The organism is Allorhizobium sp. DMC15 (genome assembly GCF_056314065.1).
In genome coordinates this window covers 57,672-115,342 of the sequence record NZ_JBQUZB010000006.1, presented here as the reverse complement: position 1 = coordinate 115,342, position 57,671 = coordinate 57,672, and the positions used below count along the sequence as shown (strand labels likewise).

The following is a 57,671-nucleotide window of genomic DNA, read 5'->3' as shown; positions in this document are numbered from 1 at the left end:
GAGCTTCACCGATACAGCCGTCACGATGCCGAGCGTGCCTTCTGCTCCGATGAAAAGCTGCTTGAGATCGATACCGCGATTGTCCTTCCGCAACGTCGAAAGTCCATCGAAGATCGATCCATCCGGCAGAACGACTTCGAGACCCAGCACGAGTTCGCGGGTCATACCGTAGCGCAGGACATTGATCCCGCCAGCATTGGTCGAGACATTGCCGCCGATCCGGCAAGAACCTTGTGCGCCGAGAGCAAGCGGGAAATAGAGGCCCGCCGCCTCCACTTTGTCCTTGAACTCGGACAGCACGATGCCGGCCTCCACCACAGCGGAGAAATCATCGGCATCCAGCCGCCGAATGGCCGTCATCCGTTCTAGGCTGATCACGACCTGACCTGCGGGATCATCCGGCGTCGCTCCCAGGACGAGCCCGGTATTGCCGCCTTGAGGCACGATTGAAAGGCCGAGTTCACCGATGACCTTGACGGCAGCAGAGACATCGGCCGTAGTCCGGGGGCGTATCACAGCCACGGCACCGGTGGTGACGTCACCATGCCAGTCCCGGCAATAGCGAGCGATCTCCGGTCCTCCCATGACGAGGTCGGCGCCCAGCCGGGCTACCAAGATCTCGACACGCGGATCCGACAACTCCGCACCTGCCGTGCCAACGCCCCCAACTTCCATGTCTTTTCTCCTGCCGGTCCACGCTTGCGGGCCCCCGGCGCCAACTATTCTGTTTCCAAGCATCAAATATAAGGTTATCAGACAACCTTACAAATGCTTTTTTCGAGATGATTGCTTGTGTCCGCCGAGCACTCGGCGGATGAATGAACCGGAGGAGGAAATACGATGCATGTTCTGATTATCGGCGCCGCGGGAATGGTCGGCAGAAAGCTGGCTGAGCGGCTCACGAAGGATGGAACACTCGCCGGCAGAGCCGTCGAAGCCATGACGCTTGTCGACGTTGTCACCCCCGATGCACCGGTCGGTTTCGCCGGCAGTGTCACCCTCGAAACGGCAGACCTCTCTGCCCCCGGAGCCGCTGAGAAACTTGTCGCAGGTCGCCCGGACGTGATCTTCCATCTGGCGGCGATCGTCTCCGGCGAGGCCGAACTCGACTTCGAAAAAGGCTATCGAATCAACCTCGATGGCACACGCTATCTCTTCGAAGCGATCCGTCTCGCCCATATTGAAGATGGCTATCGACCGCGCGTGGTCTTCACCTCCTCCATCGCCGTGGTCGGCGCTCCCTTGCCCTTCCCCATCCCGGACGAGTTCCACACCACGCCGCTCACCAGCTACGGCACGCAGAAGGCAATCTGCGAACTTCTGTTGTCCGACTATTCCCGCAAGGGCTTTTTCGACGGCATCGGCATCCGTTTGCCGACGATCTGCATCCGCCCGGGCAAGCCGAACAAGGCAGCATCCGGCTTCTTCTCCAGCATCCTGCGCGAACCGCTGGTCGGCCAGGAGGCCGTGCTGCCGGTCACGGACGACGTGCGGCACTGGCACGCCTCACCCCGCTCCGCCGTTGGCTTTCTCATCCATGCCGCGACGATCGACGTGGAACAAGTCGGCCCCCGCCGCAATCTCTCCATGCCGGGGGTGAGCGCCACCGTCGGCGACCAGATCGAGGCCTTGCGCCGCATCGCAGGCGACAAGGCCGTAAAGCTCATCCGCCGCGAGCCGGACGAGACGATCATGCGCATCTGCGCCGGCTGGGCGCCCGGTTTCGACGCAAAACGCGCCCGCGACCTCGGCTTCACAGCGGAAACGTCCTTTGACGAAATCATCCGCATTCATATCGAGGACGAACTGGGAGGCAGCCTTTGACCGCACCGACCAAGCGCATAGCCTTTCTCGGCACCGGCCTGATGGGCGCCCCCATGGCGCGCCGCTTGCTTGCGGCCGGGTTCGTCGTCTCGGTCTGGAACCGCGACATCCGTAAGGCTGAAGCTCTGATGGGCGACGGCGCGACCCTGGCCGCAACCGCGGCCGAAGCCGTCAGTGGTGCAGACGTCGTCATCACCATGCTTTCGGACGGAAATGCGGTCGCCGATGTCCTCTTCTCGACAGGCGTCGCCGAAGCACTGAAGCCGGATGCTGTCGTGATCGACATGTCATCGATCGCTCCGCCGATGGCCAAGAACCATGCGGGCAGGCTGGCCGAACGGGGGATTGCCCTTGTCGACGCGCCCGTCTCTGGTGGGGTGGTCGGTGCAGAGGCCGGCACGCTCGCCATTATGGCCGGCGGAGAAGCATCGGTCATCGAAGGCCTCTCCGACGTGTTCGCAGCCCTCGGCCGCGTCACTCATGTCGGCCCGTCAGGGGCGGGCCAGATCTGCAAGCTCGCAAACCAGCAGATCGTCGCCATCACCATCGGCGCCGTCGCGGAAGCCATGATGTTGGTCGAGGCGGGAGGCGCGTCGCGGGAGAAGTTTCGCGAGGCCATTCGCGGCGGTTTCGCCGAGAGTCGCATCCTCGAACTGCATGGCGCACGCATGGTCGAGCGCAGGTTCGAACCCGGGGGTCCGTCGCGGCTGCAATTGAAGGATCTGGATGCAGTGGCAGCCATGGCTGCAGAATTCGCACTAGATCTGCCTTTGACCGCCGATGTCCGCACGGCCTTTGAGGCTTTCGTCGCGGACGGCAACGGAGAGAAGGATCACAGCGCACTGCTGCTGCATCTCGAAAAAATCAATGCCAGGGAGGAGGAGGATCGTCCATGAGCAATACAGAACACCCCAAGCGTCGCCTGCGCTCACAGGACTGGTTCGACAATCCCGACCACCTGGACATGACGGCGCTCTATCTCGAACGCTTCATGAACTATGGCACGACGCCGGAGGAACTGCGTTCGGGCAAACCGATCATCGGGATCGCCCAGTCGGGCAGCGACATCAATCCATGCAACCGGCACCACCTTGAGCTTGCCAAGCGCGTGCGTGACGGCATCCGCGATGCCGGTGGCATTCCCATCGAGTTCCCCTCGCATCCCCTGTTTGAAAACTGCAAGCGCCCGACCGCAGCCCTCGACCGCAACCTCGCCTATCTCGGCCTGGTCGAACTCCTCTACGGTTATCCCTTCGATGGCGTCGTGCTCACGACAGGCTGCGACAAGACCACCCCCTCGGCATTGATGGCTGCCTCGACGGTAGACATCCCCGCCATCGTCCTGTCGGGCGGACCGATGCTGGACGGATGGCACGACGGGGAACTTGTGGGCTCTGGCACCGTCATCTGGCGCTCCCGACGCAAATACGCAGCCGGTGAGATCGACAAGGAAGAATTCCTGGAACGGGCACTCGATTCCGCCCCCTCGGTCGGCCATTGCAACACCATGGGCACCGCTTCCACCATGAATGCCATGGCCGAAGCCCTCGGCATGTCGCTCACGGGCTGCGCAGCGATCCCCGGCGCCTATCGCGAACGCGGCCAGATGGCCTATCGCACCGGCCGCCGCGCCGTGGAATTGGTGCTCCAGAACGTCAAGCCGTCCGACATCCTGACCCGCGAAGCCTTCCTCAATGCCATCCGCGTCAATTCCGCCATCGGCGGCTCCACGAATGCGCAGCCGCATCTGATGGCCATGGCCAAACATGCCGGCGTCGAACTGCATCCCGAAGACTGGCAGGTTCACGGCTTCGACATCCCGTTGCTCGCCAACGTCCAGCCGGCCGGCGCTTATCTCGGCGAACGTTTCCACCGCGCCGGCGGCGTTCCCGCCATCATGTGGGAGCTCTTGCAGGCGGGCAAGCTGGACGGCAGCTGTCCCACGGTCACCGGCCGCACCATGGCCGAAAATCTGGAAGGCAAGGAAGCCGCCGACCGGGAGGTCATCAAGCCCTATGCCGAACCGATGCGCGAACGTGCAGGCTTCCTCGTGCTAAAGGGCAATCTCTTCGACTTCGCGATCATGAAGACCAGCGTCATCTCGGAAGGGTTTCGCCTGCGTTACCTTAACGAGCCAGGGCGCGAAGGCATCTTCGAGGGCCGCGCCATCGTCTTCGACGGGTCGGAGGATTATCACAAGCGCATCAACGACCCGTCTCTTGAGATCGACGAGAACTGCATTCTCGTCATCCGTGGCGCCGGCCCCCTCGGCTGGCCGGGATCCGCCGAAGTCGTCAATATGCAGCCGCCCGACCATCTGATCCAGCGTGGCATCCTGAGCCTCCCGACCATCGGTGACGGTCGTCAATCCGGAACAGCCGACAGTCCGTCGATCCTGAACGCGTCGCCCGAAAGCGCCGCGGGCGGCGGACTGGCCTGGATCCGCACGGGCGATACGATCCGCATCGATCTCAACCAGGGTCGGTGCGACATGCTGGTTTCCGATGATGAGATCGCCAGCCGCAAGGCGGAGGGCATTCCCGCCGTTCCGGCCGACGCAACGCCGTGGCAAATGCTCTACCGCCAGACCGTGACCCAACTCGCAGACGGCGCCACGATCCGGGGTGCTGACAGCTTCCGACAGATATCCAAGAGACCGCCCCGTCACAATCATTGAGGGGCAGCCAACACAGCCGCCGCAGGAACAAGAGACTGCGGTGGCCGCGGTCGACAATTTCCCGAGGCGATCGGTTCCGGATGGAACTGACGAAGCCCTAAATCATTCTCCATCCAGCAATCGCATTGATGGAGAGTTCAATGAAAACCGTAGCTTCGCTGCTGGCCGGTACATCGCTTGCCGTGGGTATGCTACTGGGCGGCGTCGTACTGGCATCGGCCGTTATCGTGCCGCAGGAAGATGTTCCGCGCTTCACCGGACTGGATGTTAAGGACCTCTGGACCTTGACTCCCGTCAGGGTAGACCCGCAGGCTCAGACCTACGAGCGAATTGCTCCGCGATACAGCACCGGGGTCGTCATGGCGAGCTCCGATCCGAATGTTGACACGGGACCAGTGTCAGCACCGGCCTCAGCGGTTGCGGAGATCGATGTCATGCAGACCTCTGCAGTGACAGACATCGACAATGACGGTCGAAACCTAAACCCCCTGGCGGCGGCGCATGTCGCCTGGTGCGAGGCGCGCTACAAATCCTATCGCGCGACGGACAACAACTACATCTCCTATAGCGGTGGGATGAAGCCGTGCATTTCGCCTCACGGCAGTGCACCTGCGAGTGAGTTGGATCAGCAAGCACAGCCCACGCTCGTTCAGGACGTTGCCGAACAGTCGTCCAGCGTCTCGGCAAGTTCTCTTCACGCGCAAAACTGTCTCAAGCGTTATCGCTCGTACCGCCCCGAAGACAATTCCTATCAGCCCTATGGCGGCGGCCCTCGCAAACAATGCGAACTGCGCTCGTTCTGAGCGCAGTCATTCCGCCAGGATCAATCCTGGTGGAGGCACCGTCGGCTCATTTCCGGATACCCGTGCCGTCAGATAGGTGAGCGCATTCTGCAAACCGTTCATCGTGTACGGTTTCTCAATCGCACCGATAGCACCCACGAAGTCCTCCGGAATCCGCTTCACATTGCCGGTGACAAAAACAAACGGGATACCCGTCGAGGCGAGATGCCGTCCGATCTCTATGCCGGACGGACCATCGCTCAGGTGGACGTCGACAAAGGCAAACTGCGGTTCTGCATGCTCAACGATTTGCAGCGCGGCATTGCGGGAAGCCGCTGTGCCCACCACCTCGTGACCTGCAGCTTCCACTTCCATTTCCAGTTCGAGTGCCAGCAGGGCCTCGTCCTCGACGATCATGATCTTCAAACGTCGGTACCCTTCATTTCCTCGACCAGCATGGTCACCAGTACATCGGTGCGGTGACCGTTGACGCTTCGCTCAACGTTTGCCTGAAGCTGCTTCGCACAGGTCTCAAGCATCAGCCTGCCGAACACTTCTTCGTCTGAATTGACGGGCACAGGCGTCGTGGTATCCGTTACCCGAATGACGAAGTGGCCATTGGTCCGTTTCACCTGGAGGTGGATTTCCCCTCCTCCGTCACTCAACCCTCGACGGACGGCATCCAGCACGAGTTCGTTGACGATAAGGGCGAGGGGAGAAGCCTTGACCGACGGCACCAGCACCGGCGACAGATCCGTCGTGACCTGAATGTCGTCACGCTTCAACGCTCCGACCAGATCCTCGATCAGATCCTTGGCAAAGTCTGCCACGTCGAACCGGCCGAGATCGCTGTTCTTGAACAGCTTGCGTTGCACTGTGCTCAAGGCCTCAACGCGGTTGAGCACGGAAAACAGGGTCCGCTTGACCACGTCGTCTTCCGACATCCGCGCCTGCAACTTGACGATGGAAGCTATGGTCAACAGGTTATTCTTCACCCGATGATCGACCTCATGGACAAGCATCGTCTTCGCCTGCAGCGCTTCGCTCAAGTCACGGGTCCGACGCACGACTTCCTCTTCGGCCGACATCCGAGCCTGCGCGAGTTCGATTTCCTTGCTCTTGATGTTGGTGAAATCCAGCTGGGATGCGAAAAAGTAAATCACCTCCCCCTTGGCATCTCGAACCGGGCTGACAAACAGCGCGTTCCAGAACGTCGTGCCGTCCTTTCGGTAGTTCAGGATGTCGAGCGCGACATCGCGCTCGGCAGCAACAGCCTCGCTGAGACGTTGGATGGCGCCACGATCGGTTTCCGGCCCCTGCAGCAATCGGCAGTTACGACCGACAAGCTCTTCCCGACTGTAGCCGGTAAGTGTCGAGAAGGCGCGATTGCAAAAAATAATCGGGTTATCGTCCTGCCGTGGATCGGTAATCAACATCGGCATTCGGGTGGCCTTGAAGGCCGCCGCGAAGGGGTCCTCCGAGGGATGAGACGCCAAAAGCCTGTCACCAGCGTCTTGAGCATCTCGCTGAGAGGAATTGTCATTAGTCATACACATACGTCCTGGGGCAGACTGCCGAAACAAAAAGCGCGCACTTCGAAAAGGTTCCCGCGTAATCAAAAAAAATCTCAGGCCATGGCGCAATTTCCTGCTCATCGCCTCGCCTAATTTAGGGCCTCCGACCAAGTGGACATAGGGAAAGGATTGGCGTATTCCAGTCTAGTTGAACATGCGGATCGTATTCGAGGCTAAGCGACTTGACTTCCACGAACCACGAGTTCGCCTCGTTTCCCCCATTTTTGAAACACGGTGGCCAAATGGCCGAACTGATCCGCGACCGAGACTGGTCGGACGGATTGGGGCCGATTGAAGCCTGGCCGCCTGCGCTTGGATCGGCCCTGTCGATCTGCCTGAGTTCGGCCTTTCCGACGGCGATCTATTGGGGACCGGAACTCCGCCTCCTCTACAATGACAGCTGGGCACCCATTCCGGCCGAAAGACACCCGGCGGCGTTGGGCCAGCCAGCACGAGAGGTCTGGGCGGATATCTGGGACGTGGTGGGACCGCAATTTGAGGCGGTCATGGCAACGGGCAAGGGGTTCTCCACCTATGACCAGATGCTGCCGATCATGCGTTCGGGCATCCAGACAGAGACCTATTGGAATTACAGCTTCACGGCGATCCGCGACGAGAACGGCGAGATCGCCGGCATCTTCAATCAGGGCAACGAAACAACGGCAACGGTGCTTGCCAGACGGCAGGCGCAGGAAGAGATTTCCCGGCTCGATCGCATGTTTGCGCAGGCTCCTGCCGCCATCGCCATTCTCGAAGGCCCTTCGCATGTCTTCAAGCTGGTCAATTCCGCCTACGAGAACCTTGTGCAGCGCGGTGATCTGGTCGGAAAGACGGTAGCCGACGCCTTGCCGGGCATCGAGCAGCAGGGCTTCATCCAACTCCTCGATACCGTTTACCAGACCGGTCAGCCGCATGTCGGCCAGACCGTACCGGTCCGGTTCGAGCGCCCGGACGGCAGCATCCAGGAGAACCACGTCGACTTCATTTTCCAGCCGGTGATCGACACGGAGGGGCACGCGCTCGGCATCTTCGTCCAGGCGACAGATGTTTCGGAAGCAGCCAGGGCCATGGCGGCCCTGCGTGAAAGTGAAAAACGGTTCGAGGCGATCGTCAACTCGATCGACCAGATGATCTGGTCAACGACACCGGACGGCCACCACGATTACTTCAATCAGCGCTGGTATGAATACACCGGTTTGACCAAAGGCGAGACGGACGGGCTTGCCTGGGAAAACCCGTTCCATCCGGAGGACCGGGCGAATGCCTGGAAGGTATGGCAGCACAGCCTTGCCACCGGCGAACCCTATCACGTCGAATATCGTCTGAGGCATCACTCCGGCGAGTATCGCTGGGTGATCGGACGTGCCCAGTGCGTACGGGACGACGATGGCAGGATCACGCGCTGGTACGGCACCTGCACCGACATACACGACCTGAAAGTCGCCGAGGAGGCACGTCAGCTTCTGCTGCGGGAATTGAATCACCGGGTCAAAAATCTCTTCTCGATCACCTCCGGCATGATCAACATGACCGCGAGAACCACCGCCACGGTGCCGGCCATGGCAGACACGCTCCAGGGACGGCTACGTGCACTTTCAAAGGCGCATGAGCTGGTACAGCCGGCTATTGCTGATGGTCCGCAGGCGCCGGAAACAGGTTTCCTCGGAAGCCTGATCGAGGACATCCTGAAACCGCATGTCGATGTGGAAACGCGCGTTCTATTGTCCGGGCCACCGGTCGAGATCGGACTGAAGGCGTCGACCAGCCTCGCGCTGATTGTACACGAACTGGCGACCAACGCCGCAAAATACGGGGCCTTCGCCGGTCAAGAAGGCACGCTCGCAGTAGAATGGACCGTCATCGACAACAGTCTGGAACTGCGCTGGACGGAGGCACTTGCCGGCAGGCAGATTGCGCCTCCGTCGAGCCTTGGCTTCGGCAGCAAGCTTGCAAGGACGAGTGCCACCCAGCAGTTGGGGGGAGACATCCGCTTTGACTGGGCAAGCGACGGCCTCAGGATTGTTCTGCGCATTCCAATCAATGGCCTACTTCGCTAGGTCCACGACTCGATGTCGCATTGCCGCAAACCACACGATCCTTGCTGGTTGAGGTCGAGCGAAGGTCAATTTTACCGACCACTAAAAGTTTAAGTAAAGATTCACGGCACTATGGTTTGGTCGGTCCCTGGCGGGATGCGCGGAATGCTTCCACCTGTGTCGGGCCAGCGAGAGAGCGACATGGAGTTCGTATCCATCATTCTGTTCTGGGTGCTGCTTTTCGCGGCGGTCGCCAGCCGTGGTCCGTTCATATTCTATCTCTTGTTCGCCTCCATGGCGTTCGGCTCCTTTGCCGTCATTCCGCCCGTGCTGACCAAGGGGCTGAGCTTCACCCCACCCCCCATCATCGCCCTGGTGATCATCTTCATCTATGCCGGTGGCAAAAACGGCCTGTCGCGTATGCTCGGCATCGCCCTTCGCCCGTCGCAATGCCTGTTGCTGACCCTTTTCTGGATCGTCGCGATCTGGGCGACGCTGTTCATGCCGCGGATTTTCGCTGGGATGGTCACCATCATCCCGATGCGCCTTGAGGAGGCGACGAACGGGGAACCCCTCTATCCCACGCCACAAAACATCTCGCAGATGCTGTATCTGTCAATCTCGGTGATCACCGTGTTTGCCTGCGCTTTGGCTTTCAAGGCTCCCCAGATCCGCCAGCATGTCCTGGCTGCTCTGTGCGTCGGGGGAGCCATGGTCGTTCTGACGGGACTGCTCGACCTCGCGGGTCTTGGACCCTATCTCGACATGTTTCGTACGGCGACCTACGTCTATCTGACGGATGTGGAGATCGCCAACGTAAAGCGCGTCGTCGGGCTGATGCCGGAAGCCTCCGCCTTCGGATCCCTGGCGGTCGGCTTCCTGACGGCGATCTATTTCCTTCGCCGCGCCATTACGCGTCCCTGGCTGCGCCTGATCGGCGCGCCTTTCCTAATCGTGCTGCTTGCGGTTTTTGCCCTGCTCTCCACATCATCGGCGGCTTATGGCGGCCTGGCCGTCTTCGGTTGCGTGGCAGCGGCAGAATGGCTTTGGCGATTGCTGATGTATGAAAAAGGAAGCCGGGCGCGCGAAGGCCTGGTCCTGGAATTCTGGGCGCTGGTGCTCGCACTGGGTGCAATCTACCTGCTTGCTCTTTTCAACCCCAGCATCTTCGATCCGTTTGTGCGGCTGGTGGACACGATCATCTTCCAAAAGACTTCGTCCGATTCCTTCGAGGAACGGAGCATGTGGACCGCGGTGTCGCTCAAGGCACTGATCGACACCTGGGGCTTAGGCGTCGGAATGGGAGCGACGCGTGCATCGAACGGACTGGTCGCCGTTTTCAGCAACACCGGTATTGTCGGCGGCCTCCTTTATTATGGCTTCATGCTGCAAACTTATTTGCGCCGCGCGCGTCCCGGCGACATTGAGGGCGCCGCGGTCCTTACCGCCGTGCGCTTCTACCTTCCACCCGTGCTGCTCATGGGCATTCTTGCCGGTACCTCTGCCGATTTCGGCATCATGAACGCCTGCATCTACGGGCTGGCTGCGGCGACGGCTCTCGATGCACCTCTTCGGGCGCCGACCAGGCCGATTTCTCCGCACAGACGACCAACGACCAATCGAAGGACGGCCTGATCGTGGAACCGAAAGCGGCCCCCCTGACCGATAGGACGATCCATGCCGGTCTCTGGACGATCGGTGCCCGCCTCGCATCGCGGGTCATGGACTTTCTCACCCTTCTGGTGTTGGCGCGTTTTCTGGGCCCCGCCGATTTCGGACTGGTGGCGACCGCGATGACGCTGATTTTAATCGTCGAGGCCGTATTGGAATTGCCGCTCTCCTCTGCGCTGATCCGCCTGCCCGATATCACCGACCGCGCTCTGTCTACGGCTTTTACGCTCGGTTTCCTGCGCGGACTGATGGTGGCGGGCTTGATGGCGGCGCTGTCCTGGCCGGTTGCGCAGCTGTACGGAGACGAAAGGCTGATCCATCTCGTGATCGTCCTGGCACTCGCCCCGGCCATGCGCGGGCTGATCAGTCCGGCGATGGTCCTGTTCGAAAAAGCCTTGGACTTCCGACGCAAAAGCGTACTCGAATTGCTCGGGAAAGCCCTCGCGGCGGTCGTCGCGATCACTTTCGCCATCACGACGGGCAGCTATTGGGCAATCGCGGCCGGCACGGTGATGACGCCCGCCGTGATGATGTTGGCCTCTTACGTGATGGCGCCGATGCGGCCGCGCCTGACCCTGGCTGACTGGCCACTTTTTTCGGATCTCGTCGGCTGGAATTTCGTCTCACAGACCATCGCTGCGGTAAACTGGCAGATCGACCGGATCCTCTTGCCGCGCTTTATCGAAGTGGCGTCCTTCGGCCGCTTCGCAGCAGTCAACGACATTTCGGCCCTGCCTTATCAGGCCATAGCCGCGCCAGCAGCGGCGCCGTTAATGGCCGCCTTTGCCTCCGCGCAGGAGAAAGATCGACTTCACGACGCCTATCTCAGCAGCAGCGCCGGTCTCATTCTTCTGCTGATGCCCATTTTCGTCTTCATGGCCGTTCTGTCTGGGCCGGTCATTCTGGTGCTTCTGGGACCGGAATGGGTCGAGGCCTCCCCCATTTTGGCTGGCCTCGCGATCGCCAGTCTGCTGAGCGTGCCCGCAATTCCCATGTCGCCCCTGGTCATGGTGCTCGGCAGATCGCGCAGCCTGGCCGTTCGGTCCGGCATCGAGTTCGCTGTGCGCATCCCTCTTTGCATTTTCGGCGTCGTCTTCTTCGGTGCGGCGGGCGCCGTGGTGGCACGCGCCGGGGCCTCCCTCGCGGTCACCCTGTCGTCGCTCGCACTGGTGCGCTCCGTCGCCGGACTTGATTTCGCGTCTCAGATCAAGGTGACGGTCCGACCGATCCTGGCTGTCATCCCGAGTGTGATCGTACTGCTGCTTTGCGACCGACTTTTAGATTTCGAAGCACACCTGTACGTGTCCTTCTTCGCGTCCGGCATGCTGTTTTGTCTCACTTACGCAATCTGTGTCTATGGTCTTTGGGTGCAAGCAGGACGCCCGGCCGGTGTCGAGGCGATAGCGCTCCAATTTGCCGGCAGGCTGTTCTCGCGCGTCCGCTCACGGACGGAACCGGATGCTTGAGATGCACTCGCCCCGCTGTCACGCATTCAGTGACGCAGATTGAAAGCCATCTTTCGAAGCTTCTCGCCCACCCGAAACGCGATCAGATCAAAACGCCACGCAACCCGCGAAGCACCATGCGTTTTGCGGTCGGATTCGAGATTGGACGGAACGGCTTTCTCCACCGCCGGAAACGGGAAAACACTGACTGGCGGAAGATTGTGCCGCCAGAAGCGGCCGAGCTCGTCATCTATCGGCAGATCGATCGAAGCGATGGAATTGAGCAAGGCTGCAGCCCCAGCCTTGCTGATCAGATAGGCCTGCATCCCATAAGGATCGGTCTTGTACTGGATCAATTGCCGAAAACCGCTCAGCATGCCGATCACCCGTGCCGGCTTGTACATCTTCGCGAACAGGCGCACGCATTTGAGGTCTCTCTGCTCAGCGGCATCGATCACCTCCGTGAGATCGAAAGCCGGGTCGAGCCACACATCGTCTTCGAGAATGAGGAGCCAAGGGGTAGCCCCCTCGCGCACGAAAGCCTGCATGACCGCATAGTGGCTTTTGAAGCAACCGATCTCGCTGGCACCCAATTGTCGGCCATAGCGCGCGATCTGCCGCTCCGGACTGCTCGTCAGGCCAGAGACATCGCTGTCGGCCTTGAGCGCATCGAAAAACCGCCACGCCGCATCGTCCCGACCTTGCAGGTTCTGCGACACGGCGCTTCGACGATCCACTGCGTCGGCGAGGCTGATCACCACGATTTCATACCTGGCGGTCATGCCAGTTCTCCTGTCACCTGGTCATCGGCAATACGGTGCCGAGTTATGGCCAATGATCTCGCCATTTAACTGGGCTGCGTCTCGGATGGCGTTTCGATGTGTTCTGCGAAGTGCCGGCGCAAAAACTCGAGAACTCTGTCCGTCACCTCGCTCCGCGCCGCAAGCGGCGTGAGGTTGTGGTCAGCCCCCTCGACGGTCTGAACATCGACATTCGGATGCGCAGATAGCTTGGCAAACCCGTTGCCCGCCCATGCGGCAAGGTCGTTCAGTCCGGGGTCTCCTGCGCTGTAGAGCAGAAATAGCGGTGTGTTTCTCGAGGTGAGTGCGCAATGGCGTTCCCGCACGGTCTTCTCGAAGCGAAAATGCTGTGAACGGTTGCGAAGCACCGGTGCGAGCGCCCGATCGACCTTCGTCCAGATGACGGACGAGACTTTGCGCAGGATCGTTGCCAACGGGATCTGCCCGGACACCAGACGCTTGAACTGCTCCTCCCGTGTCAGCGTCACACGCGGCACCACCTTCAGGAAATCCTCATCCGGCTCCCAATGGAATTTTCGCATATTGATCAGCACGGAGGCCGCGACCCGGTCGTCGGCGACAGCCGACAGGAACGCGGGATAGCCTCCGCTGCAACGTCCGAGAAGCACGACATGCTCGACCCCGGCCTTTGACACCATCCAGTCGATCGCACACCGGACATCGTCATTGGCGCGCAGCGAATACATGACGGGCTGCCGCTGTCCCGGCCAAAGAGGGCTTTCGCCGATGCCGGCATGATCGATCCGCATCGCCGCATAGCCCTGTCGTGCCAGAATGCGGGCCAGATCGACCGCAAAACGTCCCCACCCGATCGAATGATCAGCACCGGCATTGAGGAGCAGGACCCCAACCTTGGGAGCACGGTGAGTGGCCGGGGTCGTCAGGGCACCGAAGAACATGTCCGCCGGCCCGAAACGAACCAGCGTTTCCGCATATCCATCGCCGTCAATGTGGGCTTCCGTCTCGATCGCAAGAGCAGGTGTCCGGGAAGGGTCTGTGACCGGAAAATTCTGCCTGATCCAATCCAGAACCGTGTCCAGTGTCTTTCGCGGCACGGAACCGAAAATCGGACTGGAAACGTAATCGGCGTGCTCTTTGAAATCGATGTCATCGACGTCCAGGCCGTGGCTTGCGAGTTCTTCCGCAAGCCTGACATCTCCAGCATTCTCGGGACGCCTTGCGAGCAAGACCTTCTGCACGACGGCGGGCAGAGTTCCGAGCGGCTTCAATTGGCGAACTTCCGCAACCGTGGCTGCAGACATGACGAAGCCGGCCGACATGAAGCCTTCCGGGGGACCATCGGCAGACGTGACGTGGAATTCCGCCTTGGTCATCGCTGTCCATGCCGCAATCTCGCGCAGATGGCTGCGTCCTTGCGAAGCCGGTGCAAGTAGTACCAGCCCGGCGACCGGCCTCTCCTGTGCGAGGTCGGCGGCCAGCAAGCCGCCCAAACCCTGTCCGAGGACAATGATCCGCCGTGCCTGGGTGAGGTTGCGGAGTTGGTCATAGGCTTTGCAGGCCGCCTTCCGCCAGGCATGCTCGTCATCGATCTCGGCGCTGGCAAGTGCCGAGTGTCCGGTTCCCGGGAGGTCGAAACGCAGGCAGGGATAGCCCAGCTCGGCAAGATCTTCGCCGAGAAGGCGATAGGTCATGCGGGAGCAGAGCTCCTCGAACCCCCACGGGGAAATCAGGAGGATGGCCGTATCACCCGATGCTGCATGATACATGCCGGCAAGCCTGTCGAAACTGACCGGCCGGGCGCGCTTTCCCGGGAGCGCGAGGGTCTCCGTCTGGTCCAGATCGGTTGACGCGACATGCATCATGCCATCTGCTCCACTTTGTTGGACCCCTCTCGTCGAGCGGCAAGCCGTGCCTCGCGCTTGCCGCCTATGTAACCTTCGACGCGCCCCGCAGTGACGTTTGCATAATAGACAGCCCTCGCCCAGTTCAATCGCAGCAGCGACAACGCCATGCCACCGATCGAGCGAATGATGTAACTTGCAAAGAACCGCAGAGAGTAGCCATGGCGGCCGAGGACATATCCCATCCCCCGGGCATAACCGCGCGCCTTCTTCCGCATCCGGCCGTCCGGAGTAAACACGTTCAGTTCCGGATGATGGGCGAAGAGCGCGGGATCGTACCAGCCGCGATATCCGCGGGCAATCATGCGCAGGACGATGTCCTGCCCTTCGTTTGCCTGCCATGGCGTCGAGGCGCCGACGCCGACATCCTCATCGAACCCGGACACGCCCTCGAATGCGGCCCTCGTGAAGAAAAGCATCCACTCGATCTGCGTCGAAAAAACGTTTGCTGCAGAAACTGATTGCGCCTGTTGCGCATAACGCCCGTTGATGTCGCGTCCATTCTCGTCCGCTGCACGGCCGCAGACGATATCGACACCCTTTTCGACAAACAGTGCGAGAACATCGTCGAGAAGGCGTGGAGGATAACTGCAATCGTCATCGGGGAAACACACATAGTCGCCCTCAGCCAGTTGGAAGCCGAGATTGCGTCCCCGGCTTGCCCCGCGAACTCCCGGCACGTGCCGATATTTCAAGGTAAAGGGCGTGTTCAGCACCCCAATCGCCTCGGCCAGCCGGTCATCGTCATTCTGGTCGACAATGATGAGTTCAAAGTCCCGACATGTCTGTGCATCAATCGTACGGATGAATTCCAGCACATCCGCCGGGCGCCCAAGGGTCGATATGATCAGCGAGAATTTCATCGGCATCCCTTCCTTCGGCCCGTTCGAACGCTTCACAGTCACAGGTCCAGTATTTTTTTCGGATCGAGCCTGCCGGCCACGAGATCCTTCAGCGCCAGAATATTGCCCGAAAGGCGTCCCCGCCGATCCACCCAGGGCTCCGGCTTGAGGCTCTTGAACAGATTGGCGCAGAGGTTGCGGATATTGCCGTCCCAGACCTGAAAAAGGGTCATATTGCCCTTGCGCTGGATATAGATCCGGTTAGCGATCTGCGAGTAGCCGAGGCGCCGGCCAGGGCTGCGACCCGCCTTCTTGGTGCCGAGATGAACCCCGCGCAACTGGCTGGCCTCCACCACGGTTCCGTGAACCGCCATCTGCCGGGAAAAATCGACATCTTCAAGCCAGGCATAGAGCGGCAGATTCTCGTCGAAACGAATGCCATGGCGAAGCGCCGGTGCGAGACGGATCGCCATGTTGCATCCATAGCCATTGAACGTCGGCTTCACAGAAGGGGGCCCGCGATACCTGTCGCGCGCCAGGATCGCCTGCCCCTCCTCGATTTCGAGCCCCGGCCCCAGCGCTCCATCTGCGATCACGTAGCCGGTCGCGACCGCAATCTTCGGGTCGGCCAGGAACAGGGTCTCGACTTCGGCGAGATAAGAGGCAGAAGGCAGGAAGTCGTCATCGAAGAAAACCATGACATCCGCCGTCGATGCCCTGATCATGGCATTGCGCTGGTGGGACGAACCGACCGCGCTATCGATCACTCGTACCACGCCGTCATAATGGCGCAGCCCTTCCGGATCGATATCCTCGGGACGTGCCGGCGAGACGAGAAACTCGTCAGGCTTGCGGCTCTGGTTGTTCATGAAGGCAAGGGTCTGCGTGAGGATATCCCGTCGTCCTGCTGTCGCGATGGCGACGGCCAGCGTAAGTTTGTCCTTCCCCATGGCCATTTTCCCCGACGCGGTCTCTCCCGCCAATCTACTCTGCACACCAATTCCGAGTTGCGGGCAGAACCCGTCTTCGTCAACGACGCGACACTTCAAACAAACTGCCCGCCGCTTGCCGTATTCCACCGCTCGATGGCCGAAGGCAGCCTGCCCGCGCTGGCAAGCCCCACCGAGGAAAGCCACCCTGGCACAACATCTGTCGATTTCACCAGTTTCGTCACGCGATCCGGATGGATACCAAGCCCCATGGCCGAAAACGGCTTCAAGACGGCGGCGGCCGCGCTCACCACACCGCGCGGCACCATGAAGGTTCGAACACCCTGCATATGATCCCTGCGAAAGGTCTCGACGATCTCCTCGAGCGTATAGCGATCGGGATAACAGCCATTGAACAAAACGAACCGTTCTGGCCGATCGACGGCAAACTGCAGAGCTTCAAGGAGATCATCCACATAGAAGCAGGCCTTGATCGTGTCCTTGCGACCCGGATAGACGAAGAAGCCTTTCTTCAGCAGGGTTGCCATGCGGGTGAAATTGCCGCCTTCCCCAGGTCCGAAAATCACGGCCGGCCGGCAGATGACCAGACGGCGGCCGGCATCCTCTTCCAGCCAGGCCATCTGGATGCGCTCGGCCATGTACTTGGACCAGCCATAAGGAGAAACCGGCGCAGGCGGCGTCGTCTCGCTTTTCGTTTCCTCTCCCGGTCCGTAGACGGAAATCGAACTGGTAAACACGATCTCCCCGATCCCAAGCCGCCGCGCGAAAGCGACGATGGCGTTCGCACCGAGAATATTGGTTTCATAATATTCGTGGTCAGGATGCCCCGGGGTCGTATGAATGGCCGCGAGATTGTAGATCCGGTCGATCGGCATACCAGGATCGAAACCGGAGAGGTCCCGCACGTCGCCCTGAAGATAGACGACCCCGGCAAGGCGGGTGCGCGGAGACTGGATATCCACCGACACGACGCGATGCCCTTCGCCCGAAAGACGCGCGACCAGACGCGTTCCAATGAAACCGGAACCGCCGAAAACCAGGACGTTCTTCAAACCTGCGTCTTGCATACACTATGCCTTCCTGCGTCAGATGTCGGATGCAAGTGCATCCGGAATTTTAGGCATCATGACCGGGCCTGGACCCATTAAGGTCACACGTCTCACGAGGCCGCACGGCACGCCTCCTGAAGAGTCTCGGCCACGGCCCGCGAAAGCGGCGACGACGGGGATAAAATCCGCCTTTGGTGTAATTTCTGTATGAATCCGGGATCTTTGCGACCGAAAACGACGGAAATGGTTAATCCACCGTCTCAGATCGCGGCCCGTCAAAGCAGCGAAAGAAGAGAAACAAGGTGAATCTGTACAACCTGACCCTCTTGAGGAATACCGGGAGCCGCGCTCGGGCCGATAGGAGACATTAACCAAATTTGTCTTTTCCAATCGCATCGGTCCCGGATTCATACAGAAATTACACGAGCACCCCTTTTCTTGTGGCAATGCTGGTCTTGTTCTTCACGCTTTTCAGATATTCGCAGCTGCTATGACTGATCGGTCTCGTCATGTGGACGCACAACCACTTCCGTGGAGTTTCTCTTGAAGGTCGCCCTGGTACATTATTGGCTCGTCGGCATGCGAGGAGGAGAGAAGGTCCTGGAGGCCTTCTGCGACCTTTTTCCTGATGCCGACATTTTCACACTGGTCGCAGATCCGGAGCGCTTGTCGCCAAAAATCCGGAGGCATCGCATCACCACATCGTTTCTGCAGAAAATTGGCGGGCGCAGGCATTATCAGAAGATGTTGCCGCTGATGCCCCATGCTTTGGAATCGCTCGATCTTACGGCCTATGATCTGGTGATTTCCAGCGAAGCCGGCCCGGCCAAGGGGGTCATCACCCGTCCGGACGCTCTGCACATTTGCTACTGCCATTCGCCGATGCGCTACGTGTGGGACCTTTATCCGCAATACATGGCCGAATCCGGCCTCTTGGCTCGGGCCGTGCTGTTCATGGCAGCACCCGGCCTGCGGCAGTGGGACGTGACCACATCCCATCGGGTTGATCACTTCATTGCCAACTCCGGTTATGTCGCAAAACGCATCAACAAGTTCTATCGCCGCAATGCGGAGGTTATCCACCCACCGGTTGAGGTCAGTCGCTTCAAGATCTCCGATGGCCCGAAAGACTTCTATCTCTGCGCGGGCCAAATCACGCCTTACAAGAAGATCGAGCTCGCCGTGGCCGCCTGCACGCGCCTGAACCTGCCGCTGGTGGTCATCGGTGACGGCGCCAGCGCTAGGCTCAAGCAGTCGGCGGGGCCGACAGTGCGTTTCCTGGGTGCCGTGTCGGATGCGGAGATGGAGCGCTGCTTCTCCAACTGTCGCGCCCTCATCTATCCGGGCGTGGAGGATTTCGGCATCGTCCCGCTCGAAGTCATGGCGAGCGGCCGGCCGGTCATCGCCTTCGCCCGAGGTGGAGCCCTGGAAACCGTTCTGGATGGAAAGACCGGCATATTCTTCCACGAGCAGACCGTCGATGCCCTGTGCGCGGCCCTCACCCGCTTCGAGGCGGACAGCAGCATGTTTGAGCCTGCTGTTCTGCGCGCCCATGCCACGAGCTTCGAACCCGAGCGTTTTCGCGCTGAGCTGAAGACGTCGATAGACGACTGCATCGCCCGGCAGAATCGCAAAGCTCCGATGGAACCGCAGGTTTGGGACAAGAGCGCTTGAAACCGATCGTCTTCAACGGCAAGTTTCTGACGGTCTCTCCGACCGGCGTTCACCGCGTCGCCGAAGAACTGATCCGCGCATTCGAACGCCTCATGGTCAATCACGGCGATGCTGCAAAGCTTCCCGAGATGTCGGTGGTCGCCCCCACGACAGCAACGCGCACGCCGTCCTTTTCGCAGATCCGCTTGAACAAGCAGGGTTTCGCCAGCGGCCTCCCGCGAGAGTACCCCTGGGAACAGATAAACCTTCCCTGGCTCGCCCGCGGCGCCACCTTGGTGAATCTTTGCAACATGGGACCTCTCTTGCACGGTGATTCCCTCACCATGATCCATGATGCCCAGGTCTACTTGACCCCCGCCTCCTATTCGCTGAGCTTCAGGTTGTGGTACCGACTGGTCCAGCCGCTGCTGGGCCGCACCAACCGCCAGATCCTCACGGTATCAGAATACTCGAAGCAGCAACTCGTTCACTATGGCGTCGCCCCTGCAGAGAAGATCACCGTCCTTTACAACGGGTGCGATCATGTCCTCGCCCGCACCCCGGTCGATGGGTTCGTTAACGCCAGTGGCCTTAAGGAAGGGCGTTATGTGCTCGCCCTCTCGAGCACCCAGTCACACAAGAACATCCGTGTTCTGTTCCAAGCATTCGCCGACGAGAGACTTTCGCATCTGACCCTTGTCTTGTTCGGCGCCGCCGGCAAGTCGACCTTCGAGGATCTCGGCTTCGCAGTGCCACCCAATGTGCATTTCGTCGGTCGGATCGACGATGGCGAACTCGCCGCCCTTATGACCCATGCATTGGCCTTTGCTTGCCCTTCGACGACCGAAGGTTTCGGTCTACCGCCGCTCGAAGCCATGATCCTGGGTTGCCCCGCAATCATCGCCCCCTGTGGCGCCCTACCGGAAGTGTGCGGTGATGCCGCTTTACGTGCCGACCCACATAACCCCGATCAGTGGGTGGAGAAGATCACCAGCCTCGCAGCAGATCCCGACCTGTACGCCACCTTGCGGGAAAGCGGGCGTCGTCAGGCCAGCCTTTTCACCTGGGATGCCGCTGCGCGCAAGCTCGCAGGCATACTCGGCCTGACAGCGCTCGATCATCCGGCAGGCGTATCCCAGAACAACCTGCAATCACGGTAAACAATATCTTAAGACATCGCCAATAGGCTGCGCTCGGATCACCGGTTAATCCGGATAACCAGCCAACCAATGAGCGGCACGTCGCATGGTCGAGACCTCGATCCCAACTGTGGAACGCGAAGAAACGGACGATCGAGGAGCGATCCCGCAGATCGACCTCGCACATTTCTTCTCCGTGCTGCGCGGGGGCATCATCGGGATCCTCGCAACCACGATGCTTTTCGCAGCGGCTGCCGTCGTCTTCTCGCTGGTGCTGAAGAACTATTACATCTCGACCGTCAGCATTCTCGTCGACCCCGAAGGCTCGCGTGTCGTCGAGGGCGAACTCTATGGTGACAACCGGGCAACCGAAGCCCGGACCATGAACCAGCAATACATCCTGACGTCGGTAAGGGTGCTCGGAGCAGTGGTTGAGTCCCAGTCCCTCGCCGACGACCCTGAATTCGGAGCGGCAAAGCCATACGAGGCTGATCGTGCCAAGCGAGCCCAGCGGGCCCTGGACGCCCTGCGCGCGGCGATCGTCGCCGATCTCAACAAAGCCAGTTTCGTCATTGATCTCTCGGTCACGACCCACGATCCGGCGAAGTCGGCGCGCATCGCGAATGCCATCGCAGATACATATATTCAGACCCGCATTCAAATGAACAACGGCGTCGTCCGCCAGGCGACGACGGATCTTTCCGCGCAGCTCGCGAGCCTGGAGAAAGCGGTGGAGGACGGCGACCGGGCCGTTCAGGCTTACAAGGCCGAACACAACATCATCGATGTCGGGGGGCGCCCGACGGCAGAGCAGCAGATTGCCGAGACAAATACGGAAATCACCCGCATTTCCGGCACGATCGCCGAAAATGATGCGCTGATGTCGGAACTGAAGCTGGCAAGATCCAATCCGGAATACCTCCGGTACACGCCGGACTCCTCGCTCACGCCGGCGATTATCGAGCTGCGCACCCGCTACCATGCAGCACTGGAGCAGCAGTCGGTGCTGCAGTCCTCCTTCGGCGATCGTCATCCTGCCCTTCAGAGCGCACGCGCTCGCACCCAGGCCGTATCGGCCTTGTTGAATACACAGCTCAGGGATTTCGAGACATCCCTGGCCCGCAACGGGGAAAAGCTGAAAAGCCAACGTCAGCTGTTGCAGAAGAACCTCGCGAACCTCAAAGCCAGTCTGAACGAGTCGGACAAATCGATGGTTCAGCTACGCGAACTGGAGCGTAAGCTCGCCAGCGACCGCCTCGTCTACGAAGCGTTCCTGCTGCGGACCCGCCAATTGTCCGGTCAGGAGCGCACGGTCAGCGAAAATCCACAGATCATCTCTCCCGGACAGGTGCCCCTGACCAAGTCTGGCCCGCGCCGCTCCCTGATCGTTGCCGGTGCGACAATCCTGGGTTTCATGGTCGGTTGCGGCATTGCGCTCGCGCGCGACATACGGCCAACGGTCGGTACCGGCACTGCACCTGCACACACGTGGTCCGCTCCGGAAGCGTCCGCTTCAACAAACCCGGAGCAAAAGCGCCGCCGTAGGTTCTGGGGTTGGTTCCGGCACAAGCCGGCCGAAATGCCGGATCCCTCTGCCGACAACGACAGTCCCGAACCGGAAGCGTATCCCCTCGTCGTCAAGAACCGCCGGCCGCGGGTAACCGGGCCTGTCGAAGATGCAGACGACCTCTACGCGACCGCGATCCGTCGGCTGGTTCACCAGGCCTCCGATCAGCCGAACCACTGCACCGTGCTCTACGCGTCTCAACAGCACCGCAATGGCCATCGCACCGTCCTGAACCTGGGCAAGGCTCTCGCGGCTGCAGGCAAGAATGTTCTCCTCGTGGACTCCGACAACGAGGCCGGCCTGACGCGCCAGATGGGCGCGGTCGGCAAGGCGGGGTTGCTCGACGCCATAGCCCTGCAGCGCATCGAAAGCGATTTCGTTCACCCGGACCGGACACCCGGCCTCTGGTTGATGCCTTCCGGGCGCCGCTCTCCCCGCATTTCGACCAGAGGTGTCCACACGGCGGAGACCCTTGCCGACTGGCTGCGAGAAGATGGCCTTCGGTTCGATCTGGTCCTTGTCTATGCGGGACGCTGGAGCACCCAAAAGACCGGAGCAGCCGTCAGTGACGCCGCCGACAGCTTCGCCGTCATCGGCAACTGGTTCAATCGCAAGGACGCCGAAGACACCCTATCTTTGCTCGAACAGGGCGGATTGACGCCTGCCATGGCTCTGCTTCTCGATGAAGAGGCCGAAGACCTGCCACGTGCCGGATGACGACACGAACCGTGCGGATTGCATCGCGTTAGGGCGATCTTAAGCCTGTATGAAAAATGCCGCACAAGTCGAAGTTGATTTCGTGCTCGACGCTCAGCCTCTTATCAGTATCGAGAGGAAATCCGGCTAAGCCTGTCGTCGATTGCGTATGGGCGCATTGTCTTCCGGTCCGTAGACCGAGGTGTTGCGGCATTGAGAGGCATGATCAGGGGAGACAGAGGTGAGCGCAGGCCTATCGCAGGAGAGCGGATATCGCCCGAATGCAAACTTCCCAGGCTCACTGTTGCAGGGGAGGACCGCCAAGTCGTGACTGAGCGGATCGAGCGCGTCGTCATCGTCAACGACTTCTCTGTCGCTCGCGGCGGGGCGACCACGCTCGTCCTTCTGCTCCTGAGGCTTTTGCGCGCCCGCTCGATTCCCGTCACGATGATCGTCGGCGACGACGGAGAGAACCCGCTTTTCTCTGAACTCGGGGCCGACATCGTCAGTCTCGGCCACAAGGAACTGCTGAAGGGCAACCCCCTGAAAACAGTCGTCAACGGCATCCATAACACCTCGGCGAGCGAGCTCCTCAGAGACTGGATCGAAGTCAACGACACGTCGGGCACCGTCTATCACGTGCATACCTGGTCTCAAATCCTGTCGCCGGCGATCTTCCGGCCGCTGCGCCGAGTCGCAGAACGCACGGTGATCCACGCCCACGATTCGTTTCACGCCTGCCCCAACGGCGCTTACATGAACTATCACCGGGAGACGCAGTGCATGCTGGTCCCCCTGAGCAAGGACTGTCTCACCACCCATTGCGATCGCCGCTCCTATGCCCATAAGCTCTGGCGTTCCGTCCGACAGGCACGTCTATTCTCCGCCATGGGCACGGATGTTCCATGGGCGAAATTCCTGCTGATCCACGAGAAGATGACGAATGGCTTCCTGCGCGCCGGTTATCGGCGCGAGGACCTGCTCGCCGTTCGGAATCCGGCCGCACCTTTTGTCGACCATCGCGTTCCCGTCGAGGACAATGGCAGCTATTTCTTCATCGGCCGCCTGGAGCAGGAAAAGGGCCCGCAGGATGCCCTGGCCGCAGCAAGGCGTGCAGGTGTGATGTTGGAAGTCATCGGGGACGGTCCGTTGCGGGAAACGTTGGCGGCACACTATCCCGAGATGATCTTCCACGGCTGGCGCCGACCTGAGGAGATCGGTGATCTGATCGTGAACGCGCGTGCCCTGGTCATTCCGTCCCGGCTGCCCGAGCCGTTCGGTTTGGTCGCCGTGGAAGCGGCCGCAAGCGGCATCCCCCTGGTTCTGACTGAAATGGCTTTGCTGGCCGATGAGGTGACCGGGGAGGAAATCGGCCTGACCTGCAACACGCAGGACACCGACGCTTTTGCTGCCGTCCTTCGCAAGATGGCTGCAATGGATCGGGAGGAGATCAGGCGCATGAGCGAGAAAGCCTATTCCCGTGCTATTTCGATGGCCAACACACCCGAAGGATGGGCCGACGCGCTAACCCGGATCTATGCCAACATCCTGACGAAAGGGATGTGACCGCCCGCGCAGTTTATCGCTGGCCAGGCAACCGGCATAGCAGCGGATCCAGCTTAACGAGAATGCGTCGTTTCATCCGGCGCAACAGCCGGTGCCAGAGCGGCAGACCTCCATCGATCCACACCATGTTGACCGGGAGCGAGGCAGGCGTGCCGCGCACCGGACGCAAGGGGGCATCCGGAGACTGCACTTCATAGAACATCTCGTAATCGGGCCATTCGTAACCGTCATCCCAGGTCCAGCTGTCGTGTTTCTGGTAATGCTGTTTCAAGGTTGTGGCCAATGCCTTGTCCGTAGGCAGAACGGCAAAGCGGGAGCCGAGCCTCGGCATGTTGCTCTCCATGAAGGAGAACACTCGGTCGCTTGCATAGCCGGTGACGAAAAGCCGGAAATCACGGGTCTTCTTTAGCAGCGAGACCGCGCGATAGACCTGAACATGCTCTTCGTGCCCATACTCGCCCCACGGATTGTGCGTAACGACGAGATCTCCGTCCGCGACATGCGCGGCGATGGCGGCTGCAATCCGTTCGAAGTTGCGGGCATACCCCTCCTGATCGCGCCCACACAGGACGCCGTCTGGCGTCTCCACCGGCCGTTCCCAGTTCGACGTGAGGAAGCTGCGCGATTCTGGAATGTTCAGCCCGACAACCGAAGGCAAAGGAAATTCGCGCAGCAATGCCGCACGCCCCCGGCTCACGGCAGCGTCAGCCGAATCCTGGTAACAGAGCACGACCTTCTTTGCCGCAGCTAGGATTGAACTGGCCCAGAGGACCTCGTCATCGGGATGCGCCATGATAATGACGCACTGCTTGAAATCGCTTGAATTCAGCATCGAGCCTGTCTCGTCCAGGGCGATGAGCCCGTCATCCTGCCATTAATCCGACAAAACTGCCCGGCTTGCCCGCGTCTTGCAACACGGGGAGCCGGGCAGACTGTGATTAGGGTTAAGGCAGCCGCCTCGACCTGATAGCCGAAGGACATCGATCGCCGCGCCCCTGCGCCATGGGCAGGAACGGGTAAACTGACCCGTCAGGATACCGGCTGCTTGGTCTTGCGCAGGTAGGGCAGAACCGTCTCGAAAGCGCCGAAGCGGGAAAGTGCATCTTCGTTCGACACCGCAGCAGTGATGATGACATCGTCTCCCTGCTTCCAATTGGCAGGGGTCGCAACCTGATGCTTGGCCGTCAGCTGGATCGAATCGATCGTTCTGAGGATTTCGTCGAAGTTGCGGCCCGTGGTCATCGGGTAGGTCAGGATCAGCTTGATCTTCTTGTCCGGGCCAATGACGTAGACGGAGCGCACGGTCGCATTGTCGGCAGGGGTCCGGCCTTCGGACGTCTCACCGGCATCCTCTGGCAGCATGTCATAGAGCTTGGCCACCTTGAGATCCTTGTCACCGATCAGCGGATAGCCGACATCGAAACCGGTCGCGACCTTGATATCCTGTTTCCACTTCGAGTGGCTCTCGACCGGATCGACCGAGATGCCGATCACCTTGACGTTGCGCTTGGCAAACGCGTCGGAAAGACCTGCCATGGCGCCCAGTTCGGTGGTGCACACGGGCGTGAAGTTCTTCGGGTGGGAGAAGAGAACCGCCCAGCTGTCACCGATCCAGTCATGGAAGGCGATCGTGCCCTGAGTGGTTTCGGCGGTAAAATCCGGAGCCGTTTGATTGATGCGCAATGTCATGAAAATCCTCCTGAAGGTTGCCGACAGTGAAAACCAAAACGAATGCCCAAGGAAGCGCGTTCGTATCAATTCCCACGTCAATTCAGACGGATATTTGCGGGTTGGCACGCTCCGCAGAGTAGATTATTCCGGGGACCGGCTGGGTCGCACTGCGGCAGACCATGGGCCGTCCCCCAAACAAGGATGGCGGCCTACAATGGCCGCCATCCGCTGGTTTTTCTGGCCCAACCTGTCAAGGCTGGCGCTACGCCGTCAAAGCTCTCACGCCACGACTGCGTCGGAAGCCTTTTCCGCTGGCGGCCGCTTGATGCGGAACCAGACCACGTAGAGTGCGGGCAGGAAGAGCAGGGTCAGAACTGTGCCGACGATGATCCCGCCCATCATGGCATAGGCCATCGGCCCCCAGAAGATCTCGCGTGAGATCGGGATCAGCGCCAGGCTGGCAGCCGCAGCCGTCAACATGATCGGCCGCATTCGATGCTCCGCAGCTTCCCTGACCGCTTCCCAACCGTCGCGCCCCGCTTTTCTGAGACTGTCGATCTCAACAACGAGGATGACCGAGTTGCGGATGAGGATGCCGATGAGGGCAAGCACACCGAGGATGGCCACGAAACCCAGCGGTGCACCGCTCGGCAACAGGGCAGCGACGACACCGATCAGCCCCAGCGGCGCCACGATGAACACCATGAAAAGCCGCTGGAAGCTCTGCAACTGGAACATCAGGATCGTCGTCATCGTCAGCAGCATCAGCGGCACAACGGCGACAATCGGCGCCTGGCTCTTTGCACTGCTTTCGACCGAACCACCCGCTTCCACAGTGTAGCCATCCGGCAGTTTTGCCGAGAAGGCTTCGATCTTGGGCTTCAGCTGCTGGTCGACAGTCGCCGGCTGTGTAGCGTCGATGATTGCAGCCTTGAGCGTGATGGTCGCCATTCGATCGCGACGCCAGACAACCGGCTGCTCAAGCTCGTAATGGAAGTTCGCGATTGCAGCCAGAGGCACCGCTTGACCGTTGCTGCCCGGCAATTGCAGGTTCCGCAGAGTTTCGATCGACTCCCTTTCGGCCTTGGGCGCCCGTCCCACGACATCGATGAGATAGATGCTGTCTCGGATCTGCGTGATCGTCGATCCCCCGGTGAGGTTATTGAGGGCCGTCGCGATGTCGGACGAACTCACCCCGAGCTGCCGGGCCTTGTCCTGCAAGAGATCGACCTTCACAACACGCGCCGGCTCGTTCCAGTCCGAAACGATCCGCCCCAGCCTGGGGTCCTGACCAAGCACGGAGGTCAGGTCGGCGGCATAGGCGCGAACCTTCTGAGGATCAGAGCCTGCCACGCGGTACTGGATCGGTCGACCAACCGGCGGTCCCAGCTCCATCTGCTTCACGAAGACATCCGTGCCGGGAAATTCGACGGTGGCAGCCTCGGACAGCGAGGCGATCAGACGGTCGCGGGCTTCGACACTCTTCGCCACGACGATCATCTGGCCGAAATTGTTCGAGTTCGGCTGCACGTCGAAGGACAGGACGAAACGCTTGGCTCCCTGACCGACATAAGACGTCCAGTGATCGACATCTTCGTTGCCGACGAGATGCTTGGCTTCGAAGGCATCCATCTCGACCTTGGTCTGCGCCAGGGTGTAGTTCTGACGTGCGGTCCAGTCGACGATCAGTTCAGGGCGATCGGATGCCGGGAAGAACTGCTGTTGAACGAAACCCATGCCAAAGAGCGACAGGCCGAAGAGCCCGGCAGTTGCCAGAATGGTGAGCTTCGGCCAGGTCATGCAGGTATTGAGCAGCCCGCTGAAGGCACGGGAGAAAAATCCTTTTGTCTCCGCATGCTTCTTCATGGTTTTCGGCAAGATCAGGACGCCGAGGAGCGGGGCGAAGAGGACGGCGACGATCCAGGAAACGATCAGCGAAATGCCGATGACAACGAACAGTGTAAACGTGAATTCGCCGGCCGCGCTGTCGTTTAGTCCCACGGGAATGAAGCTGGCCACAGTGACCAGCGTCCCCGTCAGCATCGGAAACGCCGTCGATGTCCAGACGGCGGTCGCCGCCTTGGGCAAGGGCTCGCCCTGCTCCAGCTTCGAGACCATCATCTCGATGGCAATCATGGCATCGTCCACGAGGAGGCCGAGCGCGATGATCAGGGCGCCGAGCGAGATGCGCTGCAGCGATATCCCGAGATATTCCATGAACACGAAGGTGATGGCGAGCACCAGCGGGATGGAGACCGCGACAACAAAGCCAGCCCGCATACCCAGACTGATGAAGCTGACCGCGAGCACGATTGCAATCGCCTCGAAAAGGGCTTTGGTGAATCCGCCGACGGCTTCCTCGACCACCACCGCCTGGTCGGCCACGTGATGCACGCCGATCCCGACAGGCAGGTCCGCGATCACCTTGTCCATCTCTTCCGTCAAGGCTTCACCGAAACGCAGGAGGTTGGCGCCGGGCTTCATGCCGATGGCCAGCCCGATCGCCGGCGTGCCGTTGACGCGGAACAGGGGCTGCTGCGGGTCGGAATAACCGCGCGTGATGGTGGCGACGTCGCTCAGACGGAAGAATCGATCGTTGACGCGCAGGTTGATGTTGCGCAGCGCCTCGTCAGAGGCGAACTGGCCGGAGACACGCAGGTTGATGCTCTCCGAACTTGTGCGCAAGGTCCCCGAGGCAACGACGGCGTTCTGGTTCTGCAGTGTCTGAACGATATCCTGCTGCGATATCCCGAGCGCTGCCATCTGCTTGGTGGAAAGATCGAGATAGACGACTTCATCCTGCGCACCGATCAACTCGACCTTACCGACATTCGGCACGGACAGAATCTTCTGGCGGGCGGATTCGAGGTAGTCGCGCAATTGTCGCTGTGTCAGCCCATCCGCCGTGAACGCGTAGATATTGCCATAGACATCACCGAAGCTGTCAATGAAGGCCGGTCCCTGTACGCCTTGCGGCAGTGTCGGCGCAATGTCGTTGACCATGTTGCGGACCTTGACCCATGTGGGCTTGACGTCGGCCGCCTTGGTATTCTCCAGCAGGTTGACGTAGATGGTCGTCTGCCCGGGGGTATTGATGCTCTTGGTGTAGTCGAGCGAGTCCAGTTCCTGCAGCTTTTTCTCGATGCGGTCAGTGACCTGGCTTGTCATCTCGTCGACGGATGCCCCCGGCCAGGAAGCCTGAATCAGCATCGTCTTGATGCTGAAATCCGGGTCCTCCTCACGGCCGAGGTTCATATAGGAAATGACACCCGCCACCATCGACAGGATCATGAAGTACCAGACGAGCGATTTGTGCTGCAGGGCCCATTCGGAAAGATTGAATGACTTGATCATAGTGAGGTCTCGCTCGAGAATCGGATGGGCTGGTTGTCAGTGAGCGAGTTCACGCCGGCAGAGACGATGCGATCGCCGCGATTGATCCCGCTCGTCACGTCGTATCCGCCACCCGGCGACGGCTCGACCTTGATTTCGCGCCTGGAAACCGTGTTTTTCGTCGCATCGATGACCCAGACGAACGGCTTGCCGTCCGCATCGCCAACGGCGCTTTGCGGAAGCCAGAGATGATCGTCGGTGCGGGCAATCGGAGACGCGGTGACGGTGCTGCCGAGGCGGTAGCTTTCCGGAGGCGCATCCAGTGCGATCTTTGTTCGTCTGCTCCGCGTCGCCGGATCGGCCTGAGGGGTCGTCTCACGTACGCTCCCGCGCACCTTCTGAACGGGATTGGCCTGCAGCGTAATTTCGAACGGCGTTCCGATTGCGGTCAATGCGCCGTAGCGATCGGGAATATCGACGACGGCGTCGCGCGCCTCAAGGCGCGCGATGGTCACCACGGGGGTTCCGACGGAAACCACCTGGCCAACCTCTGCGGAAACGGCCGAGACCACGCCGTCCGTATCGGCCGTGAGCGTGGCATAGCTCAACTGCTCACGAACCTTCACGAGGCTCGCCTCCAGTTGCTGAACGGTTGCTTCGGCCGCTTCCCGGGCTTGAACGGCTTCCTCGAGCTGTTCGCGCGTGCTGGCATTGGACGCCACCAGGGTTTTCTGCCTCTGTTCGGTGACGCGCGCCAGATCGAGCTTGGCTTTAGCCGAAGCGAGGTCCGCTTCGGCCTGCTTGACGCTCAGTTCCAAGGCCGCAAAATCAAGATTGGCAAGAACCTGCCCTTTGGTCACGAGATCGCCCACATGGACATGGCGGGCGGTGATGCGCCCGAGGACCTGGAAACCGAGATCGGTGCTGAATTTGGCTTCGACCGTGCCGGTGAAACCGGACAAGACGGCTGCCCGCGGCTCCGCGACGACGAAAAGAACCGGACGCACAGGCTCGGCATTTTCCGGCTGGTCGTCGGAGCAGGACGAAAGGACCGCGGTCAGAAGAAGAAGGGGGAGGATGGCGGGAGTTCTCATTGAGCCGCTCCTTTCAGGACGTCAACCTTCTGGTTTTCTCTGAGAAACTGCACGCCGTCGACGATCACGAGTTCGCCCGGCTCTATGCCGGATCGGAGCACCACGCGATCTGCGTCGTAACGTTCAATGGTCACCGGCTTCAATTCCGTGGTGAGAGCGGTGCGGTCGACAACCCAGACCGCCGGGCTGCCCTTCTTCGAAAAGATGGATTGCCAAGGGACGGAAATGCGATCCTGCTGCCCCAGCACCACATCGGCAACGATGGCAGCACCGAGGGTCATGTCCGCTGGGGCATTCTCGATCGAAAGCTTGACGCGGACGGTTCCGAGGGCCCGATCCAGCGTCGGGCTGATTTCACGGATTTTTGCTGACGCAGAGATATCCGGGCGCGACAACAGGCTTACCTTAAGCGAGATCGGCCGCACCTCGCCGCTGAGAGCATTTTCCTGGACATTGAAGACCGCATCGCGCGCACCGTCATGGGCCAGCGTAAAGACCGTGGCCGACGCCTGGACAACCTGCCCGACTTCAACATTCCGGGCGGTAATGGTGCCGTCCGCATCGGCGCGCAGCTCGGTCTGCCGCAGCGCTTCCTGAGCAACCTCCAGTCTTGCCTTCGCCGCATCCAGATCCTTCTGGGCGGAGAGGTATTCCTGCTGCGCACTGTCGACTTCCTGTTGCGAAAGCGCGCCTGTCTGGATCAGCGTTTTGCGGCGGTTCAAGATGGAACTGGTTTTGCGCAGCGTGGCATCCTGGGCAGAAACGCCAGCCTTCGCCGACTCGATGTCGGCGAGCTGCTCGGTCGAATCGAGTGTCGCAAGCACCTGTCCCGCAGTGACCCGGTCACCGACGCCGACCCGGCGCTCAATGACGCGGCCGCTCACCTTGAATGACAGTTCGCTTTCGACTTGCGCCTTGATTTCCCCCGTACCTCCGGCACGCAAGACATCGCGGTCGAGCTTCGCAACCTCGACAGTGACCTTGGGAACATCAACCTCCGCTTTTCTGTTTTCACCCTCACAGGCAGTAAGCGTAAGAAGCGACAAGGCGGCGAACAGCGTTACCCTTGGCAATCTGCCGCCTTGCAGAGGTGGGGTTTCGTTGACCATGAGGAGGTTCCGGTGGTGAGGTTGAAGATAAAAGCTGTTTTATTCATCACGCATTGAATATATGAAATCAAATGGCGATCAAGTCAATTCGGAGACCGACGCACAGATGACCTCAGCGGAAAGAAATCGGGGCCGGCCCAGAAAGGGCGACGAACAGGACACCGACGCACTGCTGGAAGCAGCACTCACAAGTTTTGCCGAACACGGTTTCGACAAAACGCCGCTTCGCGTAATTGCAACACGAGCCGGCGTCGATGTCGCTCTGATCTCTTATCGCTACGGCTCGAAATTCGGCCTTTGGGAAGCCGTCGTTCGTTACGTCAGTGACGATTCCAGGCAACAGGCAGAAGAGTTCCTACATCAGGCAGAATTTCTGCCCGAACACGAGAGGCTGCCGTTCATCAGCACCCATCTCGTTGACCTCATCTTCCAACTGCCGGCCTTCTCCAGGGTGCTCCTTACTGAACTTATCTCTAATGTAAGCGAAGATCGTAAAAAGCTGATTACAGCAGCACTCTTGAAGCCGATGCACGAAACGATCCTGACATCGCTTCGAAAGATGAACGTCCTTCCGGAACGCGAGGGAGAGCCCAGCCCGGGAATGTCGCTCATCTTCGCGATTGGATCGGTGGCGCTGATGTCCACCATCAGCGAGATCGCGATGGCTTTGACAAAGCTTGAAGACGACGAACAACGCTTCAAGGAAGACCTCTCCAAGCTGCTCTGTCACATTCTCCGGCAAAGCTGAGCCGGCCCAAGCACGTACGAACGAGAAACTTGCTGAAAGGCGCGGCCGGGCGATGGGTCTCGGCACCAAATTCGACGCCGAACTTGTGACTAAGGGATAACGAAACCCGCAGAAGATTGCTCGACCACCCATCCGGCCCAAAATTTGAGCAAACAAACTGATTGACCACAAAACATTCATATCTTAGCCTGAACCTCGAAAAGGCATTGTATGCCAAACGGCAATTGGGCCCCGACACCGCGTTCGACGCGGTTCGGGGCCTTTTTTGTTTCGGCGTCCGGTGCCCTCCTTGAATGACGACCAGACAAACGTGGAAGCCGGCCGATGAAGGCGATGGCAGTTTTGATCGAAGGCACTGGGACGGCTAAACTCCGCCGGGAGCGCGCAGCGCCATGACACGCGAGACGCAGCCGATCTCCATCCTCTACTCCACCACCGGCCCCTACGCTGCTCTGGGCCGGGAGGCACTAGCCGGCGCGCTTGCGGCGATCGCAGAGGTGAATGCCGATGCCGAAATGCCCTTCAGGCTGGAACCCAAGGTCGACGACCCCGCCGGCCGCGCGGAGCTGTATTCGGCGATGGCGGAGGCCGCGATCCGCAACAACGGCTGTCGCCATGTGATTGGTACCATCACCTCCTGGAGCCGCAAGGATGTGCTGCCGGCAATCGAACGCCACGGCGCGCTACTTTGGTATGCGTTCCCCTACGAGGGATACGAAGCGAGCGACAGCGCCATCTATCTCGGCGCCTGTCCCAACCAGCATCTTCTCCCCCTCTTCGACCACGTGCTGCCCCGTTTCGGACAGCGGCCCTTCATCGTCGGCTCCAACTACATCTGGGGTTGGGAAAACAGCCGCATTGCCCGGGAAATCACGGAAGCCTGCGGGGGCCAGGTCCTCTCGGAACGGTTTGTGCCGCTCGGTGCCGTGGAAGTCGAGCACCTGATCGCGGAGATCGAGCAGAAGAGGCCGGACTTCATCCTCAGCAACCTCGTCGGCGCCTCCGCAACAGCCTTCTTCGCCGCCTATCACCTCTGGCGCAGCAAACGCCCTTCAGCACCCCCCATCGTCGCGTGCAACTTGTCCGAGACGGAACTGGACAGCCTCACGCCCGAAGCCCGCACCGGGCATATCGCGGCAGCCCCCTATTTCAACCGGCTGGACATCCCCGCAAACCGAGAGTTCAAGGCCCGGATGGCGACGCGCTTCGGGGCGGAGCGCCGAATCACCACGTCTTTCTGCGCGACTTATATGAGCGTGACGCTTCTCGCCCAGGCGATGAAGGATGCGGCGACCGACGCGCCGGACGCCGTTCGCCGGGTCGTCGTTTCACGACCGTTCGACACGCCGGTTGGACCGGTCGCGATCCACCCGCGCACACACCATGCGGCCCTTCGTCCCCATCTGGCCGTTTCGGACTCAAGCGGCGAATTCGACATCTTTCACAGTGCAGCCGAGCCGGTGGAGGCGGATCCTTACCTCATTCATGCCTTCCAGCGCCCCAAACAGGCTGACGACACGCCCCCATCGCCACTCCAGGGCAGCCAATTGAAGGTGATCAAATGAACCGCCCAGGTCGCCTCTCACTTGCCACGTGGCGCGCAGTGATCCTCCATCGGGACCACCCCTCCGTCGACGCGCTGAAACGGCAACTTGACCTGCTGCACATGAAAGTCGAGGTAGTCTGGCCACAGATAGATGCCGCCCACGTCGAGGCGGACATTGTCTTCTTCGATGCAGATATGGGCCATGACGGCCAGTTTCCCTGGCCTCGCGGCTACGCGCCGATGCCGATGGTCGCTCTCATCGGCTCGGAAGCGCCCGGCCGCGTCGAATGGGCGCTGTCTCAGGGATCGAATGCCCATCTTTTGAAGCCCATAGGCTCCACCGGCGCCTATAGCGCCATCCTCATCGCCGCTCATGCATACCGGGTCGCCCGCAGTCAGGCCGACGATATCCGCGCTCTCGAAGACCGACTGCGGCAGCGCCCCGTGGTTGTCCGCGCGATCCTCAAACTCCTTCAGGCCGAACAACTCGACGAGGACGCGGCCTGGAAGCGGCTGCGCAAGATCGCGATGGACTGGGGCATGACAACAGAAGAAACGGCGGAAGCCATCTGCCGCGACGACCGCCGCACCAAGCTGGGCGGCTGAGAGACCATGAGACCGCAAAGGAGCATCACGCGTGTCGATCACTGAAGGCTACGCCCCCTATGGCGAATACAAGACCTGGTACCGGATTACGGGCGATCTCGCCTCGGGCAAGCCGCCGCTGATCGTCGCCCATGGCGGCCCCGGCTGCACCCATGACTATGTCGACAGCTTCAAGGACATTGCCGCCACCGGCCGCGCCGTCATCCACTACGACCAGGTTGGCAATGGCAAGTCGACCCATCTTCCGGAGAAGGGGCCCGATTTCTGGACCGTCCCCTTCTTCCGCACCGAACTGCACAACCTGATCGACCATCTCGGCATCCGCGGAGGCTATTGCCTGCTCGGCCAGTCCTGGGGCGGCATGCTTGGGGCGGAATTTGCCGTCGAGCAACCGGCCGGCCTCAAGGCGCTCATCATCGCCAATTCCCCGGCCGCGATGAGCACATGGATCTCCGAGGCCAACCGCCTGCGCGAAGACCTGCCCGCGGATGTCCAGGCAACACTGCTTCACCACGAGAAAGCCGGCACGACCGACAGCGCCGAATACATGGCGGCGACTGACGTCTTCAATCAGCGCCATGTCTGCCGGGTTGTGCCGATGCCGGACGAGGTCAAGCGAACTTTCGACGCGATCGGTACGGATCCGACCGTCTATCACACCATGAACGGCCCCAATGAATTCCATGTCATCGGCACGATGAAGGATTGGTCGATCGTCGGCCGTCTTTCGACGATCAACGTGCCAACTCTTTTGATCTCAGGTCGTTACGATGAGGCCACGGAAGCCTGCGTGCAGCCCTTTGCGGACGAGATCCCGGATGTGCGTTGGCGCATCTTCGAACAATCGAGCCACATGCCGCATGTCGAGGAGCGGGAGGCCTGCATGGCCGAAGTTGCGGGTTTCCTCGACGCGAAGGCACCCTGACCATCACCAAAAACAAACCCGGCCAACGGGTGACTGCCGTGAATTTCAAACGACAACAGAGGGAAACAGCATGACACTCTATCTGAAACCCATTGCCCGCCGCGCCGGTCTCCTGACCGCCGGTATTCTGCTCGCCCAAACCGCGCTCACCGGCGCAGCACTGGCTGAGGACCGCGCCGAACTGATGGCGAAACATCGCGGCGGCACCATGACCCTCGCTGCTGTTTCGGCGGCTGGCACCATTGATCCGATGATCAACTACACGGCCCAGTTCTGGCAGCTCTACCAGATGACCTATGACGGCCTCGTCAAGTTCAAGCAGGCCGGCGGCACCGACGGCTTTGAGATCGTGCCGTCGATCGCGGAAGCGATCCCTGAGCCGACCAATGACGGCAAGACCTACGTCTTCAAGATTCGCAAGGGCATCATGTTCTCCAACGGCAAGGAGCTGAAGCCGTCTGACGTGCTCGCCTCCTATCAGCGCATCTTCAAGGTCAAGGGTCCGACCACCGGCAGCTTCTACAACGGCTTCGTCGGCGCCGACAAATGCATCGCGGAAGCCGAGACCTGCACGCTCGAAGGCGGCGTCATCGCCGACGACGCGGCCGGCACCGTGACCATCAACCTCGTGGCCCCGGACTCGGAGATCTTCTCCAAGCTCGCCGTTCCCCACGCCTCGATCCTGCCGGCTGATGCGCCGGCCGCCGATGCCGGCACCACGCCGATCCCCGGCACCGGCGCCTATTATTTCGACAGCTACAATCCGACCGAACAGCTCGTCCTGAAGCGCAACCCGCACTTCAAGGAATGGAGCGTCGACGCCCAGCCGGACGGCTATGCTGACGAGATCATCTACAAGTTCGGCCTGACCGAAGAAGCGACCATCAACGCCATCGTCAACGGCCAGATCGACTGGATGTTCGATACCCCGCCGGCAGACCGCCTGCCGGAAATCGGTGCCAAATATGCAAGCCAGATCCACATCGATCCGTTGGCTGCTTTCTGGTACGCGCCGATGAACACCAACATCGCGCCGTTCGACAACGTCAAGGCACGTCAGGCATTGAACTATGCCCTGGACCGTGACGCCCTCGTCGGTCTGTTCGGCGGTGAAGTGCTGGCACAGCCCACCTGCCAGATCCTGCCGCCCGACTTCCCCGGCCATGTCGACGACTGCATTTACACGGCAGAGCCAGGCCCGGAATGGGTCGGCCCCGACATGGAGAAGGCCAAGCAACTGGTCGAGGAATCCGGCACCAAGGGTCAGAAGGTGACCGTGATCGCCGAGGATAACGCGACCTCGCGTGGTATCGGCACCTATATCCAGAGCGTGCTGTCAGAACTGGGCTACGACGCCTCGATGAAGGCGGTCTCTCCGAACATCCAGTTCACCTACATCCAGAACACCAACAACAACGTCCAGATCAGTATCAGCCAGTGGTACATGGACTACCCTGCGGCGTCCAACTTCCTGAACGTGCTTCTCTCCTGCAGCTCCTTCAACAAGGGTAGCGATTCCTCGATCAACATCTCCGGCTACTGCAACCCGGATCTCGATGCGAAGATGAAGGAAGCGATGACGCTGGCGCTGACCGATCCGGATGCCGCCAACGCCAAATGGGCCGAGGTCGACAAGGGCTTCATGGAGCAGTCCCCGATGGCGCCGCTGTTCACCCCGAAGAGCGTAAACTTCACCTCGGCACGCCTCGGCAACTACATCTTCAACAAGCAGAACCGCTGGATCGCTTCGCAGTCCTGGGTTCAGTGATCCTCCTTTGAAGTCAACGGGTGGCAGTCATCTGCCACCCGCACGTCCATTCGGCCTATCGGGGAACAGATGACCGACGCAATCCAGACAATGCCTGCGGCAGCACCCGCGCTTCGCCGATCGTCAGGGCCATGGAGCAGGGCCTGGCACATCCTGAAACGCGACCGACCAACGCTGCTGGCAGCCTTCGTGCTTTTCGTCATCGTGTTGTCGAGCCTGGCTGCCCCGCTTTATGCCGGTTACGTGGCCGGCAGCGACCCGTTCCGCTCCAATCTCAGTGCACGCATCATGGTCGACGGAAAACGCGTCAAGGTCATGCAAGCCTCGACCGAAGGCCTCGGCCTCGGCGTCACGCCCATCGGTCCGACCTGGAGCGCCCAATACTTCCTCGGCGCCGATACTCAAGGGCGTGATGTCGCGGCACGTCTCCTGTACGGTGGCCGCAACTCCCTGTTGATCGCAGCCTCGGCCACCGCCATCTGTCTTGTCTTGGCAGCCCTGATCGGCATCTCCGCCGGCTTCTTCGGCGGCTGGGTCGACAAGATCCTCTCGCGCATCCTCGACATTCTCTGGGCCTTCCCCGTCTACCTGCTCGCCATATCGCTCTCGATCGTCCTGATATCAAATGGCATCGTCATTGGCCCGATCGAGATCGGCTCGGACAGCCTGCTACTGCCGATCTTCATCATCGGGATCATCTACGTCCCCTACGTCGCCCGCCCCCTGCGCGGTCGTGTCTTGTCCTTGCGCGAAAGCGAATTCGTGCTCGCCGCCCGCGGCCTCGGCATCCCAGCCTGGCGCATTTTGCTGAACGACATCCTGCCCAATGTGACGACGATGCTGATCGTCTTCATCCCCCTGATGATGGGCCTCAACATCATCACGGAATCGTCCCTGTCCTTCCTGTCGATCGGCGTCCAGGCACCGGATGCCAGCTGGGGCACGATCATCCAGGACGGCCAGACCCTACTCTACACCCGACCCATCGTGTCGCTCGCCCCGGGCATCGCCATCGTCCTGACCGTACTTTCGCTCAACGTGCTCGGCGACAGCCTGCGCGACGCCCTCGATCCCCGCACAAAACTGGCCTGAGGAGGGCTCCATGACCATTGCCGTTCTCCAGCGCCTCGGCCAGATGATCTTCGTGATGTTCGGCATCTCGGCGCTCGTCTTCCTGATCTTCTTCGCCACGCCCGGCTCAGATCCCGCCGCCCGTCTCGCCGGCCGCAACGCCTCGCAGGAAACCATCGAGGCGATCCGCAAGGAATTCGGCTTCGACCGACCCCTTCCGGTGCAATACGGCGTGATGATGAAGCGCCTCTTCATCACCCAGGACCTCACCTCCTTCGTCAACCGCGGCTACCGCATCGTTCCCGCCGTTGTCGCTGCAGCCCCGGTCACCCTGTCGCTGGTTGCCGGTGCCGCCGTCCTCTGGATCGTCGGCGGCATTTTTGTCGGAGTACTGGCGGCCCTGACCCGCGACACGCTGATTGACCGCGGTCTCATGGCCCTGGCGCTGATTGGCGTCTCCATGCCGGTCTATTGGCTGGGCGAAATGATGAACCTGATCAGCCAGAGCCGTTTTCACGACACCTGGCTGTTCTCCTGGGTGCCGGCCCTCGGCTACAAGCCGCTCACGCAGGATCCGGTCGGCTGGTTCAAGACGCTGGTCATTCCCTGGTTCACGCTGGCCGCCCTCTACATCGGCATCTATGGCCGGGTGCTTCGGGCCAATCTCGTTGAAGCCTATCAGGAGGACTTCATCCGCACGGCGCGCGCAAAGGGCCTCTCGCCCGCCCGCGTCATGCTGCGCCATGCCCTGCGCACCTCGCTTATCCCCTTCGTGACCATGTTCGGCCTGGACTTCGGCGTGCTCGTCGGCGGTGCGGCCCTGCTCACCGAAGTGGTCTTCGGCCTGAACGGGGTCGGACGCCTGACCTACCAGGCCCTCCTCAACCTCGACCTGCCGATGATCCTTGGCACCGTCATGTATGCCTCCTTCTTCGTCGTCATCGCCAATGCGCTTGTTGATGTCGTCTATGTGCTGATCGATCCACGCGTGCGGGGGAACTGAGCGATGGCCACCTCGGACAAGCCCATTCTCCTCGACGTCGACGGCCTCTCGGTCTCCTTCGCCACCGATCGCGGACCGGTCCAGGCCGTGCGCGACGTCTCCTTCCGCGTCCATGAAGGCGAGATCCTCTCGATCGTCGGAGAATCCGGCTCCGGCAAGTCGGTGACACTGCTGTCGCTGCTCGGGCTGCACGATGCCAAAACGACCCGCGTCGATGGCGCCGTCTCCTTCAAGGGAAAACCGATCCTCGATCTTCCGGCAAGCCAGATGCGCTCCATCAGGGGCAAGGAGATCGGGCTCATCTCACAGGACCCGATGACGGCACTGACGCCGGTTTACACGATCGGTTGGCAGATCGCCGAGCAGATCCGTGCCCACGAAAACATCTCCGCTCGTGCTGCCCGCCGACGCGCGGTCGAACTGCTCGGCGAAGTCGGACTGTCCAATCCGGGCGAAGCCGTCGATCGTTACCCGCACCAGCTCTCCGGCGGCATGCGCCAGCGCGCGGTCATCGCCATGGCTCTCTCCTGCAACCCTGCTCTTCTGGTCGCGGACGAACCGACGACGGCCCTCGACGTCACCGTCCAGGCACAGGTCCTCGACCTGCTTTTGCGGCTGCGCAAGGATTTCGGATCGGCCATCATCCTGATCACCCATGACATGGGTGTCGTCGCCGAAGTCGCGGAACAAGTGGCTGTCATGTACGCCGGCCGCATCGTGGAACGTGGTCGCACCGACGACGTCTTCGCGAGACCACTGCATCCCTATACCTGGGGCCTGATGGCCTCGATCCCCCCGCTCACCGGCACGCGTCTCGAAAAGCTTCGCTCGATCCCGGGAATGCCGCCGACACCGGACATGATCGGCAAAGGCTGCGGCTTTGCGCCCCGCTGCGATTTCGCCCGAAGCGCCTGTGCGGAGCGCCCACCGCTACAGCGGGCTGGAGATCAGTCCGCGCTTTGCGTCCTCGATGACGAGGAACGTCCTGCCCTGCGGCAAGCAGCCCTCCCCATCGAGGAAATGGCATGAACACCGAAATCAACCCCTCCACGCCGCTGCTCCAGGCAAAGGAGCTGACCAAGAATTTCACCGTCGGCAAGACGATGATGCCGGGCTCGGGCAAGATCCTCCGTGCCGTCGATGCGATCGACCTCGAAGTCCGTCCCGGTGAAACCCTTGGCCTGGTCGGTGAATCCGGCAGCGGTAAGTCGACCCTCGGCCGCTGCTTGACCCGCCTTTACGACATCACCTCCGGAGAGCTGACATTCGATGGCGAGGAGATCGGCAAGGCAGATACGAAGGCGCTTAAGCCCGTCCGCCGCAAGATGCAGATGATCTTTCAGGACCCTTCCGCCTCGCTCAATCCGAAGAGGCGGGTGCGCGACATGCTGGCGGAGGTTCTCTCTGTCCATCGCATCCGCGAGGGGGCGGGCATCGGCGAACGGCTGGACGAGTTGATGGAATTGGTCGGGCTGCGCCGCGAATATCTCGACCGCTATCCGCACGAATTCTCCGGTGGCCAGCGCCAGCGCATCGGCATTGCCCGCGCGCTCGCGGTCGAACCGAAGTTGATTGTCGCGGATGAACCCGTGTCTGCCCTCGATGTGTCGGTCCAGGCTCAGGTGGTCAACCTATTCGGCGAGCTGCGTGACCGGCTGAACCTCACTTATGTCTTCATCGCCCATGACCTCGCCGTCGTCCGCCACGTCTCCACTCGCGTCGCCGTGATGTATCTCGGCTCGATTGTCGAGACAGGGGAAACGGAAGAGCTGTATGCTCGGCCGCACCACCCCTACACGCGCGCCCTGCTCTCGGCCATTCCCCAACCGCATAACCGGGGGAAGCGCGACCGTATCCTGCTCACAGGCGAAATCCCGAGCCCGCTGTCGCCGCCGCCCGGCTGCAAGTTTTCGACGCGGTGTCCCTATGCCACCGACCTCTGTCGCGAGAACCGGCCCAAGCTGGCAACAGTTGCGACCGGACGCGAAGTCGCCTGCCATTACCCTTTGGACTGACCTTCCGTGCGGCTCCCGTGGACCGCGCAGTCCTGTTCGAAAAATGTGGTAACGTTTCCACATTGATTGTTGACGAGACGGCGCTCGATCGATAGCCTCCATGAAAACGATACCACATCGGGAGGAAATCGATGAAATCAGCGCGGCTCAACCGCCTCTTCGGCACGTCTGGAAACTGCTTCGACGTGGCCATCGACCACGGCATGTTCAATGAACGCACGTTCCTGGCCGGCATCGAGAACATGCGTACCGCGATCGACATCATCGTGGCAGCCGCCCCCGATGCCATCCAACTCCCCCCCGGCACTGCCCCGCTGCTCCAGTCGATCCCAGGCAAGGCCCGCCCTGCGCTGGTACTGCGCACGGACATCGCCAACATCTATGGCAACCCGCTTCCGAGCGCGCTCTTCTCGGAAGTCATCGACCGCCCCGTCGAACAGGCAATCGCCCTTGATGCAGCCTGCGTCGTCGTCAACCTGCTGATGCTGCCGAACCAGCCGGAAGTCTACCGCGCCTGCGTGCGCAACGTGAACAGCCTAAAGCGCGAATGTGAGATCTACGGCATGCCGCTGATGGTCGAGCCGCTGGTGATGCAGGACAATTCCAAGGGCGCCTACATGGTCGACGGCGCGATCGACAAGATCCTGCCGCTGGTTCGCCAGGCAGCCGAACTCGGCGCCGATATCATCAAGGCCGACCCCTGCGATGACGTCACGGAATACCACCGCGTCATCGAGATCGCTCAAGGGTTGCCGGTCCTGGTTCGCGGCGGCGGCAAGGTCTCCGACCAGGAGATCCTGTCGCGCACCAAGGTGCTGACGGAACAGGGCGCGCGCGGCATCGTCTATGGCCGCAACGTCATCCAGCATGCCAATCCGGGCGGCATGACCCGTGCGTTGATGGCGATCGTCCATGACGGAGCAACCGCCGAGGAGGCGTCGCGCCACCTGAGCTGAGGTTGCGCGATGGGAGGAGGAACATCATGAAGACCTTTCGTTTCGGCGTCATTGGCTGCGGCCTGATGGGACGCGAATTCGCGAGCGCCGCAGCGCGCTGGATGCACCTGACGGACACCAAGGCACGGCCGGAAATCATCGCCGTTTGCGACACCAATCCTGATCTGATGGCATGGTTTCAAACCCACGTCCCCTCGGTGCGGCAGACCACCACCGACTACCGCGAACTGCTCGCCAATCCGGATGTGGACGCGATCTACTGCGCCGTTCCCCACGTCCTGCATGCAGAGTTCTACACGGACATTCTGAAGGCCGGAAAACATCTGCTGGGTGAAAAACCCTTCGGCATGGACCGGGAGCAGAACCGGGCCATCATGGCCGAACTTGCCGAACATCCGGATCTCATCGTTCGCTGCTCGTCGGAAATGCCCTACTTCCCAGGCGCCCAGAAGGTGATCGCATTGGCCGCGAGCGGTGAGATGGGAGAAATCCTCGAGGTCGAGGCCGGATTCCTGCATTCCTCGGACATCGATCCGAACAAGCCGATCAACTGGAAGCGCATGGAGCACATCAACGGCGCCTATGGCTGCATGGGTGACCTCGGCATGCATGTGCTCCATGTACCCCTGCGCCTCGGCTGGCGGCCAGAGACGCTGCATGCCAATCTCGTCAAGCGCGTCACGGAGCGCCCTGATGGTAAGGGCAACATGGTCCCCTGCACCACCTGGGACAATGCGACGATCAGCAGCCGGGTTCGCGCGGACGATCAGGACTTCCCGCTGGTGCTAAAGACCTGGCGGATCGCGCCGGGTGAATCCAACACCTGGTACATCCGCATCCTCGGGATGAAGAAGAGCGCCTTCTTCTCCACGAAGCAGCCGCGTCAATGGCAGTGGATGGACTACCAGGGCAGCACCCAGTCGTGGAACACGGAAGATTTGGGCTACGGTTCGGTCTTCCCCGCCATCACCGGCAAGATCTTCGAATTCGGCTTTGCCGATGCGATCCAGCAGATGTGGGCGGCATTTGTCGATGAACTGGCGGGCGGCACGGCGAATGGATTTCCCTGTGCCAATCCGGCTGAGGCTGCGGCCCACCATGCCGTGCTGACCGCAGCCCTACAGTCCGGTCTCGAAAACCGCGTCGTCACCGTCGACTACGATTGAGGGGCGCAATGAAACGCTCTGAAATCAACCAGGCACTGCGCTTCGCCATCGACATGCTCGAAACCTGGCGGTGGTCGCTGCCGGTCTGGGGCAACTGGACGTCCGCAGACTTCGCAGCCAATCCCGATGTCGCACACTATCTGCGCAGCCGGCAGCTCGGCTGGGACGTTACCGACTTCGGCTCTGATCGCTTTGCAGAACAAGGTCTCGTGCTCTTCTGCCTGCGCAACGGCATTCTCGGAGTGGCAGGTGAACGCAGTTATGCAGAAAAGCTTCTCTTCATTCAGGAAGGCCAACTGACCCCGGCACATCTGCACAAGGCCAAGCAGGAAGACATCATCAATCGCGCCGGTGGCGATCTCGTCATTGAATTCTGCGCGGCGGATGAGAAAGGCAAGACCTCCTCATCCGATGTGACCGTCTTGGTTGATGGCATTGAACGCCACCTCAGCACCTGGGAACCTCTGATCCTTCATCCCGGCGAGAGCGTGACCATCCCGACAGGTCTCTACCACCGCTTTTATGGTGCAAAGGGTAAGGGCCCGGTGCTGGTTGGCGAAGTGAGCCAGGTCAATGACGACCGGACAGACAACTACTTCCTCGAACCCATCGGCCGTTTCGCCGAGATCGACGAGGACGATCCACCGCTCCGCCCCCTCTGGAACGAGGGCAGCATCTGATGAGAGCCGGGGAGGAGGTTCAAAACGGATACGAGAGACAAAAGCCGGGCGGCATCGTCTGCGTCGGCAACTTCATCGTCGACCGCATTCACACGTTGTCCTATTGGCCGGAACAGGGAAGCCTTGCCCACATCCTGCATCAGGACATGGGAGTGGGCGGCGGCGCGGCCAATGTCGTAACCGACCTCGCCTCGCTCGGCTTCCAGGGCCACCTTTCGGTCGCAGGCGCTCTGGGGGACGATCCGGACGGAGCCTATGTGCGTGAGCGACATGCAGCGCTCGGCATCGACGTGTCGGGTCTGCGAACGCTCGAGGGTCATGCGACCGCCCACACGCATGTCATGAACGTGCTCGGCCAGAGCCGCACCTTCTTCTATCACGGCGGCTCCAACGATCTCTTGGCGGATGACACCATAGACCCGAGAACCTATGCCGCAAGCGGGCACAGGATTTTCTACCTCGGCTACCTGATGCTGTTGCCGGCACTCGACCGGAAGGATGAGAGCGGTTCATCCGGAGCCGCCCGCCTGCTGAAATCGGCAAGAGATGCGGGACTTTTAACCTGCGTGGATTTCGTCTCCAGCGAAGACCCCGCCTTCGCCGATTGCGTCGCGGTCGCCCTGCCCCACTGCGACTATGTCATCGTCAACGAGACCGAGGCAGGGCGCGCAACCGGCATCGCAGTTCGTGACGCAAACGGCACGCTTCTCCTGTCCGCCGTGGAAGCGGCGGGGCAAAAACTGCTGGACGGAGGCGTCGTGCGCGGCGTGGTCATCCATGCGCCTGAACTGTGCATCTGGTTCACACCCGGCCGCACGCCTGAGAGAACACCCGCCTACCTCGTCGACCCATCGGCCATCGTGAGCCCTGTCGGGGCCGGAGACGCCTTCTGCGCCGCCGTGCTCTTCGGGTTGCACGAGGGATGGCCGATCGAAACCATTTCCGCTGTCGCCCATCGCGCGGCGGTCCATTGTCTCGGCGGCGCGACAGCCACCGACGGCATACCCGACATGTCGGTCCTGCTCGCCGAAATCGGCGATGGGGTCCCGGCGGCCGGATAGCAGGCCGATCACGGCGAGGAGGCCGTGATCGACAATCGAACCCTAGGGAGGAAAGACCATGAAGAAACTCATCATCGCAGCCACGCTCGGCCTCACCGCCACCAGCGGCATGGCCGCAGCAGAAGACAAGCCTGTCATCGCCAGCATCGTCTTTCAGGGCGACCAGTTCATGAAGTCGCTGCAGGCCGGTATGCGCGACGCCGGCGAAAAGGCAGGCGCCGAAGTCCTAGAAATCAACATCGACGGAGACCAGGCAAAGGAAACCCAGGCGATCGACACCTATATCGCCCGCAAGGTCAGCGCGATCGTCATCGCGCCGGTATCGGCCAAGAACTCCGCTGCGGCCCTCAAGCGGGCCCGTGACGCCGGCATTGTCGTCGTCGCCGTCAATGGCGGCCTGACCGACGCGGGCATTGCCCAGGCAACCTTCTCGACCTCGAACAAGGATCTCGGCGCCACCACCGGCAAGGCGGCCGCGAGCTTTATCAAGGAAACCCTCGGCGGCAAGGCCAAGGTCGCCATCCTCGGCTTCAAGTCGCTTCTGCCGGAACAGAGCGGCGAGCGCACCGAAGGCTTCAAGCAAGCCGCGGCCGAAGGCAACAGCATCGACGTCGTGACGGAACAGGATGCCTGGCTGCCGGAAAAGGCCGTCTCGGTCGCAACCGACATCCTGACGGCCAATGCTGATGTCAACGTCATCTATGCGGCAAACGAAGGTGGCACGATCGGCGCCATGCAGGCCGTGCGCAATGCCGGCAAGGCAGGCTCGGTCTACGTTTTCGGCATCGATGGTTCGGAACAGCTGGCCAAGGGCCTGCTCTCATCCGACAACGTGCTCCAGGCCGTGACCGCCCAGTCCCCGTTCGACATGGGTGCAAGCGGTGTCAACGCAGCACTCGCCATCCTGAAGGGTGAAAAGGTGGCAGAGCAGACATCCGTCCCGACGCTGCTGCTGTCGCGCACCCAGCCGGATGCCGTCAAGGCTTTCGCCGAGTCGCTGAAGTAAGGCCGGCGGAGAGACCTCCATCCCGCTGGAACAGGGGTGCAGAGCGCGACCGGGCTCTGCACCTCCGCCACTCTTCCAATGCCCGAATGCATGGAACCATCATGACAAACGCGCTAGAACTGCGCCACCTGACCAAACACTACGGCTCCGTAAGGGCGCTGAACGACTTCACCCATTCCTTCGCGAAGGGGCAGGTTCACGCGTTGCTGGGCAAGAACGGGTCAGGCAAAAGCACCTTCATCAAGATGCTGGCCGGCGCCGTTCAGCCGACCTCGGGCGAAATCGTCATAGATGGACGGACCAGCAACTTTTCTCATCCTTCAGATGCCCTGAAGGCCGGGATCGTCACGGTGCACCAGGAACTCAGCCTCGTGCCCCATCTGTCGGTCGCAGAAAACATCTATCTCGGGCGCCTCCCTCGGCGTGGCAACACGCCCTTCATCGATTGGCGGGGACTGCTTCGCCAGGCAGGACAGCTCCTCCACGAAATGGGCGCCGGCGACATCGATCCGGCGCAACCGGTCGCCAGTCTCTCCATCGGGCGCCAACAGCTGGTCGAGATCGTGAAGGCGATGTCGCTCGACCCGAAGATCCTGCAGCTCGATGAACCCACATCCGCACTCGCCCAGGCGGAAGTGCAACAGCTTTTTGGCCTCGTCCGCCGCCTGCGGGACCGCGGCGTAACGATCATCTATATTTCCCATCGTCTGGCGGAACTGGGCGAGATCGCCGATACCGTAACCGCATTGCGCGATGGTCGCTTCACGGGTTCGTGCCGGATGGAGGAGGCGACGCCCGCAGTCATCCTCGAAATGATGTTCGGCGACGTCACCCCGGCAATACGGCCACCCCGCCCGGTTGCTGCTGGAGAACCGATCCTGAGCGTTCGCAACCTGAGCATCGAGCCGATGCTCAAGAGCGTGAGCTTCGATCTGCACAAAGGCGAAGTCCTGGGCATTGCCGGCATGCTGGGGTCTGGCCGCACCGAACTGCTACGTGCGATCTACGGCGCCGGGCCGGCCGACGGTGGCGAGATCAGGGTCGATGGCAGACGCGTCGAAGACGTTTCGATCCAGACCATGAAACGCCTCGGTATCGGCTATACCTCGGAAGACCGCAAGGAGAGCGGGCTTGTCCAGATCCTTTCGATCCACGCCAATCTCTGCCTGGCCGCCATGCAGCGCTTCAGCCATCGCGGTTTCGTCACCGAGCCAAGTGAGCGGCCGGCCGTCGAGCGCCAGATTCGGGACCTGTCGATCAAGATCGGCGATCCGATGCTGCCCGTCTCAAGCCTCTCCGGAGGCAATCAGCAGAAGGTTGTCGTCGGCAACTGGCTGAACAATCAACCCCGCATCCTACTGTTCGATGAACCGGGCCGGGGCGTCGATGTGCAGGCCAAGCAACAGATCTACCAGATCATCTGGTCAAAGGCCCTCGAAGGCCTGTCTAGCATCGTCGTCTCCACCGAACTGGAAGACCTCGTCGAATGCTGCGACCGGATTTTGATCCTGCGCGATGGTCGTATCACCGAGGAATTCGTCAATGACGGCCTCGACCCCAAGACACTTTATGCCGCCTGCATGGCGCGGCAGACCAACCCATGAATTCGGAGAGGCCGATGACCCGCCCGGGCAATACCTTCGCGACCTTCGCACGACGCAATTCGATGCTGATCATCCTGATCGCGCTCTACATCCTCGTCGCCTTTACGGCTCGTGGTTTCATGAGCATCGACAATCAGTTGAACATTCTGCGCACCATCGCGGTACCAGGCATGATCGCCTTTGGCATGACGTTGCTGATCATCGTTGGTGAGATCGATCTTTCTGTCGGGTCGATGGTCGCGGCCTCGGCCTGTGTGCTTGCCTGGCTCGTCAGCGTGATCTCCGGCGGCGCGTTCGAACCGGATGTGTGGCATGTGATCGTCGCGGTGCTGCTGACGCTGGCCTTTGGCGCCTCGATCGGCATCTTCAACGGCTGGCTGCGCAACCGCTTCATGGTGCCGACCTTCATCTCGTCGCTCGCGATGATGGCGACACTCGCCGGCCTCGCCAATCTCATTACCGACGGCACGCCGATCGAATCCTTCCCTTCATGGTACTATTTCATCGGCAGCGGCCGCATCTTCCACATCCCCTTCCCCGTCTACCTGCTGCTCCTCGCCTTCATCGTCACCCATATCTTGGCCAACTACACGAGCTTCGGTCGTTCGGTGTATGCAATCGGGGGCAATGCCGAAGCCGCCCGCCTCTCGGGCCTGCATGTGAATAGAACCCGCACCTGGTGCCTCGTCATCACCAGCCTCTTCGCGGTGCTCGGCGGCATCGTCTATTCATCGCTTCTCAACTCCGGCAATCCCACGATCGCCAAGGGCATGGAGCTTGAGGTGATCTCGGCTGTCATCATCGGTGGCGTCAGCCTGTTCGGAGGAAAAGGCTCGATCTGGGGCGCCTTCGTCGGCGTGCTTTTCCTCGGCGTGCTGCTCAACGCCATGACCCTCTGGGGCTTCAATCCTTACGCCCAGCAGGTCGTCCGTGGTGTCCTGATCCTCGGGGCCGTCTTCATCAACCTGATCATCGACCGACCGAAGGCAAGCCATGGCTGAGGAAGAACACATCGCGCGTATCTCGATGCGCTGGGATCGCGGCGAAGCTTGCATGCAAAGCCTCGGTGGCATGCTGGCCCCCGTCCACTTCCAACTCGCCGACGGGCGCTCCGTCTCGCCACTGCATGTCGCCCCCTGGCACCTCGAAGATATGGCCGATCAGCCCGGCATTTTGCGCCGACTGCGAGGCGACTGGCCCTGCATCCCTTTCGGCGCTCCGCCACCCGCACCTCTACCGGCTCCCTGGTCCGCCAAACTCACGTCCACAATCGCAACCGAAGAACTCCATCCCCACGGCTATGGCGCGAACCACCATTGGGATCTCGACACGCCGGCAGAAAACCGTCTGTCGGGCACCGTGCGTTACCCCGACGATCACCCGATCGAGGCGCTCCATCGGGAGGTCGAAGGTATAGCCGGTCGGGCGGAGATCCTCTGCAGCCTGACGGTGACCCCGAGACGAGACTGCCGCCTCCCGATCGGCCTGCATCCGGTCTTCCGCCTGCCAGAGATAGAAGAGAGTGCTGTTCTGGATGTCGGACCCCACGGGACGGTCTGGTCGCATCCGCTCGATGAGGAGGGCCTCATCTCGGTGGTCGAGCCCAACCGCCATTTTGAAAGTCTCGACCGGTTGTGGAGCAGGCAAGACGGGCCACTGTCATTGACCCGCCTTCCTCTGGCACGACCGTCCGAAACTCTGTTGCTGCTGACAGGCATTTGTGGTCGCGCCGTGCTCACGAACGAGGCGGAGCGCTATCGCGTGACGCTTCAGTGGGATGCGGAGCTCTTTCCCAGCCTGATGCTGTGGATCTCAAATCGCGGGCGCACCCAGCGCCCGTGGAATGGCCGCCATCTCGCCTTGGGTGTGGAGCCCATCCGTGCAGCGTTCGATCTAGGTGTACGGGTATCAACCGATCCGAACCCGCTGCAGGAGGCAGGCGTCGAAACCTGCTATCCCTTCACCAGCGGCAAGCCCCTGACGACGCGATACTCGATAGCCGTCGAGGCCATCTGAGAGCTTCAATCGCCGCGATGACTGGGAGCCGGTCCGGTCGATTCCCGTTCAACCAGACGAACGGGCAAGCGAACCACGGACACGGGACGACGGTCCAGCCCCCGCTGCCGGTCCACCAGCAGCTCTTCGAGCCGGCGCGTAGCCTCAAGCGCCACTTCTCGAATGGGCTGCGCAACTGTGGTGAGGCGTGGCAATACGTAGCTCGCTTCCGGCAAGTCATCGAAGCCAATCACCGAACAATCTGCCGGCACCGCGCGTCCGAGATCGCGGACCGCATGAATGGCCGCGACAGCTGCGATATCGGTTGTACCGATGATCGCCGTCACCTCGGGGCGTTGCTGCAGGATACCATTCGCCAGCGCATAGGTCGCGGCAAAGCTGTGATCCTCGCCAATCGCCTCAAACGCCGGCGGATACCCCTTCTCGTGCAAGACTGCGCGAATCCCGCCGAGACGCAACTGGATCGGCTGGCTGTGTCCGGGAGCGCCGACCACCGCGATATGCCGGTGTCCGAGACCCACGATGTGTCGCGCCATGAGCCTGCCACCCTCGGCATGATCCGCCATGAAGACGTCATCGGAGATCCCGACGAGCTCACGGTCGATGGCGATGATGGGTGTGCCGGAATCCACCAGGGGCTGCAGATGCGCGGTACCGCCATAGGCGCTGGCAACGATCACACCTTCAACCCTTTGCGCCCTGAGCATGGCGACATAACGCGCTTCGTGGTCCTCATTTTCGGCGGAACTGCAAATGAGCGTCTGATAACCGCGTTCGAACATCTCCCGCTCGATCGTGCCGGCGAGAATACCGAAGAATGGCACATCGACCGAAGGCAGCATCAGCCCGATCATTCGGCTGGCTTCCCCCCGCAGCATGCGCGCCCCCTTGCTGGGCGCGTAATTGAGATCCTTGATCGCCGCCTCGACGCGCTGGCGGACGTCAGGAGAAACATAGCCGCTATTGTTGAGGACGCGCGAAACCGAGGAGACCGAGGTCGCCGCAACCTGGGCAATCGTCCTGATACTGATTGTCACGCCCCGCCATCCCGCATCGCTTCACGAGACACTGGAGTACGCACAATTCCGGCTCGACACAAGTTGAGAGACGCCTCTTGATTTCGACTTGCGCTCTGCCACGCGGGTCTGCGCGCCACGGGTCATTCAGAGGACATGTCCCGCAGCCCCCGCGGTAAGGTGTTCATGCACTCCACACCCGACCGTGTCACCAGGAACTGATCCTCGATCATCAGGGCTCCGAAATTCTGGCCATAGAACGGCGCCTCCAGTGCCACCACCATATCCGACTCGATCACCTCGGTGTTGTCGGCTGAAAAGAACGGCCACTCCTCGATCCCCACGCTGCCACCAACGGAGTGCCCGAAATGACCCCGATAATACTCACGGAAGCCGTCCCGGCGCATGGATGAAATCATGGCGAGGTGAACGGCACCGAAGGTATTGCCTGGCCGGATTTCGTCGAGCCCCGCGGCAAACGCCGTCTCCAAGGCCTTGAAGATATCCTGTGCCAACCGAGAGGGCGACCCATAGGTAAATGTGCGTGCACCGTCGGAAGAATAGCCGTCGACCAGCGTTCCAACATCGGCCTTGATCAGCATCCCGGGCGCCACAACTGCGGCCATGTTCGAAAGATCGGGTCCCGCGGAGATGAAGTCCCAAGTTCCGCTCAGCGCAAATCCGCCCGCTTTCGCGGCATCCTGGGCACCGGCCTTCCAGGCCGCAGAAAGTTCGACAAGCGCCCTGCCGGGTTGGATCGCCGCGGCCATGCGAACCAGCCCACCCTCTGCTGCCTTTGCGGCGCGTCGCAGCCTCTCGATTTCGCCCGCAGTCTTCACCGCCCGCAAGCGGCGCAGCACGGCAGAACCATCCACCCAGGTGATATCAGGAAGAACGGCCCGTAAGGCTTCGAAATCGGCGGCGGGCATGAATTCCAGGTCGACGCCGATCCGCCCGCCCCGAAGGCCACAGTCTCGCAGCAGATCGCCGAGCAGGTCAAAGCATGTCGCGCGATCGAACGTCTCCGGTCGCGGTCCCCCGACACCCGCGCGACGATAATATCCGTCGATCTCGGCCACCTGCGTTGCGCCCGCAAGATCCACCGCATCGATCCATATCCGGTGGGTCCGAATATCGACGTCGGGCGCATTGGTTCTAACAGCCACTGCAGCATGGTCGCTGACGACGGCCCCCATCCGCAACCCGTGATCCGCTGGCACGAGTGCCGCAGCGGCCCCCGCCCGACCCCACATCGTGGCCACCCCCGCTGACGCCCCTATCGCGTAACGGAACGCCTCCGGCTGGAACAGTACAAGAGCATCGATCCCCGCCGCCTGCATCAATATCTGCGCACGTGTTCTGTCGATGTCGCTCATTTCGTCACTCCGTTTGTCTTGTCGTCACCGGTGTATCGAGCCATGCCGAAAAGCACCAGCCAGCGCTCGACCAAGCACGCGTTTCCCCGACATCAGGAATTGGCGTTGTCGCCGACAACCATGGAACCAAGCGTTGAACTTGCTGAGATCGACACACTAGAATAAGTCTCGGAATGGCCGCATATAGCATTTGCGGCCGTATAGAGCGCTTGGGCGCCAGGGTGATCGGGGTTCGGGAGAAGAGATGGAGCGCCAGTCATCCGGATCAGCGCAGAAGTTTGCGGCCAGAGCCAGCATAGTTGCGTGGATCGGCTTCGTGGCACTCGCGATGACCTGGGGCATACAATCCTATCGCAACACGGTTCGCTCCGCGGAAGACAGGGTCGTCACGTCCACACACATCGTGGCAACACACGCGACATGGGTGAATGAACTCGGTGTGCAGGCCACACGACGCATTGCCGATGCCGTCCGGGCACCGCATGATCCCGGCTACGGGGGAACTGTCCGTGACATTACCGATGCCGTGGAAGGTCTGCCCGGAACGGTCAAGGCCTATGTCGTGGATGAACACGGGCGGACGCTTTATTCCACGGACCCGGACGTCAAGCCGATCGACATTACCGATCGGGACTATTTCGTCGCGCTTAAGGACGGGCAGACGGAATATGTATCGTCCCTGCTCATCAGCCGCCTGAACAACGATCGGATCTTCGTCTTCAGCCGACGGCTGGAGCGAGACGGCGCATTCGCCGGCGCGGTCACCGTTTCGCTTTCGGGCGACATCATGAAGCCGATATGGGAGTCGGTCGATCTCGGCGGCAGTTTCTCGGTCAGCTTCATCCGCAACGACGGCAAGCTCGTCGCCCGTTATCCGACGCCGGACCGTGAACTCGACATGGCCGACCATCCTCTGTTCACCCGCTATCTGAAAGAGGCAGACAAGGGAACCTATCTGTCCGAAGCATCGCCGATGGACGGCGTTCGGCGATTGGTCGGCTACCGCAAGGTCTTGGGCACTCCCTTTATTGCGGTTGCGGCAGCAGACTACGGGCTTCTGATGCAACCTTTTTGGCGCGACATGGCTGTCCTCGCCACGGTCACTGTGCTCGCCTGCCTCGGCTCCCTTGCCGCCGCCTGGCGCACCCGCCAATTGCTGCGGATCCAGGATCATCAGTCGGCAGCGCTCCAGGTTGCCCTGGAGAACAACGAGTTCCTGCTCCGCGAAGTTCACCACCGGGTGAAGAACAACCTGCAATCGGTGATGTCGCTCATTCGTCTTCACATGAAGGGTAACGAAACGTCGGAGGCGCTCAGCAACCGGATCAAGGCCATGGTTGCCGTGCACGAGCAGATTTACCAGCGCGATTCCTTCAGCCAGCTGGATGCCGCCGAACTTGTGCAGACAGTCGCCGAGAACGTCGTGGCTGCCTATGGGGCCGATGTTCAGGTGGAGTTCGACCTCGCGACCATGGCCGTGTCCAATGACCGTGCGACGTCTCTCGCCCTGCTCGTCAACGAACTCGTGACCAACAGCATGAAATACGCTTTCGTCGATGGTCACGAGTGCAAGCTTGTACTCAAGCTACAGGGGCCGGAAGAAGATGGCTTCTGCACGATTGAAGTTATCGATAACGGCAGCGGCTTCGATCCTGCCGCCCAGGCCAGGGGAACAGGTACACGTTTGATCGAGGGCTCGATTCGGCAGCTGGACGGAACGTTTGCCATCGATGGCAGCGCCGGCACGCATTTCAAGGCGCGTGTAAAGCTGATTTGAAGCCCCACGACATATTGAACCGCATTTGCAAAGCCAGAATCCCATAAAAGCCACCTCTGGCACTGGAAACAATGCCATCTGCGGGGTAAAATGATTATTCATTAGAACAATCTGTTTATCAGCTTTATCGGTCCGGCGTCACTGAATGTCACCTTGGAAGAAGTACACGATTCTCTCGGAGGACAATGCCGAGGCCCAGGCGATTGCTGAATCAGTTTTTCGCCCCGTCGAAGTAGAGCGGCTCCAGGAACGTGGGCCTTTCGACGTGAAGGCGGACTTCACTTCGATCCAGAAGATGACGCTGTTCCAGGTTAGTTCCGGATCAGGATACCGCGCACGTTATGGCTGCCCTTTGCACCATCAGATCGAAATACATTTCATAGAGACCGGGACATTCATGTTCAGGACACCGGATGAGGAGATAGAAGGCTTTCCGGGAAGCGTCGTGCTGTTGAAGGACACGCGTAAGGTGGAAATCGTGGCGAGCCCTGGATCCAGCAAACGCGTGATCGTTGTGCCTTTCGACCAGGTGGCCCCCCATCTCCATCGAGCTTATGGAAGCGCGGGGCGCGGATTGATCGCCTTTGAGGCCCACATGGGCACGGGTACGCCCGGCACGGACATCGTCCACCAGATCGCCAGCCACATTCTCAATGAAGCTCCACCGTCGGATCAGGCTTCACCGGGTTCCGTCCCGGTGCTTCTCCACGATGCCCTGATCATGACATTTGTCAGTCTCTGGCCCAAGACCGATGGGCAGATGGATGAAACATCGACCCTTCCGCGCCATCTGGAACGGGCAATCGACTGGTTGGACCGTCACGCGGACCAGGATGTATCAGTTGAGCAGCTCGCGCGCCGATCGGGAGCCAGTATCCGGACATTGCAGAACTCTTTCCGGCATCATCTCTCCACCACCCCCAACGCCTACATTCTGCAAACCCGACTAAGTCGCGTCCACGATGAATTGTTGAACGGTTCAGGTGAGGAAACGATCGAGAACATCGCCTCGCGGTGGGGTTTCGGCCACATGGGCTACTTTGCCGCGCGCTACCGCGCATTGTACGGCGAATCGCCATCGGATACCCGAAAGCAGCGCGGCCGCCCCCGGTGAGGCACCCACTGCATCACAGACGCGCAGCAGCATCAAAAAAACGCATAATATTGCGCGTCCTCCTTAATTGTATACACGCTTAAGTCTGCGTTAACGCGCTGACGGCAATCTTGTCTCATACACGGGCCTCCTCAGGGATGGCCAAAATCACCGCATGAAGCGGACCCCCAAAATCCCCAATATAAAACTGTCCCGCCACGCAGGATACCTGCTCGGCCGAGGAATACTCATGCGTATATTTGCAATAGACGACAGTCCTTCTATTTTGTCCTTCATTCAGCGCGCCATACTAGCGATCGAAGGCTGCGAAATACTGCCTTTCCTCGACCCGAAGGATGCGCTGACCATTCTCCAGACACAGCAAGCCGACCTCGTTTTGGTCGACTACAACATGCCGGGCATGAACGGCATCGAATTGATCTCGCGGTTTCGGCAACTACCACGGGCAAAAGATGTCCCCGTGATTATGCTGACATCGGAGACCGATCCCACCATCAAGATCGCGGCCATTGAGGCGGGCGCAACCGAATTTCTGACCAAGCCGATCGACCAGGCGGAGTTTGGCATCCGCATTCGCAACCTGCTGACGCTCAGGGTGGCGCAGCAGAAACTGGCGGATCACGCCGATGCCCTCGAGCGGGACGTCGCCGCCGCCCGAGCGCGGATCGCCGCGCAGGAGAAGGAGATCATCTGGCGTCTCTCCAAAGCCATGGCCTGTCGCGATGGGGAGACGGCTCTCCATCTCGAGCGCGTCGCGGTCATCGCTCGCATGATTGCAGAAGAACTCGGCATCGCCCCCGAGACCTGCGAGAAGATTTATCTGGCAAGTCCGTTGCATGACGTGGGCAAGATTGGCGTTTCCGATGCCATTCTCCTCAAGGCGGGTCCCCTGAATGCCGATGAAATGCAGCAGATGCGCGCCCACGCCACCTTCGGTGCGGAGATCCTAGAAGGCAGTGAATCTGACATCATCAGGACGGCCGCCACCATCGCCGGAAGCCACCACGAAAAATGGGATGGAACCGGCTATCCCAAGCAGCTCTCCGGCGAAGACATTCCGATAGAAGGCCGCATCGTCGCAATCGCCGACGTATTCGACGCCTTGTGCTCGGAACGTCCTTACAAGAAGGCGTGGCCGGTTGACGAAGCGCATCGCGAAATCCTGAGAGGCAGCGGCATCCATTTCGACCCTGCCTGCGCCGCCGCCTTTGATCGCAAATGGCACCTCATCCGTCCGCTCTACGCAAAGACCGGCTCCCAGTCGGAATTGTCCGGCAGCGTGAAGTCTGGGTCCGAGGCGACTGATCAAACCAAAACGACAGTGGAAACAGCAGCATGACCAAGGATTTGAAGACGTTGCGCCTCGATGGCGCACTCACCATCAAGACTGTTGCGGAGACCCGCGATCGCCTGCTCGTGGCCTTCGAAGACGCGAAAGCAAATAAGCACCCGTTGGAAATCGACATCGCCTCAGATTGCGACTGTGACCTGACGCTTCCGCAACTCCTGCTCTCGGCTCAGAAGACGGCAGCAAACGAAGGCATCGACCTTCGCATCCGCGCCGATCGCGGAGGCAGGTTTTCAACCACGCTCGAACGGGCCGGATTGGCCGACACAGCAGAGGGCGGTTCCCTTATGACCATGAATGGAGACCAGAGATGAGTGCAAACATTCTCACCGTGGACGATTCTGCAAGCATCCGAATGACGACGCGAATCGCACTCACCAATGCCGGCTACAACGTGACCGAGGCCGTCGACGGCGCGGACGGACTGCAGAAGATGAAGTCCGGCAGCTTCGATCTGATCGTGACCGATCTCAACATGCCCAACATGGACGGTCTCACAATGATCCGCAACCTGCGCCAGCTGCCGGCCTATATGGGGACACCGGTGATCTTCCTGACCACGGAGTCCGACGGCGACATCAAGCAGCAGGCAAAGGCCGCCGGCGCAACCGGTTGGCTGACCAAGCCCTTCGATGCCGACAACCTCACCAAGATCGCGCGCAAGGTCCTTGGCCGATGAACAATCTCGATCCCATAGCGGTCTTCCGAACGGAAGCGGCAGAACAGCTCGAGGTGATCGAAGCCGGCCTGCTGGACCTGACCCGCAACCTTGACGACAAGGCGCAGATCGATGCCGTGTTCCGCGGCCTGCATACGCTCAAGGGATCGGGCTCCATGTTCGGTTTCGACCAGCTCGCGGCCTTCACCCACCATTGCGAAACGGCCTTCGACCGTGTGCGTAAAGGCGAAGCGCCGGCGACCAGTGAGCTGATCGCCGCCGTCCTCGACGCACAGGGTCACATGCAGGCTCTGCTCGACCAGCCCAATGGCGACCACGACGCCATGAGCACCCGCTTGCTCGATCAGTTGCACAAGGCCGTCGGCCGCGAAGCCTCGGCTGGCCAGCAATCGACCGCCAAGCCCGTTGCAGCGAAGAGTGAGCCGGCGCGGCGGACCTGGCAGCTCGACTTCCGCCTCCCGGCAGATTCCATGATCAACGGCACCAACCCGCTCGGCCTCATCGATGAACTGAGAGATCTGGGCGAGTGCACACTGCACGTGAGCACCGATACCTTGCCGTCTCTGGACCTGATCGACCCGACCCAGCTCTATCTCGGCTGGAGCGCAACGATTGTCACCGACAAGCCCCGCTCGGACATCGAGGACGTCTTCATCTTCGTGATGGATGAGATGGTCATGGACCTGAAGGACGTGACGCCGGCAATCGAGGTCACCGAGTCGGCACCGGCAGCCGTCCAGTCGACCGACGCAACGCCACAGGAGACGACGGCTACCCGCGAGGACCAGCGCACCCCCGCCGGTGACGCCAAATCCCAGCGACAGTCGGA

49 protein-coding genes (2 of these 49 cut by a window edge) are annotated in these 57,671 nt (G+C 60.9%); 34 read left to right on the top strand and 15 right to left on the bottom strand.

Annotation, left to right across the window (positions count from 1 at the left end; all coding sequences use genetic code 11):
• A protein-coding gene (locus ACT53S_RS21750; protein WP_476068559.1) for an FAD-binding oxidoreductase crosses the window boundary here: on the bottom strand, window positions 1-675 show its start. Its footprint begins 783 nt before the window's first position; the window shows 675 of its 1,458 coding nt (coding positions 1-675); the start codon lies at window positions 673-675; its stop codon lies off the left edge, out of view.
• A 165-nt stretch (window positions 676-840) separates the two neighbouring features.
• Between ACT53S_RS21750 and denD the strand changes: the two genes are divergently transcribed.
• The 4 genes from denD to ACT53S_RS21730 all read left to right on the top strand — a co-directional run bounded on the left by denD (window position 841) and on the right by ACT53S_RS21730 (window position 5,304).
• On the top strand, window positions 841-1,824 hold the full coding sequence (gene denD, locus ACT53S_RS21745; RefSeq protein ID WP_476068558.1) for a D-erythronate dehydrogenase: 984 nt from the start codon (window positions 841-843) through the stop codon (window positions 1,822-1,824).
• Window positions 1,821-2,720 (top strand): NAD(P)-dependent oxidoreductase, encoded by a 900-nt coding sequence (locus tag ACT53S_RS21740; protein ID WP_476068557.1) that lies wholly within the window; start codon window positions 1,821-1,823, stop codon window positions 2,718-2,720. Before denD ends, ACT53S_RS21740 begins: the two co-directional genes overlap by 4 nt.
• On the top strand, window positions 2,717-4,501 hold the full coding sequence (locus tag ACT53S_RS21735) for an IlvD/Edd family dehydratase (protein ID WP_113379078.1): 1,785 nt from the start codon (window positions 2,717-2,719) through the stop codon (window positions 4,499-4,501). Before ACT53S_RS21740 ends, ACT53S_RS21735 begins: the two co-directional genes overlap by 4 nt.
• Before the next feature lie 140 nt (window positions 4,502-4,641).
• Window positions 4,642-5,304 (top strand): BA14K family protein, encoded by a 663-nt coding sequence (locus ACT53S_RS21730; RefSeq protein WP_476068556.1) that lies wholly within the window; start codon window positions 4,642-4,644, stop codon window positions 5,302-5,304.
• Between the two features lie 6 nt (window positions 5,305-5,310).
• Here the strand turns inward: ACT53S_RS21730 and ACT53S_RS21725 are convergent, their stop codons facing one another.
• The gene (locus tag ACT53S_RS21725) at window positions 5,311-5,709 is read right to left on the bottom strand and encodes a response regulator (RefSeq protein WP_113379077.1); all 399 of its coding nucleotides are present in this window, start codon (window positions 5,707-5,709) and stop codon (window positions 5,311-5,313) included.
• Window positions 5,706-6,833 carry a PAS domain-containing protein gene (locus ACT53S_RS21720; protein ID WP_476068601.1) on the bottom strand — a complete coding sequence of 376 codons (1,128 nt, stop codon included), beginning with the start codon at window positions 6,831-6,833 and terminating at the stop codon, window positions 5,706-5,708. Before ACT53S_RS21720 ends, ACT53S_RS21725 begins: the two co-directional genes overlap by 4 nt.
• Window positions 6,834-7,099: 266 nt before the next feature.
• Between ACT53S_RS21720 and ACT53S_RS21715 the strand changes: the two genes are divergently transcribed.
• The 3 genes from ACT53S_RS21715 to ACT53S_RS21705 all read left to right on the top strand — a co-directional run bounded on the left by ACT53S_RS21715 (window position 7,100) and on the right by ACT53S_RS21705 (window position 12,030).
• A complete protein-coding gene (locus ACT53S_RS21715; protein WP_476068555.1) occupies window positions 7,100-8,914 on the top strand; it encodes a sensor histidine kinase in 1,815 nt (604 codons plus the stop codon).
• Window positions 8,915-9,094: 180 nt separating this feature from the next.
• On the top strand, window positions 9,095-10,528 hold the full coding sequence (locus tag ACT53S_RS21710; RefSeq protein ID WP_476068554.1) for a hypothetical protein: 1,434 nt from the start codon (window positions 9,095-9,097) through the stop codon (window positions 10,526-10,528).
• Window positions 10,529-10,530: 2 nt separating this feature from the next.
• Window positions 10,531-12,030 carry an oligosaccharide flippase family protein gene (locus ACT53S_RS21705; protein ID WP_476068553.1) on the top strand — a complete coding sequence of 500 codons (1,500 nt, stop codon included), beginning with the start codon at window positions 10,531-10,533 and terminating at the stop codon, window positions 12,028-12,030.
• Between the two features lie 26 nt (window positions 12,031-12,056).
• On the opposite strand, the gene ACT53S_RS21700 is transcribed toward ACT53S_RS21705, so the two are convergent.
• The 5 genes from ACT53S_RS21700 to ACT53S_RS21680 form a co-directional block, all read right to left on the bottom strand.
• Window positions 12,057-12,767 (bottom strand): glycosyltransferase family 25 protein, encoded by a 711-nt coding sequence (locus ACT53S_RS21700; RefSeq protein WP_476068552.1) that lies wholly within the window; start codon window positions 12,765-12,767, stop codon window positions 12,057-12,059.
• Window positions 12,768-12,856: 89 nt separating this feature from the next.
• Window positions 12,857-14,653, bottom strand: a complete 1,797-nt coding sequence (locus ACT53S_RS21695) for an alpha/beta fold hydrolase (RefSeq protein WP_476068551.1) — start codon at window positions 14,651-14,653, stop codon at window positions 12,857-12,859.
• Entirely contained in the window at window positions 14,650-15,555 is a 906-nt protein-coding gene (locus ACT53S_RS21690; protein WP_476068550.1) for a glycosyltransferase family 2 protein, read from the bottom strand. Before ACT53S_RS21690 ends, ACT53S_RS21695 begins: the two co-directional genes overlap by 4 nt.
• A 38-nt stretch (window positions 15,556-15,593) precedes the next feature.
• Window positions 15,594-16,484 (bottom strand): glycosyltransferase family 2 protein, encoded by an 891-nt coding sequence (locus tag ACT53S_RS21685; protein WP_476068549.1) that lies wholly within the window; start codon window positions 16,482-16,484, stop codon window positions 15,594-15,596.
• Window positions 16,485-16,579: 95 nt separating this feature from the next.
• Window positions 16,580-17,551 carry an NAD-dependent epimerase/dehydratase family protein gene (locus ACT53S_RS21680; protein WP_476068548.1) on the bottom strand — a complete coding sequence of 324 codons (972 nt, stop codon included), beginning with the start codon at window positions 17,549-17,551 and terminating at the stop codon, window positions 16,580-16,582.
• Between the two features lie 561 nt (window positions 17,552-18,112).
• Here ACT53S_RS21680 and ACT53S_RS21675 point away from each other — a divergent pair.
• The 4 genes from ACT53S_RS21675 to ACT53S_RS21660 all read left to right on the top strand — a co-directional run bounded on the left by ACT53S_RS21675 (window position 18,113) and on the right by ACT53S_RS21660 (window position 24,154).
• Window positions 18,113-19,207, top strand: a complete 1,095-nt coding sequence (locus ACT53S_RS21675) for a glycosyltransferase (protein WP_476068600.1) — start codon at window positions 18,113-18,115, stop codon at window positions 19,205-19,207.
• A complete protein-coding gene (locus ACT53S_RS21670; RefSeq protein ID WP_476068547.1) occupies window positions 19,204-20,346 on the top strand; it encodes a glycosyltransferase family 4 protein in 1,143 nt (380 codons plus the stop codon). Before ACT53S_RS21675 ends, ACT53S_RS21670 begins: the two co-directional genes overlap by 4 nt.
• Window positions 20,347-20,431: 85 nt before the next feature.
• The gene (locus ACT53S_RS21665) at window positions 20,432-22,609 is read left to right on the top strand and encodes an exopolysaccharide transport family protein (protein WP_476068546.1); all 2,178 of its coding nucleotides are present in this window, start codon (window positions 20,432-20,434) and stop codon (window positions 22,607-22,609) included.
• Between the two features lie 306 nt (window positions 22,610-22,915).
• On the top strand, window positions 22,916-24,154 hold the full coding sequence (locus tag ACT53S_RS21660; RefSeq protein ID WP_476068545.1) for a glycosyltransferase family 4 protein: 1,239 nt from the start codon (window positions 22,916-22,918) through the stop codon (window positions 24,152-24,154).
• A 13-nt stretch (window positions 24,155-24,167) separates the two neighbouring features.
• Here the strand turns inward: ACT53S_RS21660 and ACT53S_RS21655 are convergent, their stop codons facing one another.
• From ACT53S_RS21655 to ACT53S_RS21635, 5 genes are all read right to left on the bottom strand, one after another.
• Window positions 24,168-24,986 carry a PIG-L family deacetylase gene (locus ACT53S_RS21655; RefSeq protein WP_476068544.1) on the bottom strand — a complete coding sequence of 273 codons (819 nt, stop codon included), beginning with the start codon at window positions 24,984-24,986 and terminating at the stop codon, window positions 24,168-24,170.
• Window positions 24,987-25,183: 197 nt separating this feature from the next.
• The gene (locus ACT53S_RS21650) at window positions 25,184-25,843 is read right to left on the bottom strand and encodes a peroxiredoxin (RefSeq protein ID WP_142071321.1); all 660 of its coding nucleotides are present in this window, start codon (window positions 25,841-25,843) and stop codon (window positions 25,184-25,186) included.
• A gap of 261 nt (window positions 25,844-26,104) precedes the next feature.
• The gene (locus tag ACT53S_RS21645; protein WP_476068599.1) at window positions 26,105-29,176 is read right to left on the bottom strand and encodes an efflux RND transporter permease subunit; all 3,072 of its coding nucleotides are present in this window, start codon (window positions 29,174-29,176) and stop codon (window positions 26,105-26,107) included.
• Complete coding sequence (locus ACT53S_RS21640) at window positions 29,176-30,252, bottom strand: efflux RND transporter periplasmic adaptor subunit (RefSeq protein ID WP_476068543.1); 1,077 nt, start codon at window positions 30,250-30,252, stop codon at window positions 29,176-29,178. Before ACT53S_RS21640 ends, ACT53S_RS21645 begins: the two co-directional genes overlap by 1 nt.
• Complete coding sequence (locus ACT53S_RS21635; RefSeq protein ID WP_113379062.1) at window positions 30,249-31,361, bottom strand: efflux RND transporter periplasmic adaptor subunit; 1,113 nt, start codon at window positions 31,359-31,361, stop codon at window positions 30,249-30,251. The genes ACT53S_RS21640 and ACT53S_RS21635 overlap by 4 nt, the downstream gene beginning before the upstream one ends.
• Window positions 31,362-31,467: 106 nt before the next feature.
• Between ACT53S_RS21635 and ACT53S_RS21630 the strand changes: the two genes are divergently transcribed.
• From ACT53S_RS21630 to ACT53S_RS21550, 17 genes are all read left to right on the top strand, one after another.
• On the top strand, window positions 31,468-32,109 hold the full coding sequence (locus ACT53S_RS21630; RefSeq protein ID WP_476068542.1) for a TetR/AcrR family transcriptional regulator: 642 nt from the start codon (window positions 31,468-31,470) through the stop codon (window positions 32,107-32,109).
• Window positions 32,110-32,501: 392 nt separating this feature from the next.
• Window positions 32,502-33,674, top strand: a complete 1,173-nt coding sequence (locus tag ACT53S_RS21625) for a transporter substrate-binding protein (RefSeq protein WP_476068541.1) — start codon at window positions 32,502-32,504, stop codon at window positions 33,672-33,674.
• Complete coding sequence (locus ACT53S_RS21620) at window positions 33,671-34,261, top strand: ANTAR domain-containing protein (protein ID WP_142071333.1); 591 nt, start codon at window positions 33,671-33,673, stop codon at window positions 34,259-34,261. The genes ACT53S_RS21625 and ACT53S_RS21620 overlap by 4 nt, the downstream gene beginning before the upstream one ends.
• Before the next feature lie 31 nt (window positions 34,262-34,292).
• Window positions 34,293-35,186: a proline iminopeptidase-family hydrolase gene (locus ACT53S_RS21615; RefSeq protein ID WP_476068540.1), complete on the top strand. Its 894-nt coding sequence runs from the start codon at window positions 34,293-34,295 to the stop codon at window positions 35,184-35,186.
• A gap of 70 nt (window positions 35,187-35,256) precedes the next feature.
• Window positions 35,257-36,954: an ABC transporter substrate-binding protein gene (locus ACT53S_RS21610; protein ID WP_476068539.1), complete on the top strand. Its 1,698-nt coding sequence runs from the start codon at window positions 35,257-35,259 to the stop codon at window positions 36,952-36,954.
• Between the two features lie 69 nt (window positions 36,955-37,023).
• Entirely contained in the window at window positions 37,024-38,046 is a 1,023-nt protein-coding gene (locus ACT53S_RS21605; protein ID WP_476068538.1) for an ABC transporter permease, read from the top strand.
• A gap of 10 nt (window positions 38,047-38,056) precedes the next feature.
• Window positions 38,057-39,028 carry an ABC transporter permease gene (locus tag ACT53S_RS21600; protein WP_142071339.1) on the top strand — a complete coding sequence of 324 codons (972 nt, stop codon included), beginning with the start codon at window positions 38,057-38,059 and terminating at the stop codon, window positions 39,026-39,028.
• A 3-nt stretch (window positions 39,029-39,031) separates the two neighbouring features.
• Window positions 39,032-40,057 carry an ABC transporter ATP-binding protein gene (locus ACT53S_RS21595; RefSeq protein WP_476068537.1) on the top strand — a complete coding sequence of 342 codons (1,026 nt, stop codon included), beginning with the start codon at window positions 39,032-39,034 and terminating at the stop codon, window positions 40,055-40,057.
• Window positions 40,054-41,043 (top strand): ABC transporter ATP-binding protein, encoded by a 990-nt coding sequence (locus tag ACT53S_RS21590; protein WP_476068536.1) that lies wholly within the window; start codon window positions 40,054-40,056, stop codon window positions 41,041-41,043. Before ACT53S_RS21595 ends, ACT53S_RS21590 begins: the two co-directional genes overlap by 4 nt.
• A gap of 131 nt (window positions 41,044-41,174) precedes the next feature.
• Window positions 41,175-41,999, top strand: a complete 825-nt coding sequence (locus ACT53S_RS21585) for a class I fructose-bisphosphate aldolase (protein ID WP_476068535.1) — start codon at window positions 41,175-41,177, stop codon at window positions 41,997-41,999.
• Between the two features lie 23 nt (window positions 42,000-42,022).
• The gene (locus ACT53S_RS21580) at window positions 42,023-43,165 is read left to right on the top strand and encodes a Gfo/Idh/MocA family protein (RefSeq protein WP_113379144.1); all 1,143 of its coding nucleotides are present in this window, start codon (window positions 42,023-42,025) and stop codon (window positions 43,163-43,165) included.
• An 8-nt stretch (window positions 43,166-43,173) separates the two neighbouring features.
• The gene (locus ACT53S_RS21575; RefSeq protein WP_476068534.1) at window positions 43,174-43,845 is read left to right on the top strand and encodes a D-lyxose/D-mannose family sugar isomerase; all 672 of its coding nucleotides are present in this window, start codon (window positions 43,174-43,176) and stop codon (window positions 43,843-43,845) included.
• The gene (locus ACT53S_RS21570) at window positions 43,845-44,906 is read left to right on the top strand and encodes a carbohydrate kinase family protein (protein ID WP_476068533.1); all 1,062 of its coding nucleotides are present in this window, start codon (window positions 43,845-43,847) and stop codon (window positions 44,904-44,906) included. The genes ACT53S_RS21575 and ACT53S_RS21570 overlap by 1 nt, the downstream gene beginning before the upstream one ends.
• Window positions 44,907-44,964: 58 nt before the next feature.
• Window positions 44,965-45,912 carry a substrate-binding domain-containing protein gene (locus ACT53S_RS21565; protein ID WP_113379049.1) on the top strand — a complete coding sequence of 316 codons (948 nt, stop codon included), beginning with the start codon at window positions 44,965-44,967 and terminating at the stop codon, window positions 45,910-45,912.
• 101 nt (window positions 45,913-46,013) lie between these two features.
• The gene (locus ACT53S_RS21560; protein WP_476068532.1) at window positions 46,014-47,516 is read left to right on the top strand and encodes a sugar ABC transporter ATP-binding protein; all 1,503 of its coding nucleotides are present in this window, start codon (window positions 46,014-46,016) and stop codon (window positions 47,514-47,516) included.
• Between the two features lie 14 nt (window positions 47,517-47,530).
• Window positions 47,531-48,517 (top strand): ABC transporter permease, encoded by a 987-nt coding sequence (locus ACT53S_RS21555; protein ID WP_476068531.1) that lies wholly within the window; start codon window positions 47,531-47,533, stop codon window positions 48,515-48,517.
• Window positions 48,510-49,532 carry an aldose epimerase family protein gene (locus ACT53S_RS21550; protein WP_476068530.1) on the top strand — a complete coding sequence of 341 codons (1,023 nt, stop codon included), beginning with the start codon at window positions 48,510-48,512 and terminating at the stop codon, window positions 49,530-49,532. The genes ACT53S_RS21555 and ACT53S_RS21550 overlap by 8 nt, the downstream gene beginning before the upstream one ends.
• A 5-nt stretch (window positions 49,533-49,537) precedes the next feature.
• On the opposite strand, the gene ACT53S_RS21545 is transcribed toward ACT53S_RS21550, so the two are convergent.
• Window positions 49,538-50,569: a LacI family DNA-binding transcriptional regulator gene (locus tag ACT53S_RS21545; RefSeq protein ID WP_476068529.1), complete on the bottom strand. Its 1,032-nt coding sequence runs from the start codon at window positions 50,567-50,569 to the stop codon at window positions 49,538-49,540.
• 122 nt (window positions 50,570-50,691) lie between these two features.
• A complete protein-coding gene (locus tag ACT53S_RS21540; RefSeq protein WP_476068528.1) occupies window positions 50,692-51,924 on the bottom strand; it encodes a M24 family metallopeptidase in 1,233 nt (410 codons plus the stop codon).
• Window positions 51,925-52,168: 244 nt separating this feature from the next.
• Here ACT53S_RS21540 and ACT53S_RS21535 point away from each other — a divergent pair, with 244 nt between their 5' ends.
• The 6 genes from ACT53S_RS21535 to ACT53S_RS21510 form a co-directional block, all read left to right on the top strand.
• Window positions 52,169-53,701 (top strand): sensor histidine kinase, encoded by a 1,533-nt coding sequence (locus ACT53S_RS21535; protein ID WP_476068527.1) that lies wholly within the window; start codon window positions 52,169-52,171, stop codon window positions 53,699-53,701.
• Between the two features lie 145 nt (window positions 53,702-53,846).
• The gene (locus ACT53S_RS21530; protein ID WP_476068526.1) at window positions 53,847-54,815 is read left to right on the top strand and encodes an AraC family transcriptional regulator; all 969 of its coding nucleotides are present in this window, start codon (window positions 53,847-53,849) and stop codon (window positions 54,813-54,815) included.
• Window positions 54,816-55,044: 229 nt separating this feature from the next.
• Complete coding sequence (locus tag ACT53S_RS21525; protein ID WP_476068525.1) at window positions 55,045-56,154, top strand: response regulator; 1,110 nt, start codon at window positions 55,045-55,047, stop codon at window positions 56,152-56,154.
• Window positions 56,151-56,477 carry an STAS domain-containing protein gene (locus tag ACT53S_RS21520; RefSeq protein WP_476068524.1) on the top strand — a complete coding sequence of 109 codons (327 nt, stop codon included), beginning with the start codon at window positions 56,151-56,153 and terminating at the stop codon, window positions 56,475-56,477. The genes ACT53S_RS21525 and ACT53S_RS21520 overlap by 4 nt, the downstream gene beginning before the upstream one ends.
• Window positions 56,474-56,842 (top strand): response regulator, encoded by a 369-nt coding sequence (locus ACT53S_RS21515; protein ID WP_110793605.1) that lies wholly within the window; start codon window positions 56,474-56,476, stop codon window positions 56,840-56,842. The genes ACT53S_RS21520 and ACT53S_RS21515 overlap by 4 nt, the downstream gene beginning before the upstream one ends.
• Window positions 56,839-57,671, top strand: partial view of a chemotaxis protein CheA gene (locus tag ACT53S_RS21510; RefSeq protein ID WP_476068523.1) — the 5' end (the start) only. The gene runs 1,168 nt beyond the window's last position; the window shows 833 of its 2,001 coding nt (coding positions 1-833); it begins with the start codon at window positions 56,839-56,841; its stop codon lies beyond the right edge, outside the window. Before ACT53S_RS21515 ends, ACT53S_RS21510 begins: the two co-directional genes overlap by 4 nt.

Bases quoted from the DNA above. Each gene is read 5' to 3' on its own strand.
- ACT53S_RS21730 (WP_476068556.1), top strand. From the start codon at position 4,642: ATGAAAACCGTAGCTTCGCTGCTGGCCGGTACATCGCTTGCCGTGGGT.
- ACT53S_RS21600 (WP_142071339.1), top strand. From the start codon at position 38,057: ATGACCATTGCCGTTCTCCAGCGCCTCGGCCAGATGATCTTCGTGATG.
- ACT53S_RS21735 (WP_113379078.1), top strand. From the start codon at position 2,717: ATGAGCAATACAGAACACCCCAAGCGTCGCCTGCGCTCACAGGACTGG.
- ACT53S_RS21540 (WP_476068528.1), bottom strand. From the start codon at position 51,924: ATGAGCGACATCGACAGAACACGTGCGCAGATATTGATGCAGGCGGCG.
- ACT53S_RS21595 (WP_476068537.1), top strand. From the start codon at position 39,032: ATGGCCACCTCGGACAAGCCCATTCTCCTCGACGTCGACGGCCTCTCG.
- ACT53S_RS21680 (WP_476068548.1), bottom strand. From the start codon at position 17,551: ATGCAAGACGCAGGTTTGAAGAACGTCCTGGTTTTCGGCGGTTCCGGT.
- ACT53S_RS21555 (WP_476068531.1), top strand. From the start codon at position 47,531: ATGACCCGCCCGGGCAATACCTTCGCGACCTTCGCACGACGCAATTCG.
- ACT53S_RS21560 (WP_476068532.1), top strand. From the start codon at position 46,014: ATGACAAACGCGCTAGAACTGCGCCACCTGACCAAACACTACGGCTCC.
- ACT53S_RS21575 (WP_476068534.1), top strand. From the start codon at position 43,174: ATGAAACGCTCTGAAATCAACCAGGCACTGCGCTTCGCCATCGACATG.
- ACT53S_RS21585 (WP_476068535.1), top strand. From the start codon at position 41,175: ATGAAATCAGCGCGGCTCAACCGCCTCTTCGGCACGTCTGGAAACTGC.
- ACT53S_RS21710 (WP_476068554.1), top strand. From the start codon at position 9,095: ATGGAGTTCGTATCCATCATTCTGTTCTGGGTGCTGCTTTTCGCGGCG.
- ACT53S_RS21530 (WP_476068526.1), top strand. From the start codon at position 53,847: ATGTCACCTTGGAAGAAGTACACGATTCTCTCGGAGGACAATGCCGAG.
- ACT53S_RS21720 (WP_476068601.1), bottom strand. From the start codon at position 6,833: ATGACTAATGACAATTCCTCTCAGCGAGATGCTCAAGACGCTGGTGAC.
- ACT53S_RS21550 (WP_476068530.1), top strand. From the start codon at position 48,510: ATGGCTGAGGAAGAACACATCGCGCGTATCTCGATGCGCTGGGATCGC.
- ACT53S_RS21525 (WP_476068525.1), top strand. From the start codon at position 55,045: ATGCGTATATTTGCAATAGACGACAGTCCTTCTATTTTGTCCTTCATT.
- ACT53S_RS21675 (WP_476068600.1), top strand. From the start codon at position 18,113: ATGCGAGGAGGAGAGAAGGTCCTGGAGGCCTTCTGCGACCTTTTTCCT.
- ACT53S_RS21515 (WP_110793605.1), top strand. From the start codon at position 56,474: ATGAGTGCAAACATTCTCACCGTGGACGATTCTGCAAGCATCCGAATG.
- ACT53S_RS21635 (WP_113379062.1), bottom strand. From the start codon at position 31,361: ATGGTCAACGAAACCCCACCTCTGCAAGGCGGCAGATTGCCAAGGGTA.
- ACT53S_RS21570 (WP_476068533.1), top strand. From the start codon at position 43,845: ATGAGAGCCGGGGAGGAGGTTCAAAACGGATACGAGAGACAAAAGCCG.
- ACT53S_RS21625 (WP_476068541.1), top strand. From the start codon at position 32,502: ATGACACGCGAGACGCAGCCGATCTCCATCCTCTACTCCACCACCGGC.
- ACT53S_RS21685 (WP_476068549.1), bottom strand. From the start codon at position 16,484: ATGGGGAAGGACAAACTTACGCTGGCCGTCGCCATCGCGACAGCAGGA.
- ACT53S_RS21715 (WP_476068555.1), top strand. From the start codon at position 7,100: ATGGCCGAACTGATCCGCGACCGAGACTGGTCGGACGGATTGGGGCCG.
- ACT53S_RS21620 (WP_142071333.1), top strand. From the start codon at position 33,671: ATGAACCGCCCAGGTCGCCTCTCACTTGCCACGTGGCGCGCAGTGATC.
- ACT53S_RS21665 (WP_476068546.1), top strand. From the start codon at position 20,432: ATGGTCGAGACCTCGATCCCAACTGTGGAACGCGAAGAAACGGACGAT.
- ACT53S_RS21650 (WP_142071321.1), bottom strand. From the start codon at position 25,843: ATGACATTGCGCATCAATCAAACGGCTCCGGATTTTACCGCCGAAACC.
- ACT53S_RS21690 (WP_476068550.1), bottom strand. From the start codon at position 15,555: ATGAAATTCTCGCTGATCATATCGACCCTTGGGCGCCCGGCGGATGTG.
- ACT53S_RS21640 (WP_476068543.1), bottom strand. From the start codon at position 30,252: ATGAGAACTCCCGCCATCCTCCCCCTTCTTCTTCTGACCGCGGTCCTT.
- ACT53S_RS21630 (WP_476068542.1), top strand. From the start codon at position 31,468: ATGACCTCAGCGGAAAGAAATCGGGGCCGGCCCAGAAAGGGCGACGAA.
- ACT53S_RS21605 (WP_476068538.1), top strand. From the start codon at position 37,024: ATGACCGACGCAATCCAGACAATGCCTGCGGCAGCACCCGCGCTTCGC.
- denD (WP_476068558.1), top strand. From the start codon at position 841: ATGCATGTTCTGATTATCGGCGCCGCGGGAATGGTCGGCAGAAAGCTG.
- ACT53S_RS21590 (WP_476068536.1), top strand. From the start codon at position 40,054: ATGAACACCGAAATCAACCCCTCCACGCCGCTGCTCCAGGCAAAGGAG.
- ACT53S_RS21565 (WP_113379049.1), top strand. From the start codon at position 44,965: ATGAAGAAACTCATCATCGCAGCCACGCTCGGCCTCACCGCCACCAGC.
- ACT53S_RS21655 (WP_476068544.1), bottom strand. From the start codon at position 24,986: ATGCTGAATTCAAGCGATTTCAAGCAGTGCGTCATTATCATGGCGCAT.
- ACT53S_RS21610 (WP_476068539.1), top strand. From the start codon at position 35,257: ATGACACTCTATCTGAAACCCATTGCCCGCCGCGCCGGTCTCCTGACC.
- ACT53S_RS21695 (WP_476068551.1), bottom strand. From the start codon at position 14,653: ATGATGCATGTCGCGTCAACCGATCTGGACCAGACGGAGACCCTCGCG.
- ACT53S_RS21520 (WP_476068524.1), top strand. From the start codon at position 56,151: ATGACCAAGGATTTGAAGACGTTGCGCCTCGATGGCGCACTCACCATC.
- ACT53S_RS21535 (WP_476068527.1), top strand. From the start codon at position 52,169: ATGGAGCGCCAGTCATCCGGATCAGCGCAGAAGTTTGCGGCCAGAGCC.